Annotated in this window: 51 protein-coding genes and 1 riboswitch (1 of these 52 running past the window's edge); of the genes, 28 read left to right on the forward strand and 23 right to left on the reverse strand. The window is 56.5% G+C overall.

The window, feature by feature from the left end; genetic code table 11:
• Positions 1-13: 13 nt before the first annotated feature.
• Positions 14-865: a glutamate racemase gene (gene murI / locus AC007G_RS23365; RefSeq protein WP_032690064.1), complete on the reverse strand. Its 852-nt coding sequence runs from the start codon at positions 863-865 to the stop codon at positions 14-16.
• Entirely contained in the window at positions 810-2,678 is a 1,869-nt protein-coding gene (gene btuB, locus AC007G_RS23370) for a TonB-dependent vitamin B12 receptor BtuB (protein ID WP_032690065.1), read from the reverse strand. Before btuB ends, murI begins: the two co-directional genes overlap by 56 nt.
• 67 nt (positions 2,679-2,745) lie before the next feature.
• Positions 2,746-2,925: riboswitch (cobalamin riboswitch) on the reverse strand.
• Positions 2,926-3,040: 115 nt separating this feature from the next.
• On the opposite strand from btuB, the gene trmA reads away from it, so the two are divergent.
• Positions 3,041-4,141, forward strand: coding sequence for a tRNA (uridine(54)-C5)-methyltransferase TrmA (trmA, locus tag AC007G_RS23375; protein ID WP_032698440.1), 1,101 nt, complete (start codon positions 3,041-3,043; stop codon positions 4,139-4,141).
• A 43-nt stretch (positions 4,142-4,184) separates the two neighbouring features.
• On the opposite strand, the gene AC007G_RS23380 is transcribed toward trmA, so the two are convergent.
• Complete coding sequence (locus tag AC007G_RS23380) at positions 4,185-4,544, reverse strand: YijD family membrane protein (RefSeq protein ID WP_032690067.1); 360 nt, start codon at positions 4,542-4,544, stop codon at positions 4,185-4,187.
• A 15-nt stretch (positions 4,545-4,559) separates the two neighbouring features.
• Positions 4,560-5,195 (reverse strand): HTH-type transcriptional repressor FabR, encoded by a 636-nt coding sequence (gene fabR, locus AC007G_RS23385; protein WP_032690068.1) that lies wholly within the window; start codon positions 5,193-5,195, stop codon positions 4,560-4,562.
• 196 nt (positions 5,196-5,391) lie between these two features.
• Here fabR and sthA point away from each other — a divergent pair, with 196 nt between their 5' ends.
• A complete protein-coding gene (gene sthA, locus AC007G_RS23390; RefSeq protein ID WP_004869456.1) occupies positions 5,392-6,792 on the forward strand; it encodes a Si-specific NAD(P)(+) transhydrogenase in 1,401 nt (466 codons plus the stop codon).
• On the opposite strand, the gene oxyR is transcribed toward sthA, so the two are convergent.
• From oxyR to argC, 4 genes are all read right to left on the reverse strand, one after another.
• Positions 6,775-7,692 (reverse strand): DNA-binding transcriptional regulator OxyR, encoded by a 918-nt coding sequence (oxyR, locus tag AC007G_RS23395; RefSeq protein WP_032690069.1) that lies wholly within the window; start codon positions 7,690-7,692, stop codon positions 6,775-6,777. The two genes, sthA and oxyR, sit on opposite strands and share 18 nt — an antisense overlap.
• 277 nt (positions 7,693-7,969) lie before the next feature.
• A complete protein-coding gene (gene argH, locus AC007G_RS23400) occupies positions 7,970-9,343 on the reverse strand; it encodes an argininosuccinate lyase (RefSeq protein WP_142630940.1) in 1,374 nt (457 codons plus the stop codon).
• Positions 9,344-9,445: 102 nt separating this feature from the next.
• Complete coding sequence (gene argB / locus AC007G_RS23405; protein WP_094898572.1) at positions 9,446-10,222, reverse strand: acetylglutamate kinase; 777 nt, start codon at positions 10,220-10,222, stop codon at positions 9,446-9,448.
• Between the two features lie 6 nt (positions 10,223-10,228).
• The gene (gene argC / locus AC007G_RS23410; protein WP_032690072.1) at positions 10,229-11,233 is read right to left on the reverse strand and encodes an N-acetyl-gamma-glutamyl-phosphate reductase; all 1,005 of its coding nucleotides are present in this window, start codon (positions 11,231-11,233) and stop codon (positions 10,229-10,231) included.
• Positions 11,234-11,411: 178 nt separating this feature from the next.
• Here argC and argE point away from each other — a divergent pair, with 178 nt between their 5' ends.
• Both argE and ppc read left to right on the forward strand, forming a co-directional pair.
• Positions 11,412-12,563 carry an acetylornithine deacetylase gene (gene argE / locus AC007G_RS23415; RefSeq protein ID WP_032690073.1) on the forward strand — a complete coding sequence of 384 codons (1,152 nt, stop codon included), beginning with the start codon at positions 11,412-11,414 and terminating at the stop codon, positions 12,561-12,563.
• 254 nt (positions 12,564-12,817) lie between these two features.
• A complete protein-coding gene (ppc, locus tag AC007G_RS23420; protein WP_032690075.1) occupies positions 12,818-15,469 on the forward strand; it encodes a phosphoenolpyruvate carboxylase in 2,652 nt (883 codons plus the stop codon).
• A 105-nt stretch (positions 15,470-15,574) separates the two neighbouring features.
• Here the strand turns inward: ppc and zinT are convergent, their stop codons facing one another.
• On the reverse strand, positions 15,575-16,225 hold the full coding sequence (gene zinT, locus AC007G_RS23425) for a metal-binding protein ZinT (RefSeq protein ID WP_142630941.1): 651 nt from the start codon (positions 16,223-16,225) through the stop codon (positions 15,575-15,577).
• A gap of 152 nt (positions 16,226-16,377) precedes the next feature.
• Here zinT and AC007G_RS23430 point away from each other — a divergent pair, with 152 nt between their 5' ends.
• From AC007G_RS23430 to gldA, 3 genes are all read left to right on the forward strand, one after another.
• A complete protein-coding gene (locus AC007G_RS23430) occupies positions 16,378-17,229 on the forward strand; it encodes a helix-turn-helix domain-containing protein (RefSeq protein WP_032696636.1) in 852 nt (283 codons plus the stop codon).
• A 211-nt stretch (positions 17,230-17,440) separates the two neighbouring features.
• Positions 17,441-18,103 (forward strand): fructose-6-phosphate aldolase, encoded by a 663-nt coding sequence (fsa, locus tag AC007G_RS23435; RefSeq protein WP_032696638.1) that lies wholly within the window; start codon positions 17,441-17,443, stop codon positions 18,101-18,103.
• A gap of 54 nt (positions 18,104-18,157) precedes the next feature.
• Positions 18,158-19,261, forward strand: coding sequence for a bifunctional L-1,2-propanediol dehydrogenase/glycerol dehydrogenase (gldA, locus tag AC007G_RS23440; protein WP_032696639.1), 1,104 nt, complete (start codon positions 18,158-18,160; stop codon positions 19,259-19,261).
• 29 nt (positions 19,262-19,290) lie between these two features.
• Here gldA and metF read toward each other — a convergent pair whose 3' ends face one another.
• Positions 19,291-20,181, reverse strand: a complete 891-nt coding sequence (metF, locus tag AC007G_RS23445) for a methylenetetrahydrofolate reductase (protein ID WP_032690080.1) — start codon at positions 20,179-20,181, stop codon at positions 19,291-19,293.
• Positions 20,182-20,348: 167 nt separating this feature from the next.
• Positions 20,349-21,248, reverse strand: coding sequence for a LysR family transcriptional regulator (locus AC007G_RS23450; RefSeq protein WP_064793518.1), 900 nt, complete (start codon positions 21,246-21,248; stop codon positions 20,349-20,351).
• Between the two features lie 90 nt (positions 21,249-21,338).
• On the opposite strand from AC007G_RS23450, the gene AC007G_RS23455 reads away from it, so the two are divergent.
• Positions 21,339-21,710 carry a carboxymuconolactone decarboxylase family protein gene (locus AC007G_RS23455; protein ID WP_004869411.1) on the forward strand — a complete coding sequence of 124 codons (372 nt, stop codon included), beginning with the start codon at positions 21,339-21,341 and terminating at the stop codon, positions 21,708-21,710.
• Between the two features lie 44 nt (positions 21,711-21,754).
• On the opposite strand, the gene AC007G_RS23460 is transcribed toward AC007G_RS23455, so the two are convergent.
• Positions 21,755-24,187, reverse strand: coding sequence for a bifunctional aspartate kinase/homoserine dehydrogenase II (locus tag AC007G_RS23460; RefSeq protein ID WP_004869409.1), 2,433 nt, complete (start codon positions 24,185-24,187; stop codon positions 21,755-21,757).
• Positions 24,188-24,189: 2 nt separating this feature from the next.
• Positions 24,190-25,350 (reverse strand): cystathionine gamma-synthase, encoded by a 1,161-nt coding sequence (metB, locus tag AC007G_RS23465; protein ID WP_032690084.1) that lies wholly within the window; start codon positions 25,348-25,350, stop codon positions 24,190-24,192.
• Between the two features lie 267 nt (positions 25,351-25,617).
• Here metB and metJ point away from each other — a divergent pair, with 267 nt between their 5' ends.
• Positions 25,618-25,935, forward strand: coding sequence for a met regulon transcriptional regulator MetJ (gene metJ, locus AC007G_RS23470; protein ID WP_004869405.1), 318 nt, complete (start codon positions 25,618-25,620; stop codon positions 25,933-25,935).
• Positions 25,936-26,065: 130 nt separating this feature from the next.
• Here the strand turns inward: metJ and rpmE are convergent, their stop codons facing one another.
• A complete protein-coding gene (gene rpmE / locus AC007G_RS23475) occupies positions 26,066-26,281 on the reverse strand; it encodes a 50S ribosomal protein L31 (protein WP_004869403.1) in 216 nt (71 codons plus the stop codon).
• A 241-nt stretch (positions 26,282-26,522) separates the two neighbouring features.
• On the opposite strand from rpmE, the gene priA reads away from it, so the two are divergent.
• The 7 genes from priA (at position 26,523) to rraA (ending at position 34,518) form a co-directional block, all read left to right on the forward strand.
• Entirely contained in the window at positions 26,523-28,718 is a 2,196-nt protein-coding gene (gene priA / locus AC007G_RS23480; protein ID WP_142630942.1) for a primosomal protein N', read from the forward strand.
• Positions 28,719-28,869: 151 nt separating this feature from the next.
• Complete coding sequence (gene cytR / locus AC007G_RS23485; protein WP_004869399.1) at positions 28,870-29,898, forward strand: DNA-binding transcriptional regulator CytR; 1,029 nt, start codon at positions 28,870-28,872, stop codon at positions 29,896-29,898.
• A 91-nt stretch (positions 29,899-29,989) separates the two neighbouring features.
• A complete protein-coding gene (gene ftsN / locus AC007G_RS23490; protein WP_142630943.1) occupies positions 29,990-30,979 on the forward strand; it encodes a cell division protein FtsN in 990 nt (329 codons plus the stop codon).
• A gap of 91 nt (positions 30,980-31,070) precedes the next feature.
• Complete coding sequence (gene hslV / locus AC007G_RS23495; RefSeq protein ID WP_004869393.1) at positions 31,071-31,601, forward strand: ATP-dependent protease subunit HslV; 531 nt, start codon at positions 31,071-31,073, stop codon at positions 31,599-31,601.
• A gap of 9 nt (positions 31,602-31,610) precedes the next feature.
• On the forward strand, positions 31,611-32,945 hold the full coding sequence (hslU, locus tag AC007G_RS23500) for an HslU--HslV peptidase ATPase subunit (RefSeq protein ID WP_004869389.1): 1,335 nt from the start codon (positions 31,611-31,613) through the stop codon (positions 32,943-32,945).
• A gap of 68 nt (positions 32,946-33,013) precedes the next feature.
• On the forward strand, positions 33,014-33,940 hold the full coding sequence (gene menA, locus AC007G_RS23505; RefSeq protein WP_032696641.1) for a 1,4-dihydroxy-2-naphthoate polyprenyltransferase: 927 nt from the start codon (positions 33,014-33,016) through the stop codon (positions 33,938-33,940).
• A 92-nt stretch (positions 33,941-34,032) separates the two neighbouring features.
• Positions 34,033-34,518 carry a ribonuclease E activity regulator RraA gene (gene rraA / locus AC007G_RS23510; RefSeq protein WP_004869382.1) on the forward strand — a complete coding sequence of 162 codons (486 nt, stop codon included), beginning with the start codon at positions 34,033-34,035 and terminating at the stop codon, positions 34,516-34,518.
• 63 nt (positions 34,519-34,581) lie between these two features.
• Here the strand turns inward: rraA and pfkA are convergent, their stop codons facing one another.
• The 3 genes from pfkA to cpxP form a co-directional block, all read right to left on the reverse strand.
• On the reverse strand, positions 34,582-35,544 hold the full coding sequence (gene pfkA / locus AC007G_RS23515; protein WP_004869378.1) for a 6-phosphofructokinase: 963 nt from the start codon (positions 35,542-35,544) through the stop codon (positions 34,582-34,584).
• A 203-nt stretch (positions 35,545-35,747) separates the two neighbouring features.
• Complete coding sequence (gene fieF / locus AC007G_RS23520) at positions 35,748-36,644, reverse strand: CDF family cation-efflux transporter FieF (RefSeq protein ID WP_004869375.1); 897 nt, start codon at positions 36,642-36,644, stop codon at positions 35,748-35,750.
• Positions 36,645-36,801: 157 nt separating this feature from the next.
• Positions 36,802-37,305, reverse strand: a complete 504-nt coding sequence (gene cpxP / locus AC007G_RS23525; RefSeq protein ID WP_004869373.1) for a cell-envelope stress modulator CpxP — start codon at positions 37,303-37,305, stop codon at positions 36,802-36,804.
• Between the two features lie 155 nt (positions 37,306-37,460).
• Between cpxP and cpxR the strand changes: the two genes are divergently transcribed.
• Together cpxR and cpxA are read left to right on the forward strand one after the other, a co-directional pair.
• A complete protein-coding gene (gene cpxR / locus AC007G_RS23530) occupies positions 37,461-38,159 on the forward strand; it encodes an envelope stress response regulator transcription factor CpxR (protein ID WP_004869370.1) in 699 nt (232 codons plus the stop codon).
• Positions 38,156-39,529 (forward strand): envelope stress sensor histidine kinase CpxA, encoded by a 1,374-nt coding sequence (cpxA, locus tag AC007G_RS23535; RefSeq protein ID WP_004869367.1) that lies wholly within the window; start codon positions 38,156-38,158, stop codon positions 39,527-39,529. Before cpxR ends, cpxA begins: the two co-directional genes overlap by 4 nt.
• A gap of 129 nt (positions 39,530-39,658) precedes the next feature.
• Here the strand turns inward: cpxA and yiiM are convergent, their stop codons facing one another.
• Entirely contained in the window at positions 39,659-40,333 is a 675-nt protein-coding gene (yiiM, locus tag AC007G_RS23540) for a 6-hydroxyaminopurine reductase (RefSeq protein WP_032696642.1), read from the reverse strand.
• 71 nt (positions 40,334-40,404) lie between these two features.
• Positions 40,405-41,025 (reverse strand): superoxide dismutase [Mn], encoded by a 621-nt coding sequence (gene sodA, locus AC007G_RS23545; RefSeq protein WP_004869361.1) that lies wholly within the window; start codon positions 41,023-41,025, stop codon positions 40,405-40,407.
• A gap of 292 nt (positions 41,026-41,317) precedes the next feature.
• Between sodA and rhaT the strand changes: the two genes are divergently transcribed.
• The gene (rhaT, locus tag AC007G_RS23550) at positions 41,318-42,352 is read left to right on the forward strand and encodes an L-rhamnose/proton symporter RhaT (RefSeq protein ID WP_142630959.1); all 1,035 of its coding nucleotides are present in this window, start codon (positions 41,318-41,320) and stop codon (positions 42,350-42,352) included.
• Positions 42,353-42,356: 4 nt separating this feature from the next.
• Here the strand turns inward: rhaT and rhaR are convergent, their stop codons facing one another.
• Positions 42,357-43,205, reverse strand: a complete 849-nt coding sequence (rhaR, locus tag AC007G_RS23555; protein ID WP_032690096.1) for an HTH-type transcriptional activator RhaR — start codon at positions 43,203-43,205, stop codon at positions 42,357-42,359.
• Positions 43,206-43,277: 72 nt separating this feature from the next.
• The gene (gene rhaS, locus AC007G_RS23560) at positions 43,278-44,114 is read right to left on the reverse strand and encodes an HTH-type transcriptional activator RhaS (RefSeq protein WP_032690143.1); all 837 of its coding nucleotides are present in this window, start codon (positions 44,112-44,114) and stop codon (positions 43,278-43,280) included.
• A 312-nt stretch (positions 44,115-44,426) separates the two neighbouring features.
• Here rhaS (AC007G_RS23560) and rhaB point away from each other — a divergent pair, with 312 nt between their 5' ends.
• The 9 genes from rhaB to rhaM all read left to right on the forward strand — a co-directional run bounded on the left by rhaB (position 44,427) and on the right by rhaM (position 54,426).
• On the forward strand, positions 44,427-45,893 hold the full coding sequence (gene rhaB / locus AC007G_RS23565; protein WP_032698450.1) for a rhamnulokinase: 1,467 nt from the start codon (positions 44,427-44,429) through the stop codon (positions 45,891-45,893).
• Positions 45,890-47,149: an L-rhamnose isomerase gene (rhaA, locus tag AC007G_RS23570; protein ID WP_180888795.1), complete on the forward strand. Its 1,260-nt coding sequence runs from the start codon at positions 45,890-45,892 to the stop codon at positions 47,147-47,149. The genes rhaB and rhaA overlap by 4 nt, the downstream gene beginning before the upstream one ends.
• 168 nt (positions 47,150-47,317) lie before the next feature.
• Complete coding sequence (rhaD, locus tag AC007G_RS23575) at positions 47,318-48,148, forward strand: rhamnulose-1-phosphate aldolase (protein ID WP_032698453.1); 831 nt, start codon at positions 47,318-47,320, stop codon at positions 48,146-48,148.
• A 176-nt stretch (positions 48,149-48,324) separates the two neighbouring features.
• On the forward strand, positions 48,325-49,311 hold the full coding sequence (gene rhaS, locus AC007G_RS23580; RefSeq protein WP_032690100.1) for a rhamnose ABC transporter substrate-binding protein: 987 nt from the start codon (positions 48,325-48,327) through the stop codon (positions 49,309-49,311).
• 48 nt (positions 49,312-49,359) lie between these two features.
• Positions 49,360-50,871 (forward strand): sugar ABC transporter ATP-binding protein, encoded by a 1,512-nt coding sequence (locus AC007G_RS23585; protein WP_032698455.1) that lies wholly within the window; start codon positions 49,360-49,362, stop codon positions 50,869-50,871.
• Positions 50,868-51,875 carry an ABC transporter permease gene (locus tag AC007G_RS23590; protein WP_163922789.1) on the forward strand — a complete coding sequence of 336 codons (1,008 nt, stop codon included), beginning with the start codon at positions 50,868-50,870 and terminating at the stop codon, positions 51,873-51,875. Before AC007G_RS23585 ends, AC007G_RS23590 begins: the two co-directional genes overlap by 4 nt.
• Positions 51,872-52,876 carry an ABC transporter permease gene (locus tag AC007G_RS23595; RefSeq protein WP_049264782.1) on the forward strand — a complete coding sequence of 335 codons (1,005 nt, stop codon included), beginning with the start codon at positions 51,872-51,874 and terminating at the stop codon, positions 52,874-52,876. The genes AC007G_RS23590 and AC007G_RS23595 overlap by 4 nt, the downstream gene beginning before the upstream one ends.
• A gap of 90 nt (positions 52,877-52,966) precedes the next feature.
• Positions 52,967-54,115, forward strand: coding sequence for a lactaldehyde reductase (gene fucO / locus AC007G_RS23600; protein ID WP_032696649.1), 1,149 nt, complete (start codon positions 52,967-52,969; stop codon positions 54,113-54,115).
• A complete protein-coding gene (gene rhaM, locus AC007G_RS23605) occupies positions 54,112-54,426 on the forward strand; it encodes an L-rhamnose mutarotase (RefSeq protein ID WP_032690106.1) in 315 nt (104 codons plus the stop codon). The genes fucO and rhaM overlap by 4 nt, the downstream gene beginning before the upstream one ends.
• Before the next feature lie 94 nt (positions 54,427-54,520).
• On the opposite strand, the gene AC007G_RS23610 is transcribed toward rhaM, so the two are convergent.
• Positions 54,521-55,786 carry an MFS transporter gene (locus AC007G_RS23610; protein WP_032696650.1) on the reverse strand — a complete coding sequence of 422 codons (1,266 nt, stop codon included), beginning with the start codon at positions 55,784-55,786 and terminating at the stop codon, positions 54,521-54,523.
• A gap of 42 nt (positions 55,787-55,828) precedes the next feature.
• A protein-coding gene (locus AC007G_RS23615; protein WP_094898570.1) for an alpha-galactosidase crosses the window boundary here: on the reverse strand, positions 55,829-57,671 show its 3' portion. It continues 281 nt past the right edge of the window; the window shows 1,843 of its 2,124 coding nt (coding positions 282-2,124); the start codon falls outside the window, past its right edge — the gene reads right to left on this strand; the stop codon is at positions 55,829-55,831.

Here is a 57,671-nt window from a genome sequence, read left to right on the forward strand (position 1 = left end):
GTGCAAAACGCGATTAAAGTGGCAGTTTTTCCAGCGTCTCAAAGCCATAACGCTGTAAAACGGGCAAAAGTTGTTCAGTTTCGGCCGTCAGCGCCATGCAATAAGCCATATTCGGATCACTGGATTTCGCATCTGGCGCTTCATGTTCCAGCAGCCAGACGGTACGACGCGCAATCGCAGCACCTGAATCGATCATCCGCGTCCCTTCCGGCAGCACCTGCTGCAGCTCTTCCTGTAAGAGAGGGAAATGTGTGCAGCCCAGCACAACCGTATCAGGCGGCTCCGCCATTCGCAGCCACGGGCGCAGAATACGCCGCAACTCCTCCAGCGGGACCGGTTCGCCGTGCAGCTTCGCTTCCGCCAGCTCAACGAGTTCAGCGGAACCCAGCATCTCTATCTTACATTCATTTGCGAAACGGCTTATCAGCTCGCGGGTGTAAGGACGCTTGACCGTTCCACGCGTCGCCAGCAGACCAACAATACCGTTCGCCGTTAAACGCGCCGCGGGTTTAATCGCCGGGACGACTCCCACGACAGGAAAAGCGAATTTTTCACGAAGGGCGGGAAGAGAGACTGTGCTGGCGGTGTTGCAGGCAATGACGGCCAGCGCCAGCGGATAACGTTGTTGAACGGCAGTGACAATTTCGAGCACGCGTTCAACGATAAATTCTTCACTCTTCTCCCCGTAAGGAAAAGCGACGTTATCGAAAGCGTAGATATAATGCAGATTCGGCAGAAGCTGCCGAATCTCATGATAAACCGACAACCCACCGACGCCGGAGTCAAACACCAGCACGGTGGGACGTGGATCAGAAGGTGTAGCTGCCAGACAAGTAGTATTCTCGTCCTGCAGTTTGGTAGCCATAAGCTGTCTCGTAATCTTTATCGAACAGGTTAGCTATTTTACCACGAACTGTCAGGTGATCGGTGATCGGATACGCGGCAGAAACATCAACAGTGCTGTAGCTTGGCAAAATGCGCTGCGTATTATTGTACTGAGACGTGTTGTTATCGTAGCGCTTACCGTAATACTGCCACGATACATCCATATCGACGTTGAACATTGTCCAGTCCAGCTGGTACTTCGCCTGTCGCTTAGAACGTCTGGCCAGGACTTCACCATTGTCATCATTACGCGGGTCGACGTACTGCAACGTGACGCGGTGGCTGAAAATGCCGGTGTCGATATTACCGGTCCACTCAACGCCTTTAATGGTTGCGGCATTGATATTGTCATACTCACCTTCATAGGTGACAGGATCCGAGTAATAGGTAATCAGATTGGTGATCTTGTAATGATACGCAGACAGGCGCCAGTCCAGTGGCCCGGTGAGACCGTCAAGGCCGGCTTCCCATTGTTGGGACTCTTCAGGCTTCAGGTTCGGGTTTGAACTGATGCCAAAACGGGTCGAACCAAACTGCTGTCCCAGCGAAGGCGCGAGGAAGCCGGTACCATAGCCGAGGGTCACGCGATAGTTTTCCACGAATTCCCAACCGGCGGTGGTCTGCCAGGTCCCGTGCCAGCCAAACTGCTCGTCATGGTCTTCGCGACCGGACGCTTCCAGCGTAACATCGCCAAACTGCTGCTGACCGGTCAGATACAGGCCGGTGTTATCACGCTTGTAGGTATCCGATATGACCGTATCCGACGAGGTCAGGCGCTGCTGTTGCCAGTCGACGCCGGCGCTCACCGAACCGTGGCCAACAATAACGTTATTTCCCCACTGCAGGTTACGCTGAGTCATCCGATCGAGCGTCGTACCATCATTGTAACGGCCGTATATGCTGCTGTAGTTGTAGTCTTTGACCTTCTGATAGCTGGCAATCAGTTGTGAAGAGTAGATCCCGGAGCTGAATGTCAGGCCCGCGTCCCAGCTCTGGTTATAGAGCTGCTCTTCATCTGCACTGTAGGCAGGGCTGTATGGCGGGCTGCCCAGATCGTAATCGCTATTATTGGTATAGCTACGCCCACGGAAGAAACCGTTCAGGTTATCGTTAAATTTATGTTCAAGACCGCCCCAGAACGCTTTGCTGCGGAAACCATCGCGATCCTGATCGTGAGACCAGCTCGAGTCAGGCTGAACGTTAAAGCCCTTATTGCCCTCATAGGAACCGGCGACCGTCGCCACCGTATCACCGAAGCGATGGCGAAGCGTGCCGTCGTATTGCTGATAGCCTTCAGAACCGACGCCTGCGGTAATCTTAGATTCTTCTTTATCAGAGTGGGTGATGACGTTAATTACGCCGCCCATCGCGCCGGAACCATAAATAGCCGAACGCGGGCCGCGGATGTATTCCACGCGTTGTACCAGAGAAAGCGGTATTTGATTGAGGTCAGGATTGTTTGTAATACCGGGGCGCGGCATGGGAACGCCATCGATCAGCACCAGAACCTGTTTGGCCTCGGTACCGCGGACAAATAAAGAAGAGCTCTGTCCCATTCCCCCGTTCTGGGCAATATCCACCCCCGGCAGTCGACGCATAACGTCATTCAAATCCTTCGCCTGCCAGCGATCGATATCTTCACGGGTGACCACATCGGTCGGTGCAAGAACCGTATTGACCGGCTGTTGAAAACGATTTGCTGTCACCACTAACGTATCTGAATTGCTGTCTTGCGCCCAGCCAGAAAATGCCGTGACGGAGAGAGCCGTCATCAGCGAAGCTTTTTTAATCATTGTAAAAGCATCCGTAACATATAAAGGATGCCGCTGGTTTCATCAGTAGCACGCGATGATAGAAACCAAATGCGACGTATTCCGGCAGGTCTTCGGGCTTGGGGCGTGTTATGGATGAGGACTTCCCACCTGATATCGGCAGTGTCTGCATAATGCGTTCATCCCACCTTCCTTACCGCTGCGCGTCAGCCCCAGATTTACACTGGGTTCCCTTTTAACTCACAGGACCGGTTACACAATGCTATAATTAGAAACATATAGATGTCCAGACTTCTATAATTATATTTGATCCCTTATCCGGGCTGGACATCCCCTGCGCTTTCCCTACAATCCCCGCGTACTTATTTTATTCAGGATGCATCATGACCCCAGAACACCTTCCGACCGAACAATATGAAGCGCAGCTGGCAGAAAAAGTCGTCCGTCTGCAAAAAATGATGGTGCCTTTTGCCGCGCCGGTTCCGGAGGTGTTTCGTTCGCCGGTGAGTCATTATCGTATGCGTGCTGAATTCCGCCTGTGGCATGACGGTGACGACCTGTACCACATCATGTTCGATCAGCAGACGAAATCCCGGATTCGCGTCGATAGCTTCCCGGCGGCAAGTGAGCTCATCAATCAACTGATGGTCGAGATTCTTGACGGCGTGCGCGATAACCCGGTTCTGCGCCACAAACTATTCCAGGTCGATTATCTGACGACCATGAGCAACCAGGCCGTGGTATCGCTGCTGTACCACAAAAAACTCGACGATGAGTGGCGTCAGCAGGCCGAGATTCTGCGCGATGCGCTGCGCGCGAAAAACCTCAACGTGCATCTGATTGGCCGGGCCACCAAAACCAAAATCGAGCTCGATCAAGATTACATCGATGAGCGTCTGCCGGTTGCCGGCCGCGAAATGATCTATCGCCAGGTAGAAAACAGCTTCACTCAGCCGAATGCCGCCATGAATATCCAGATGCTGGAGTGGGCGCTGGACGCCACCAAAGAGGCGACGGGAGATTTACTGGAGCTGTACTGCGGCAATGGTAACTTCTCGCTGGCCCTGGCGCGCAACTTCGATCGCGTACTGGCAACGGAAATCGCCAAACCGTCGGTCGCGGCAGCGCAGTACAACATTGCGGCTAACCATATTGATAACGTGCAGATTATCCGTATGGCGGCGGAAGAGTTTACGCAGGCCATGAACGGTGTACGAGAGTTTAATCGCCTGCAGGGTATTGACCTGAAAAGCTATCAGTGTGAGACGATTTTTGTCGATCCGCCGCGCAGCGGGCTGGATAATGAAACGGAGAAGATGGTGCAGGCGTACCCGCGTATTCTGTACATCTCCTGTAATCCGGAGACCCTGTGCCAGAATCTGGAAACCTTAAGCCAGACTCATGACGTCACGCGTCTGGCGCTGTTCGATCAGTTCCCGTACACCCATCATATGGAATGTGGCGTACTGCTCACGAAAAAGTAAGCACCAAACACCCGGCAACGCAATGTTTGCCGGGTAACGAGGCTTACTCTGCCGCCGTATCCTTACGGTTACGAATCCGGTAGCCGATCCAGAACACGGTAATCACCGACAGCACGGCCGGGAAGAAATTGGAGCCGATATCCGGATATTCCGCACGTACCACGGTGCTATACAGCAGAACGCCGAGAATAAAGCAGGCCGCCGCCAGGCCAGGCAAGCCCACGGGCATACTGCGGTTCTGGTAGCGCTGATGCAGACAGTAAACTGTCAGCAGCAGAGACAGCACCGGGAAGATGGAAAAGGGAACAATCGAGCTGAACAGCGCGGCGAAGGTTCCATTAATGGATAAACCAGCGATCAGCGCCAGTAGCAGCGTACCTTTATCTTGAACTGAGTGTTTCATTGCTCGTCCTTCACGTTATTCGGAATGATGTGACATTTTTTCTTGTTCGCGGCGATACCAGTAATACGCGCCTTTCGAGATCATTCTGAGCTGCAGTACCAGTCGCTCTTCCAGCTGCCGGCGCTGTTCAGGACTGACGTCCAGCGCCTCAGCGCCGGCGCTGAAAACGATAGTGACCATAGCTTCAGCCTGCGCTTCGGTAAAGGCGCGCGGCATATGGTTTTCGATTTCTAAATAATCGGCAAGTTCCGCGATGAAATGTTGAATTTCACGCGCCACGGCGGCACGAAACGCCGCGGATGTGCCAGAACGTTCCCGTAACAACAGACGGAAAGCGTTTGGGTTATTACCTATAAATTCCATGAACGTGGAAACCGAGGTGCGAATCACGCTGCCGCCTTTGGCGATACGCTGCCGCGCCTGGCGCATCAGCTGGCGTAGCATGAGCCCGCTCTCGTCGACCATCGTCAGACCGAGTTCGTCAACATCGCGAAAATGGCGATAAAAGGACGTTGGTGCAATCCCCGCCTCGCGCGCTACTTCGCGCAAACTCAAGCTGGCGAAACTCCGCTCAGCACTCAGCTGGCTGAATGCGGCTTCGACCAGCGAACGTCGGGTTTTCTCTTTTTGTAGTGCTCTTACGCCCATCACGATGTCTGAATCCTTCCAATAGACCTGTTGGCACTATACCAGAGATTAAAACTAATCGGTTTAGCCAGGTTTGTGAATGATTGTTTACGAGCCGAATCTGCTTTTATGCCGCAAAAAAGCACAACGATAATTGGGTTAAAGCCCGGCGAATGTTATCATCGTGTTTATTTTATGTATAAAACAGGTGAGTAATGCCATGTCACACTCTTGGGATTATGATGCAATAGTGATTGGTTCCGGTCCTGGCGGTGAAGGTGCTGCGATGGGACTGGTTAAGCAAGGAGCGCGCGTCGCCGTTATTGAGCGCTATCATAACGTCGGCGGCGGCTGTACCCACTGGGGTACCATCCCGTCGAAAGCCCTCCGCCATGCCGTCAGTCGTATTATCGAGTTTAACCAAAACCCCCTCTACAGCGACCATTCCCGTCTTCTTCGTTCTTCCTTCGCCGACATTCTTAACCATGCCGACAGCGTCATTAACCAGCAGACCCATATGCGTCAGGGGTTCTATGAGCGCAACCACTGCGAAATATTGCAGGGCAACGCGCACTTTGTTGATGAACACACGCTCGCCCTGGAATGTCACGACGGTACCGTCGAGACGATCACCGCCGAGAAATTCGTCATCGCCTGCGGCTCCCGTCCGTATCATCCGGCTGATGTCGACTTTTCCCACCCGCGCCTGTACGACAGCGATTCTATTCTCAGTCTGCAGCACGAGCCCCGCCACGTCATTATCTACGGCGCCGGGGTGATTGGCTGTGAGTACGCGTCCATTTTCCGCGGTATGGAAGTCAAAGTGGACCTGATAAATACCCGCGATCGTCTGCTGGCATTCCTCGATCAAGAGATGTCCGACTCCCTCTCCTATCACTTCTGGAACAGCGGTGTGGTTATTCGCCACAACGAAGAGTACGAGAAGATTGAAGGCGTTGATGACGGCGTGATCATGCATTTGAAATCGGGTAAAAAACTGAAAGCAGATTGCCTGCTGTACGCCAACGGGCGTACCGGTAACACCGATTCGCTGGCGCTGGAAAATATTGGTCTGAAAACCGATAGCCGCGGCCAGCTCAAGGTCAACAGCATGTATCAGACCGCGCTGCCGCATATCTATGCCGTAGGCGACGTCATCGGTTATCCAAGTCTGGCATCAGCCGCTTACGATCAGGGTCGCATCGCCGCGCAGGCGCTGATTAAAGGTGAGGCTTCTGCCCATCTGATTGAGGATATCCCCACCGGCATCTACACCATCCCGGAAATCAGCTCCGTCGGTAAAACGGAGCAGCAGCTGACTGCCATGAAGGTACCGTACGAAGTGGGTCGCGCGCAGTTTAAACATCTGGCACGGGCGCAAATCGTCGGCATGAGCGTGGGCACGCTGAAGATCCTGTTCCATCGGGAAACGAAAGAGATCCTTGGGATTCATTGCTTTGGCGAGCGCGCGGCCGAGATTATTCATATCGGCCAGGCGATTATGGAGCAAAAAGGTGGTGGCAACACCATTGAGTACTTCGTCAACACCACCTTTAACTACCCAACCATGGCGGAAGCCTATCGGGTTGCTGCGTTAAATGGCTTAAACCGCCTGTTTTAACGCTTTGTCGAAATGGCCATCCATGGTGCTGCGGATGGCCTCCGCCAGATGTTCGTAGCGGCTGCGCAGCGGGGAGCCGGGGCGGTAAACTAACCCGATGGTTCGTCTCGGTTCCGGCTTAATGCACGGAATATAGACCACGCCATCGCGTTTTCTCTCCTGCGGCACCGCTAACGCCGGCAGCAGCGTGATACCGCTACCTGCGGCCACCATGTTGCGCAGCGTTTCGAGGCTGGTCGCGCGGAAATGCGTATCTTCATCCGCACCGGCCTCAAAACAGAACCCCATCGCCTGATCGCGCAGGCAGTGGCCATCTTCCAGCATCAGCAGTTTTTCCCCGGCCAAATCGGACATCGGCACGCGATCGCGATTTGCCCACGGATGATCTTGGTAGATTGCCAGCATCATCGGCTCGTCAAACAGCGGTACCTCGATAAAGGCCTCGCTCTCTTTCACCAGCGCGAGGATCGCGCAGTCAAGCTTGCCGCTGTCCAGTTGAGCCAGCAGCTGATGCGTTTGGGCTTCATGCAGGTACATTTCCAGCTTTGGAAACGTCTGGTGTAGCATCGGTATGATTTGTGGCAACAGGTAAGGGCCAATGGTCGGAATCAGGCCAATATGCAGCGGCCCGGACATGGTCTCACCCTGTTGACTTGCCATTTCCTTGAGCACTTTGACTTCGCGTAACACGGTACGCGCCTGATCCACCAGCAACAGTCCGGCCTGGGTAAACAGCACCTTACGGCTGGTGCGCTCCAGCAACATGACCCCAAGTTCATCCTCCAGCTTACGGATTTGTCCGCTAAGCGTGGGTTGGCTGACGTGGCAGGAGTCCGCCGCGCGCCGGAAGTGGCGGTGCTCGGCTAGCGCAACCAGGTATTCAAGATCGCGAATATTCATTATTCATCCTCCGTCGCCATGATAGTTCATGGCGATAGATAGCATAGCAACGAACGATTATCCCTATCAAGTTTTCTGTTCAATAATAAACCCAGAAACGAGGCGAAAGTCAGAAAATCACGACATTGCCTCAGCATATTCCCTGACCAGATAACTAAAGCCAACGTGAACTTTTGCGGACCTTGTGTCCGCTTTTTTTTTGCATAAAAAAGCCCGGACATAGCCCGAGCCTCTTTTCTCACTCATCCCGCTGGAATCATCCAGGGGCGGCGAGGATTTACACCAGACGCTGTTTCGCGTCAGCAATCGCCTGGGCAACCTGCTTCGGCGAAACGCCGCCTTTTGCCGAGCGCTTATCCAGACAAGATTGCAGCGACAGAATCGGATAGACATCGTCGGCAATCACGCCGCTAAACTTCTGCAGGTCGGCCAGCGCCAGATCTTCCAGCGGTTTGCCCTGGGCAATCGCTTCAACAACCGCTTCCCCGACAATATGGTGCGCTTCACGGAACGGCACCCCTTTCGCAACCAGATAATCCGCCAGTTCGGTCGCATTCGCGTAGCCCTGCTGCGCCGCCTCTTCGCAACGCGGACGCTTGACCTGAATGCCATCCAGCACCAGCGCCGCCATATGCAGGCAATCAAGCCAGGTATCGAGCGCGTCGAACAGCCCTTCTTTATCTTCCTGCATATCTTTATTGTAGGCCAGCGGCAGACCTTTCAGAGTCATCATCATCCCGGTCAGGGCGCCCTGAACGCGGCCACATTTTCCGCGGATAAGTTCGAGCGCATCCGGGTTCTTTTTCTGCGGCATCAGCGAGGAACCGGAGGTGACGCGATCGGATAACTCAATAAAACCGGCTTCGCCCGTATTAAAGAAAATCAGATCTTCGGCGAAACGTGACAGGTGAACCATGCCAATCGACGCATCGGAGAGCAGCTCCAGTACGTGGTCACGGTCAGAAACGCTGTCCAGGCTATTGCGGGTCGCCGACGCAAAGCCCAGCCAGTCGGCCAGCTGCTCGCGATCGATATCATAGGCGGTACCCGCCAGCGCACCGCAGCCCAGAGGACTGACGTCCAGACGCTTGAGGGTATCCTGCAGGCGGCTTTCATCGCGCGCCAGCATCTCAACGTAGGCCAGGCACCAGTGGGCGAACGTCACCGGCTGCGCACGCTGCAGGTGGGTATAACCCGGCATAACGGCATCCTGGTTGTTCTGCGCCGTATCCACCAGCGCGCTTTGCAGCTGGCGGTTCGCAGAAAGCAGCTCCGCGACGGTATCTTTACACCACAGCTTCAGGTCGGTTGCGACCTGATCGTTACGGCTACGACCGGTATGCAATTTTTTACCCAGCTGGCCCACTTTGTCGATCAGTTTACCTTCCACCCAACTGTGGATATCTTCCGCATCGCTTGCAAGAATTTGCTGCGGATTTACCCGCACCTCTTCCAGCAGCACGCTTAATGCCTCTTCCAGCTGCTGCTGCTCAGCGGCACTCAGAACGCCCACCGTCACCAGCGCTTTAGACCAGGCGACAGAGCCAACGATATCCTGCTCCGCCAGACGATAGTCAAAGCGCAAAGAGTCGTTGAACTGCTTGAACCGCTGATCTGCTGCCTGAGTAAAACGCCCGCCCCAAAGTGCCATAACCATTTCCTTAAATTCGTTTAGTTCTGCCGGGTGACGCTTCGCTAACCCGACCTACAGTCTTGTAGGCCCGGCAAGCAATACGCCGCCGGGCATGAAATATTAAGCCAGAATACGCGTGCCGATAGGCGTGCCATTAAACAATGCCGGCAGCTGTTCCGCGTGGCGCCAGGAGGCGATATCCACCGGACGGCCCAGCGTCCGCGCCGCATCCAGCGCGGCATTCACCTTGACGATCATGCCATCAGTGATAATGCCTTGTTCGATCAGCTGCTCCGCCTTCGCCGCGGTCATTTCCGCGATGCGCTGGCCTTTACCATCGAGAATACCGCTGACATCGGAAAGCAGAATCAGATCCGCGCCAAGGGTCGCCGCCAGCGCAGTGGCCGCCTGGTCAGCGTTCACGTTCATCAGTTGCCCTTCATCGGTCACGCCGATCGAACTGACCACCGGCAGGTAGCCGCCCGCCAGCAGCGTGTTAATCAGCGCCGGCGATCCCGGCTGCGCCAGGCCAACGTGGCCCAGCTCTTCATCAAGCTGAGTGACCTTCACACTGTCACCATCGCCAAGGAACAGGCCAACGGACGCAATATGGTGTTTCTTCGCCCATGCCAGCAGCGTCTTATTCGCAGTTCCCGCCAGCGCACCGGTAATAATGTCGATCTGATCCGCAGGCGTCACCCGCAGACCGTTTTTCTTGTTCACCGGCAGGTTGAGTTGCTTCATCAGCTCATCCACCACACAGCCGCCGCCGTGCACAATAACCAGCGGGCGATGATGCGTTTCACGATAATTGACCAGCGCGGTAAACAGACGCTCCAGCGCTTCTTCGCTGTCGAGTAAAACGCCGCCGAGTTTGATAATTAATGGGTTCATCATCACACCTTAAATAAGAGACTGCGTTTCAGCGAAGCCGAAACGAATATTCGCGCACTGGACTGCCTGCGCCGCCGCGCCTTTCAGCAGGTTATCTTCCGCCGCCACCACGATAATATGCTGGTCCTGAACCGCAAAACCGATATCACAGAATGGCAGACCTACGACGTTTTTCAATGCGGGCACGCCTTTATCGTATAAACGTACCAATGGCTTATCGGCATACGCCTGCTGGAACACTCCGGCAACCTGCTCTTTGCTGACGCCTGGCTTCAGGCGGCAGGTAATGGTTTCCAGAATCCCACGTTTAAAGTTGCCGAGATGAGGCGTAAAAATCACCTCTGCGCCAAGATGGGTCGAGATTTCCGGGTGATGGCGATGGTTGAACACACCATACGGCTGCAGGCTGACTTCACAGAAGCTATTGCCGATGGCCGCTTTACGACCCGCACCGCTGACGCCGCTGGTCGCGTTGATCACCGGCCACTGGCTAAGATCCAGCAGGTCCGCATCGATCAGTGGCTTCAGCGACAGCTGAGCCGCTGTCGGATAGCAGCCCGGTACGGCGACCAGATTCGCCTCTTTCAGTTTGTCGACGCTCCACTCTGCCAGGCCATACACCGCCTGCTCAAGCAGGGCCGGATGCTGATGAGTAAAGCCGTAATATTTTTCGTAGAACGCAGCGTCGTTTACGCGGAAGGCGCCGGATAAGTCGAATACCACGCAGCCTGCGGCAAGGAACTGCGGCGCCAGGTCGTGGCTCACTTCATGGGCGGTAGCGAGGAAGACGACATCCACCCCGGCGCTAAATTCGCTGATATCTGACATCGGCTGCAGCGGTAAATCCACAATGCCTTTCAGCTGCGGATGCAAATCGGAAATGAATTTCCCTGCATCATTACTTTGCGCGGAGACCGTCAAAGCGGTTATGGTCATATGAGGATGGCGATTTACATAGGTCACTAGCTCTGCGCCGGCATAACCGCTGGCACCCACAATCAGCGTCTTCAACATCGGGGCTCTTCACCTTCTTACGTCATATTTGTCCAGGAAGCATTTCTCTTCCTCACCCTGTTAAGCCGTAAGCACTTTCCCTACACTTTATGGGTTTTCTTACGCTCAACGATAATGTATTTTTATTCACTAATACTGCATGAATATTGATACTATCATGACCCGAGGTGTGTCAACAATGAAAAACAACTTACCACCCTTTATCGAGATTTACCGCGCATTGATCGCCACACCTTCTATCAGCGCAACCGAAGAGGCGCTGGATCAAAGTAATGAGACTTTAATCAATTTACTCGCTGGCTGGTTCCGCGAAATTGGCTTCAATGTCGAAGTGCAGCCGGTGCCGGATACGCGCAACAAATTCAATATGCTGGCCAGCACCGGCCACGGCGCTGGCGGCCTGCTCCTCGCCGGACATACGGATACCGTTCCTTTTGATGACGGCCGCTGGACCCGCGATCCTTTCACCCTCACCGAGCACGAAAACAAGCTGTACGGCCTCGGCACCGCCGACATGAAAGGCTTTTTTGCCTTTATTCTTGATGCCCTGCGCGATGTCGATGTCAGTCAGCTGAAAAAACCGCTCTACATCCTGGCTACCGCCGATGAAGAGACCAGCATGGCCGGCGCCCGTTACTTTGCCGAAACGACCCTGTTGCGCCCGGATTGCGCCATCATCGGTGAACCCACCTCACTGCAGCCGGTACGCGCGCACAAAGGCCATATGTCCAACGCCATCCGTATCCAGGGGCAGTCCGGCCACTCCAGCGATCCGGCGCGCGGCGTCAACGCTATTGAGCTGATGCACGATGCCATTGGTCGCATCATGCAGCTGCGCGACTCGCTGAAAGAGCGCTATCACTACGATGCTTTCACCGTACCGTATCCGACGCTCAACCTCGGGGCTATCCATGGCGGCGACGCCTCAAACCGCATCTGCGCCTGCTGCGAGCTGCATATGGATATTCGCCCGCTTCCGGGCATGACGCTCAACGATCTCAACGGACTGCTGGATGAAGCGCTGGCACCGGTTAGCGAGCGCTGGCCGGGTCGCCTGACCGTCTCCGAGCTGCATCCGCCGATTCCGGGCTACGAATGCCCGCCGGACCACCGGCTGGTTCAGGTTGTTGAAAAGCTCCTCGGCGCACAAACTGAAGTCGTGAACTACTGCACCGAAGCGCCGTTTATCCAGACGCTCTGCCCGACGCTGGTTTTAGGTCCTGGCTCCATTAACCAGGCCCACCAGCCGGATGAATATCTGGAAACCCGCTTTATCAAGCCGACCCGTGAGCTGATTACGCAGGTTGTCCACCATTTCTGCTGGCACTAAAGCCTGCGGATCCCGCCTCTTTTCCTGGGGCGGGACGGTGATTCTGGTCACATTTCCATAAGCAACGCTTATCAAGCGACGTCTGAGTTAAATTTCGCAAATTGCCGCCATTTATTCGTTTGCTGAAGCGATTTCGCAACAATTGACGTGGGGGTTTTTACGTGGCTTTATAAAAGACGGCTGCTTATCCGCCGCTCAACGTTGCAGAGTGCCGGGTATAACAAAATAAAATGAGATGGGGTGTCTGGGGTAACATGAACGAACAATATTCCGCTTTGCGTAGTAATGTCAGTATGCTCGGTAAGGTGCTAGGCGATACCATCAAGGATGCACTGGGAGAGAACATTCTTGATCGTGTCGAAACTATCCGTAAATTGTCCAAGTCTTCTCGCGCCGGCAATGAAGCCAATCGCCAGGAATTGCTCACCACGCTGCAAAACTTGTCCAACGACGAGCTGCTGCCGGTCGCTCGCGCCTTCAGCCAGTTCCTGAACCTGGCGAATACGGCGGAGCAGTACCACAGTATTTCGCCAAACGGCGAAGCGGCCAGCAATCCGGAAGTGATTGCCCGCACCCTGAGAAAACTCAAAGACCAACCCCATCTCAACGAAGATACCATTAAAAAAGCGGTGGAGTCCCTGTCTCTGGAGCTGGTATTAACCGCTCACCCCACCGAGATCACCCGCCGTACGCTGATCCACAAAATGGTGGAAGTGAACAACTGCCTGAAGCAGCTTGATAATAAAGATATCGCGGATTACGAACACCATCAGCTGATGCGCCGTCTGCGCCAGCTGATCGCCCAGTCATGGCATACGGATGAAATCCGTAAGTACCGCCCGACCCCAGTTGATGAAGCGAAATGGGGGTTTGCCGTAGTTGAAAACAGCCTGTGGGAAGGGGTACCAAACTACCTGCGTGAGCTGAACGAACAGCTGGAAGAGAACCTCAACTATCAGCTGCCGGTTGACTTTGTACCGGTGCGCTTTACCTCCTGGATGGGCGGTGACCGCGACGGTAACCCGAATGTGACCGCCGATATCACCCGTCAGGTGCTGCTGCTGAGCCGCTGGAAAGCCACCGACCTGTTCCTGAAAGATATTCAGCTGTTGATTTCCGAACTGTCGATGGTCGAATGTACCGACGAACTGCGGGAGCTGGCCGGCGCGGAAGGCGCGCAGGAACCGTACCGTTATCTGATGAAAAAACTGCGTACCCAGCTGATGGAAACGCAGGCCTGGCTGGAAGCTCGCCTGAAAGGACAGAAGCTGCCGAAACCTGCCGGCCTGATTACCCAGAACGAACAGCTGTGGGAACCACTTTATGCCTGCTATAAGTCGCTGCAGTCCTGCGGCATGGGCATTATTGCCAACGGCGAACTGCTCGATACCCTGCGCCGCGTGAAATCGTTCGGCGTACCGCTCGTGCGTATCGATATTCGTCAGGAAAGCACCCGCCATACCGAAGCACTGGGAGAGATGACCCGTTATCTCGGTATCGGCGATTACGAAAGCTGGTCAGAAGCCGACAAACAGGCTTTCCTGATCCGCGAACTGAACTCCAAACGCCCGCTACTGCCACGTCAGTGGGAGCCGAGCAATGAAACCCGCGAAGTGCTCGACACCTGCCGGGTGATCGCCGAAGCGCCGCACGGATCCATCGCCGCTTACGTGATCTCCATGGCGAAAACGCCATCCGACGTGCTGGCAGTTCACCTGCTGCTGAAAGAGTCCGGTATTGGCTTCGCCCTGCCGGTTGCGCCGCTGTTTGAAACCCTGGACGATCTGAACAACGCCAATGACGTCATGACCCAGTTGCTGAACATCGACTGGTACCGCGGCTTTATTCAGGGCAAACAGATGGTCATGATTGGCTATTCCGACTCAGCGAAAGACGCCGGCGTGATGGCCGCCTCCTGGGCGCAGTATCAGGCACAGGACGCGTTGATCAAGACCTGCGAAAAAGCCGGTATTGAACTGACGCTGTTCCACGGACGCGGCGGCTCTATTGGTCGCGGCGGCGCCCCGGCGCACGCGGCGCTGCTTTCTCAGCCCCCGGGAAGCCTGAAAGGCGGCCTGCGCGTCACGGAACAAGGCGAGATGATTCGCTTTAAGTACGGTCTGCCGGAAGTCACCATCAGCAGTCTGTCGCTGTACACCAGCGCCGTGCTGGAGGCCAACCTGCTGCCGCCGCCGGAACCCAAACCGGAATGGCGTCACATCATGGCCGAGCTCTCCGACATTTCCTGTGAAATGTACCGCGGCTACGTGCGTGAAAATAAAGACTTTGTCCCTTATTTCCGCTCCGCGACGCCGGAGCAGGAACTGGGTAAACTGCCGCTCGGTTCGCGTCCGGCAAAACGTCGCGCTACCGGTGGCGTCGAGTCCCTGCGCGCCATTCCATGGATTTTCGCCTGGACCCAGAACCGTCTGATGTTGCCGGCCTGGCTGGGCGCAGGTACCGCGCTGCAAAAAGTGGTCGAAGATGGCAAGCAGAGCGAACTGGAAACCATGTGTCGCGACTGGCCGTTCTTCTCTACCCGTCTGGGCATGCTGGAAATGGTGTTCTCGAAGGCTGACCTGTGGCTGGCGGAATACTACGATCAGCGTCTGGTGAAACCGGAGCTATGGGAACTGGGCGCGGAGCTGCGTGAGCTGCTATCCAACGGGATCAAAGTGGTGCTCGATATTGCAAACGACTCCCACCTGATGGCCGACCTGCCGTGGATCGCCGAGTCTATCCAGCTGCGTAACATCTATACCGACCCGCTGAACGTCCTGCAGGCAGAACTGCTGCACCGTTCACGTCTGGCGGAAGAAGAAGGTAAAGAGCCGGATCCGCGCGTTGAACAAGCGCTGATGGTCACGATTGCGGGCGTTGCCGCAGGTATGCGCAACACGGGCTAATTTATCAGCCGTTCCCGGTAAGACGATAGTTACCGGGAAAAAACCGGATCGCGCCTGATCCGGTTACGCTTTCCCCGGTCAGCCTCACGCGACCGGGGATTTTTATTAATGGTGCAGCATTTCGTCGACAATCTGCTCTTTATGCAGAGCATAAGGATAATAGGTCGGCCAGTTGTCCATCTCCTTCAGTAACGCCTCCTGCGAGTCATTGCCCATAAAGATATGGAAATGCTGTGATTTGCGCGGTCCGATAATATGATCGCTGAACTGAACAAATTTCGGCGCTTTTGATTCCGCCTGCTGGCATTCGAACAGATAGCGCACGCCTTTCTTGCCGGAAGCATAGGTCAGGATCTTATAGCCGGAATAGGTGTATTTACAGGTATTAACGGTTTTGCCAACGTGAAACTCCATCACGTTATCTTCGATCCCAATCTGGTCCACATCGGTGGCATAGCCTTTCTTATAATATTCCCGATATTCCGCCACGCTCTTGCCGCCCGCTTTTTTGGCTTTTTGCTCCAGCACCGGATCCAAATCCCCATTCAGCAGATACGGATTCACCGACTGCCAGATCCCATCCCAGTCGCTAAGCGCCCGATCCTTAACGTCCGCATCGGCAAAAATACCTTCGCTGGCCTTAACCTCCGCCTCCGTTAACGCGGGGCCATGGCTATGGTGGCCGTGGGCAGAGGTCTGAGCGCTGGCTAACAGCATGCCAACACCCAGCGCAAGGGCAGAAATCATTTTGGTCATCACTCTCTCCTGAGTTAACATTTGCAACGTTATGTAACGATATAACATATCACATATAAGCTGCAATATGATTTCCCCTCATTGCCCACTGACTTTTACCCTTTTCGCGCTGTCCGGTATGATAAAAATGTGGCGCCTTCTACGGAGCAAGAATGGATACCGATCTCAATCAACACATCGACGCGTTAATCAAAAGCCCGGCGACGATCCGGCAGATCCGATTTGCCACCGACGGCCGCCCGGCATCCGGTAACGTGCAGAGGGCGGATTTCCCACGCCTCGAAATCATGCTTGATGGCCAGCTTCACGATCCCGGCATCAAAGCCGATCCGCCCGTGCTGTCCCGGCACGACGTGCTGTTTATTCACGCCGGCGGATGGCATTCTCCCCGTTGGCAGTCGCCCTGTACCGTCCTGAGCATTGTGTTTGGCAAGCAGCAGTTAGAGCTCGCCCTGACGCGCTGGAACGGCAGTATGTTGAATGTTGAGGATAAGCTTCAGGTACCACGCCGCGGCCCCCGGACAGGCTCCTTCCTGCTCCAGGCGCTCAATGAGATGCAGATGCAACCGCAGGAACAGCACACCGCGAGATACATCGTTATCAGCCTGCTGAGCCACTGCGCCGATCTGCTTGGTAGCCAGGTGCAAACCGCCTCCCGAAGTCAGGCGCTCTTTGAAGCGATCCGCAAATATATCGACGCTCGCTTTGCCGAACCGTTAACCCGCGAATCGGTGGCACAGGAATTTTATCTCTCGCCAAACTATCTCTCCCATCTGTTCCAGAAATGCGGGACCATGGGGTTTAACGAGTATCTGAATCACATCCGACTTGAGCAGGCCCGAATGCTGTTAAAAGGCCACGACATGAAAATCAAAGATGTCGCTCACGCCTGCGGTTTTGTCGACAGCAACTATTTCTGCCGTCTGTTTCGCAAGAATACCGAGCGTTCCCCCTCCGAGTATCGCCGCCAGTATCACAGCCAGCTGACGGAGAAGCCGCGCTAAGCAGAAACTAGATTTTTGTAAGTAAGCCATCGCGTTTTTACGATCCTCCTGCCCAGGCTCGCCAGATATAGCTGGGAAATGTGATCTAAATCATCCTTACCCGCAATGCGTACATTTATCCAGTTTTTGGCAAATTTGTCATCTGGCGACCCGCCGAGGAGAAGCCGTATCCTTACCTCAACATCACTGAATTGAGAATTGAGGAAAGGCTATGGAACTCTATCTGGACACCGCGAACGTAGCAGAAGTTGAACGTCTGGCACGAATCTATCCGCTGGCCGGAGTGACCACCAACCCGAGCATTATCGCCGCAGGCAAAACGCCGATCTGGGATGTTCTCCCGCGTCTGCAAAAGGCCATCGGACCTGATGGCACGCTGTTTGCCCAGACGATGAGCCGCGATGCTGAAGGCATGGTGGCGGAAGCCAAACGGCTGAGCAACGCCGTTCCGGGCATCGTGGTTAAAATCCCGGTCACCGCTGAAGGCCTCGCCGCTATCAAATTACTGAAGAAAGAAGGCATCCCGACGCTGGGTACCGCGGTCTATAGCGCCGCGCAGGGGCTGCTGGCAGCGCTGGCGGGCGCAAAATATGTTGCCCCTTACGTCAACCGCGTCGATGCCCAGGGGGGTGACGGTATTCGCATGGTGCAGGAGCTGCAATCCCTGCTGGAGCAGCACGCGCCGGGGAGCAAAGTGCTGGCCGCCAGCTTTAAAACTCCACGTCAGGCGCTGGATTGCCTGCTGTCCGGCTGTGAAGCTATCACCCTTCCCTTAGACGTAGCGCAACAAATGCTCGGCACCCCCGCGGTAGAGTCAGCCATAGAGAAGTTTGAGCAAGACTGGAATAACGCTTTTGGCAATCTGAACCTGTAACCCGATTGTCGCGTCGCCAGAGGGCGGCGCCACGATCAACCAGGAGGAATAGAAATGGATCGCATTATTCAATCCCCAGGCAAATATATTCAGGGCGCGAATGCTATCACCCGCCTTGGCAACTATCTCAAACCGCTGGCCGAACGCTGGCTCATTGTTGGCGACAAGTTTGTGCTGGGTTTTGCCGAAGAAAAGCTGCGAAAAAGCCTGGCCGATGCGGGTCTGGCTGCTGAAATCGTGCCGTTTGGCGGTGAATGCTCGCATAATGAAATCAATCGCTTACGAGAAATCGCCGGCGCGGCCCGCTGCAATGCCGTGTTGGGAATCGGCGGCGGAAAAACGCTGGATACCGCGAAAGCATTAGCCCACTTTATGAATCTTCCGGTAGTGATTGCCCCGACCATTGCCTCAACGGACGCCCCCTGCAGCGCCCTCTCCGTTATCTATACCGACGAAGGCGAGTTTGACAGCTATCTGATGCTGCCGCGCAACCCGAACATGGTGATTGTCGATACGCAAATCGTCGCAGGCGCTCCGCCGCGCTTGCTGGCAGCGGGTATCGGCGATGCGTTGGCTACCTGGTTTGAAGCCCGCGCCTGTTCACGCAGCGGCGCCACGACAATGGCCGGAGGCAAATGCACTCAGGCGGCGCTGGCGCTGGCTGAGCTGTGCTACAACACGCTGATTGCAGAAGGTGAAAAAGCGATGCTGGCGGCGGAGCAGCATGTCGTCACGCCGGCGCTGGAAAAAGTTATCGAAGCCAACACCTATCTGAGCGGGGTGGGTTTTGAAAGCGGCGGGCTGGCAGCAGCGCATGCGATCCATAACGGCCTTACCGCCATTCCGGACGCGCATCACTACTATCACGGTGAAAAGGTCGCCTTCGGGACGCTGACGCAGCTGGTGCTGGAAAATGCCCCGCTGGAAGAGATTGAAACCGTCGCCGCGCTGTGTCACAGCGTCGGGCTGCCTGTCACCCTGGCACAGCTGGATATTAAAGGAGATATTCCCGGCAAAATGCGTACCGTCGCGGAAGCAGCCTGCGCAGAGGGAGAAACTATCCACAATATGCCCGGCGGCGCGACCGCTGATGAAGTCTACGCCGCGCTGCTGGTCGCCGATCAGTACGGGCAGCGTTTTCTGCATGAATGGGAATAAGCATAATGGCCCTCGATGAGGGCCATTTTTTATACCGCCGGACGCACGCCCAGGGTGTGACAGATGGCGTAGCTCATCTCGGCACGGTTCAGCGTGTAGAAGTGGAAATCCTTCACCCCTTCACGGCTTAAAATTTTCACCATGTCCATCGCAATGTTGGCACCGACCAGCTGGCGAGTTTCCGCATCGTTATCCAGACCCTCGAACATTTTTGACATCCACGTTGGAATACGCACGTTGGTCATGTCGGCAAACTTTTTCGCCTGTTTGAAGTTAGAAACCGGCAGGATGCCCGGGATAATTTCGACATCGATCCCGGCAGACACGCAGCGATCGCGAAAGCGTAGATAGCTTTCAACGTCAAAGAAAAACTGGGTAATCGCGCGGTTCGCGCCGGCTTCGACTTTCCGCTTCAGGTTCAGCAGATCGGCCTGCGCGCTTTTGGCTTCCGGGTGAACTTCAGGATAGGCCGCAACGGAAATATCAAAATCTCCGACCTCTTTCAACAGCGTCACCAGGTCCGCCGCATACATATCAGGCTTACCGCTACCCGGCGGCAGGTCGCCGCGCAGGGCAACGATGTGGCGAATACCGTTGTTCCAGTAGTCTTCGGCGATCGCGCGCAGTTCATCGCGGCTGGCGTCAATACAGGTCAGATGCGGTGCCGCTTCCAGACCGGTACGCTCTTTAATACCCTTAATGATGCTATGGGTACGATCGCGCTCGCCGGAGTTGGCGCCATAGGTCACCGAGACAAACTTTGGCTTCAGGCTGCTTAAGCGATCGATGGACTTCCACAAGGTTTGCTCCATTTCACTGGTGCGCGGCGGAAAGAATTCAAAGGACACGTTAATCTGGCCCTGCACTTCTGCCAGGCTCTGATTCAGGGCTTCCCGCTGATTGGCGTGAAAAAAGCTCATACCTTACCTCATCAATCGCATTTTATTGTTTGTTGTGTTGCGAACTTCTATACGTTTAGACGTCCAGATGTAAAAATGACGGAAAAGAGAGCGGGCGTCAATAGAAAAATCAGCGTAAAGAGTGAGGAATATTCAGTGAAGATGAGATTAACTCATGTCGCTCAACGCTAAGATAATGATTCCTCAATAAACGGCAGCAACCACGCGCGCAAAGCTTCATCTTCCGGTCGCGTCAGTAATCCCAGCGACAAACGCAAGCGAGTCTCCTCCAGCGGATGAAATACCACCCCCTGACGCTGTATCGCGGCAAATGACGCCGGCAGCAAAATCATCCCTTCTCCGCGTGCGATGCGCGCCAACAGGACGTCATGCTCAGCGGGCTCCTCCACATACGCCGGCACGTAGCCAATACGGTCAAAAATACGCCGGGTTGCGTCAAAAAAGGCCGGATTACGTTCGCGCCTGAACCAAAACAGCGGCCGATGATTCAGGTGTTTTAAGACCAGCCGGGGGATTGCGGATTCCGGCCATGACGCGGGTAGCGCCGCAATCAGCGCTTCATGATAGGGCAAAGGAGAAAGCGTTAACCCATCGGCGTCCAGCGGCAGCGCAACCAGCGCAGCGTTCAGCTTGCCATTGCGCACTTGCCGGGCAAGGACAGGCGACGAGTGGCGAAGGAGGGAAAGCGCACGGGCCTGGCGACCCAACGCCGATTCCAGAGACGCAAAAATACCCTGCTCGAAGGCGGTCGTCAGCCCCAGACGTAAGGGCTGCTGCCGGTCATCGGACAGCTGGCCTAGCGCACTCAGCGTCGTCTCCTGCAGCGCCAGAAGCGGACGAATAAGCTCCAGCACCCGCTCACCCTCTGCGGTAAGAATCAGCCCTTTGGTATGGCGGACAAAGAGCGTCACGCCCAACAGCGTTTCCAGATGACGGATATGGCGGCTCAGCGGCGGCTGTGAGATGAACAATCGCTGCGCCGCCCGGCTGATATTATTCTCTTCCGCCACCACGGCAAAATAGCGCAGCAGGCGAATATCAAGAGTCTGTAAGCGTGAACTTGTCATACCTGAAAGGTATCACGAAAAGGGTATTACTCAAGTCCGATCAACGCCTCTAACCTTCTTCCCAACCCACCATCATTATGAGGAAAGATCATGACATCAGAGCGTTATACCACCGGCCTGGACATGTTGCAGCGCGTTGACGGTAAAGGCGGCGATGCCGTCGTCAAAAGCCTACAGGCCATCGCCCCGGACTTTGCCCGCTACCTGATTGAATTCCCGTTTGGCGATATTTACGCCCGCCCGGGGCTCGATTTACGCAGCCGTGAAATCGCCACCATTGCCGCCTTAACCGCGCTGGGCAATGCCGCACCGCAGCTAAAAGTGCATATTGCCGCCGGGTTGCACGTCGGTTTGTCGCAGGAGGAGATTATCGAAGTCATCATGCAGATGGCGGTGTATGCCGGATTCCCGGCGGCCTTAAATGGCCTGTTCGCCGCCAAAGAGGTCTTTGCGGCACATTGATACTCCGAGACCAGACGCCGGTCTGGTCTCGGACGGAGGCAGGATTAGAGCAGCTGCGCCAGGCGGTTAATATCCGACTGAATGGCACCAGCGGTCACGTCGCGGCCGGCACCCGGGCCGCGGATGACCAGCGGATTATCGCGGTACCAGCGGCTCTCGATGGCAAAGACGTTATCGCACGGCAGCAGCGCCGCCAGCGGATGCTCCTCGCGGACGGCTTCAACGCCAACCCGCGCTTTTCCGTTGGCATCGAAACGCGCCACGTAGCGCAGAACCAGCCCCAGTTCACGAGCGGCCTCCAGACGTTGCAGCATCTGTTCGTTCAGCTCTTCGCCATTCTCAAAGAAGTGATCCACAGAGCCCTCTTCACAGTGCGCAGGCACCAGCGATTCCACCCGCACCTGATCGGGCTCGATGTCATAACCGGCTTCGCGCGCAAGGATAACCAGCTTACGCATCACGTCTTTCCCCGCCAGGTCAACGCGCGGGTCCGGCTCCGTCAGCCCCTGCTGCCAGGCCTGATCGACCAGATCGGTAAACGGCACGGTGCCGTCAAACTGCAGGAACAGCCAGGAGAGCGTGCCGGAGAAAATACCGCTCAGCGCCAGAATGGTATCGCCGCTGTCAATCAGGTCGCGCACGGTATGGTTCACCGGCAGACCCGCGCCGACGGTAGCGTTGTACAGCCAGTGCCGGCCCGTTTTCTCGAACGCATCGTGAATCTGACGATATTTGTCGCTGCTGCTGGCACCGGCCAGCTTATTCGCACTGATGACGTGGAAACCATGGCTGGCAAAATCGAGGTACTGATCGGCCAGCTGCTCGCTGGCGGTCACGTCCAGCACCACTAAATCATCATACGGATGAGCGCGCATCCACAGGAACAGCGACTCTTCGTCCTGCTCAACGGCTTCATCGTTGAAAAAGGCCAACGCGCGGCTGGCATCCAGACCGTCGTAGTTAAGCAGGCTGCGGCGGCTGTCCACCACGCCAGCGAGGACAAACTCAAAGCCGGTGCGGGCTGAGAGCGTGCTCTGTTCACGGGCAAACAGCTCCAGCCAGCGCGAGCCGATATTGCCTTTACCAAACAGGACCAGGCCAATACGTTTTTCTGCCCGGAAAAGAGACTGATGCAGGCCCTGAATCAGGCTTTCCGTCGGGCCTGCGCGCAGCACCGCCACCAGGCTAATCCCCTCTTCAGACTGCCAGGTAAACTCGACAGGCTGCCCTTTCAGCTGCTGCCAGAAACGGTGGCAGTGCAGCGGGTTACGGCTGACGCCAGCCCCGACCATTGCCACCAGCGCCAGTTTCTGACGCAGACGCAGCTCGCCCGGCAGACCGGCTTCATCGAGCAGGCGCAGCGCGCTGTCGGCCACTTCCGAGGTATAGCAGAACTGCAGCAGCTTACGGTCGGCATGTACGCCAACCGCCAGCGGGCGCAGCTGGGCGCGTTTAAAGATAAGATCCAGCTCCTTGTGCGCCAGCTTGAAATCCTGACCGGCGGGCACCTGGAACTCAATCAGGCAGACATCATCATGGCTGGTGACAATACGCGCGCCGGTGCCAGACGCCAGCACGCGCTCAATGCGCGTGGAGCCTTGCTCAGGCGTGTAGCTACAGCGCAGCTGCAGATCGATATCGCTACCGGAGACCGGTTGAAGGGTGCGGGCGTGCAGGACCGGAGCCGCCAGACGCGCCAGCTCGCTGGCTTCATCCAGGCGCAGCAGCGGCAGCAGGCACGCATCCTTCACTTTACGCGGATCCGCGCTGTAAACCCCGGCCACGTCGCTCCAGATAGTGACGCGCGAAGCTCCGGCCAGGGCGCCAATTTGGGTAGCGGAATAGTCAGAACCATTACGCCCCAGCAGCACGGTTTCCCCGGCGCTGTTGCGCGAGATGAAGCCGGTCACCACCAGACGTTTGTTGGGATGTTGCGCCATCAGCTGTTGCAGCAGCGGATAAGACAGACCTTCATCCACCTGCGGCTGCGCAGCACGTTCGGCGCGCAGGAAGCTACGTGCGTCAAGCCATGCCGCTTCCAGTCCCAGCTGGTTGAGCACCGCTGCCATCAGACGCGCAGACCACACTTCGCCGTGGCCGACCACTTCGGCATATACCGCATCGGTCACGCCGCTATCCAGCAAGCCGGCGAGACGCTCGAGGTCGTGAATAAACGATGCGATCAGCGTATCCGCCGCTTCTGCCGACAGCAGGCTGGCGATCAGCTCCATATGGTAACGGCGCAGCGACTGCTGTACCTGATGCGCAGAAAGGCGATCGGTCTGGCTGAGCTTCAGCCAGCTAATCAGCTGATTGGTGGTGCTGCCCGCGGCGGAGACAACCATCATGTCCCCGGCCTGCGAGTATTCCGTCATGATCCCCGCGACGCGCAGGTAACATTTCGCATCCGCTAAACTACTCCCACCAAATTTGTGCAGCTGACGACCCTTCGCCCCTGCCTGCGCATTCACACTCATGTTTATTCCTCGTTTGCTGCCCGGAAGCCATTTTCCAGGTCGGCAATTAAATCTTCACCATCTTCAATACCGGTCGAAATACGCAGAAGCGTTTCTGAAATCCCCGCCGCCGCGCGCGCCTCAGGTGCCATACCTGCATGGGTCATCGTCGCAGCGTGCGAAATCAGACTTTCTACGCCCCCCAGCGATTCGGCCAGCGTAAACAGCGATAATCCGCTCAGAAAACGACGCAGCGTCTGCTCATCGCCCTTCAGCTCAAAGCTTAACATCGCGCCAAAACCTTTTTGCTGACGGGCAGCAATCTCATGCCCCTGATTTTGCGGCAGAGACGGATGATACAGTTTTTTCACCAGCGGCTGGGTTTTCAGATAGTCGACAATCGCCAGCGCATTGCGCTGTGCGACTTCCATACGCGGAGAGAGCGTACGTAAACCGCGCAGCAGCAGGTAGCTGTCAAATGCGCCGCCGGTCACGCCGATATTATTCGCCCACCATGCCAGTTCGGTGACAACCGCCGGATCTTTCGCAATCACCACCCCGGCCACCACGTCAGAATGCCCGTTCAGGTATTTGGTGCACGAATGCAGCACCAGATCGGCTCCCAGCGCCAGCGGATTTTGCAACGCCGGACTCAGGAAAGTGTTATCCACCACGCTCACCGCCCCCGCTTCACGAGCCAGCGTGCAGATTTTCGCAATATCCACCACCCGCAGCAATGGATTACTTGGGCTTTCGACCAATACCAGCTTCGGTTTTTCAGACAATGCCGCACTCAGCGCCTGTTCATCGTTCTGATCGACAAACAGAACCCGATAGCAGCCGCGCTTCGCCAGGCTATCAAACAGACGATAGCTGCCGCCGTAGCAGTCGTGAGGCGCCACCAACAGATCGCCGGGCTTCAGGAATACGGTTGTCACCAGCAGAATCGCCGACATGCCGGTATTGGTCAGAACGGCGCCCGCTCCCCCTTCCAGCTCCGCCAGCGCGCGCTGTACCACATCGCGGGTAGGATTACCGCGGCGGGAGTAGTCATGGGCACGAGGTTCATTAAAGCCGGTGAAGTTGTAGGTACTGGAAAGGTGAATCGGCGGGACAACGCAACCGTATTGTTCGTCGTCATTTAAACCGCTACGCACTGCGATGGTGGCCTGTTTACGCGTCATGTTGGGCAGTTCCTGGGCTGAATCGGTGAAAAGTCAGGCACCAGAGTAATCATTGTCACAATAGACGTCAATACATCTGGACATCTAAACTTCTTTGCGTATAGATTGAGCAAATAGAGAATAGCCGTTAAAATTATATGCATTAGCGCATCTCTGCAGGGGCTTATCGGGTGTCAGAACGCCCCCTCTACGGTAAACTACGCGCAATTATGGCCCGGACCCTGGGTTCTGGCCCTTAACTAATGACTAGAGGATTAAAGGTATCTCATGGCTGAATGGAGCGGCGAATATATCAGCCCATACGCTGAGCACGGTAAGAAGAGTGAGCAAGTAAAAAAAATTACGGTATCCATTCCTCTGAAGGTGTTGAAGATCCTCACCGATGAACGCACGCGTCGTCAGGTCAACAACCTGCGCCACGCCACCAATAGCGAACTGCTGTGTGAAGCGTTCCTGCATGCATTTACCGGTCAACCGTTACCCAACGATGAAGACCTGCGTAAAGAGCGCAGCGATGAGATCCCGGAAGCGGCGAAACAGATTATGCGCGAGATGGGTATCGACCCGGATACGTGGGAATACTAAGTCAATAAAAAAGGGCGGAAGTGACCTTCCGCCCTTTTTACGTCTCTTCCCGCCCACCCTGAATTTGCATCCAGGGCATAGCGACAGAAACAAAAAAAGCCGCCCGTGGGCGGCTTTTTCTTCCGGCAACTTACTTGCTGGTGCCTGGAACGCTGAAGCGCTTGTTGAAGCGGTCAACGCGGCCACCGGTCGCAACATCACGCTGCTTGCCAGTGTAGAACGGGTGGCATTTACCGCACACGTCGAGGTTCAGGTCGTGACCTACGGTAGAACGGATTTTCATGACATTACCGCAAGAGCAAGAAGCAGTAATTTCTTCGTATTTCGGATGAATATCTTTTTTCATGGGAGAACCTCAGTTAAGGCCGCGTCGCTCTTCCAGCCCTAACGCCAGACACCACGCGATGTTAATAATTTCCCGGCGCAATTCCGCTAAAGGCAATCCCCGGGTAATAGATTCTGATGCTGCACGAAGCGCACCAAAGGCGGCGAATCATACAGAATTTGACCAGCATATGCAAACTGATCCGCGAGCCCTTATCACAATGTGTATACTAACCGGCCAGATTTCAAGTCAGGAAGATGACATGCCCGTCGCCCACGTTGCCCTGCCCGTCCCGCTGCCCCGTACCTTTGACTACCTGCTACCTGAGGGAATGCCGGTCAAAGCAGGCTGCCGCGTGCGCGTGCCGTTCGGTAAGCAAGAGCGTATTGGGATTGTGACCGCCCTCAGCGAACGCAGCGAACTGCCGCTGGATGAGCTCAAGCCAGTTATCGACACGCTGGATGCCGAACCGGTATTTTCTTCTGCCGTCTGGCGACTGCTGCTGTGGGCGGCCGACTACTATCATCATCCTATCGGCGATGTGCTGTTCCACGCCCTGCCGATCATGCTTCGCCAGGGGAAACCGGCCAGCGCGGCGCCGCAGTGGTACTGGTTCGCTACCGAACAGGGCCAGGCTGTCGATATCAACAGCCTCAAACGCTCCCCGAAACAGCAGCAGGCTCTGGCCGCACTGCGTCAGGGGAGGATCTGGCGTCACCAGGTTGCGGAGCTGGAGTTTAACGATGCGGCGTTGCAGGCTCTGCGCGGGAAAGGACTTTGCGAGCTGGCAAGCGAAGCGCCCGCCCTCACCGACTGGCGAACCCACTTTGCGGTACCCGGCGAACGGCTGCGCCTCAACACCGAGCAGGCCACTGCCGTCGGGGCGATTCACAGCGCATCGGACCGTTTTTCAACCTGGCTGCTGGCGGGGATTACCGGCTCCGGGAAAACGGAAGTTTACCTCAGCGTACTGGAAAATGTGCTGGCGCAAGGCCGACAGGCGCTGGTGATGGTGCCGGAAATTGGCCTGACGCCGCAAACCATCGCCCGTTTCCGTCAGCGATTTAACGCCCCGGTTGAAGTCCTGCACTCCGGCCTTAACGACAGCGAACGTCTTTCCGCGTGGCTGAAGGCCAAAAATGGCGAGGCGGCCATCGTCATCGGCACGCGTTCCTCGCTGTTCACGCCATTTAAAAACCTGGGCGTGATCGTTATCGATGAAGAGCACGACAGCTCCTATAAGCAGCAGGAAGGCTGGCGCTATCACGCCCGCGATCTGGCGGTCTGGCGCGCCCATAGCGAACAAATCCCGATTATTCTTGGCTCGGCAACCCCGGCGCTGGAGACCTTATACAACGTTCGTCAGGGAAAATATCGCCAGCTGAAGCTGACAAAGCGTGCGGGTAACGCCCGTCCGGCGCAACAGCACGTGCTGGACCTGAAAGGACAGCAATTGCAGGCAGGACTCTCCCCGGCGCTGATTGCCCGCATGCGTCAGCACTTGCAGGCCGATAATCAGGTGATTCTGTTTTTGAACCGCCGCGGCTTCGCTCCGGCGCTGCTGTGCCATGACTGCGGCTGGATCGCCGAATGCCCGCGCTGCGACAGCTACTACACCCTGCATCAGGCGCAGCATCATCTGCGCTGCCACCACTGCGACAGCCAGCGCCCGATTCCGCGTCAGTGCCCCTCCTGCGGCTCGACGCATCTGGTGCCGGTCGGGCTGGGGACCGAGCAGCTGGAGCAGGCGCTGGCACCGCTGTTCCCCGGCGTGCCGATCTCACGCGTCGACCGGGATACCACCAGCCGTAAAGGCGCACTCGAACAGCACCTCAGCGATATCCATCGCGGCGGGGCACGTATTCTGATCGGCACACAGATGCTGGCTAAAGGTCATCATTTCCCGGACGTTACCCTGGTGTCGCTGCTGGATGTCGATGGCGCGCTGTTTTCCGCCGATTTCCGCTCGGCAGAACGCTTCGCTCAGCTCTATACCCAGGTCTCTGGCCGCGCAGGACGCGCGGGTAAACAGGGCGAGGTGATTTTGCAAACCCACCACCCGGAACATCCGCTGCTGCAAACGCTGTTGTATAAAGGCTACGACGCCTTTGCCGAACAGGCGCTGGCCGAAAGGCAGACCATGCAGCTACCGCCGTGGACCAGCCATGTCCTGATTCGTGCCGAAGACCATAACAACCAGCAGGCGCCGTTGTTCCTGCAGCAGTTGCGTAATTTACTGCAGGCCAGTCCGCTGGCCGATGACAAACTGTGGGTGCTGGGCCCGGTTCCGGCACTGGCGCCCAAACGCGGGGGCCGCTGGCGCTGGCAAATTCTGCTCCAGCATCCTTCCCGCGTTCGCTTGCAGCATATCGTCAGCGGTACGCTCGCCTTGATCAATACGCTGCCGGAAGCGCGCAAGGTAAAATGGGTTCTCGACGTCGATCCTATTGAAGGTTAAGCCTTCTCTTGCGAGACGGATCGAAAAAATTCAACGGCTATCACGTTTTTCATGAAAATTCTGTAACTCTCTACATCGACTATCTGCTAAAAATGTTGCTGATGTCAGATCGCAAGGGATGTGTCTGCGCCAGTCAGCGAGGAGAAAACAGGTGAAGCCCAAAAAACAGGTGGTTGCCGCCACAATGAAAGACGTCGCCCTGAAGGCAAACGTTTCAACGGCAACCGTGTCCCGAGCGTTAATGAATCCGGATAAGGTTTCTCAGACTACCCGTAACCGGGTGGAGCAGGCGGCGCTTGAAGTCGGCTATTTGCCGCAGTCGCTCGGACGCAATATGAAACGTAACGAATCGCGTACGATTCTGGTCATCGTACCGGATATTTGCGATCCCTTTTTCAGCGAGATTATCCGCGGCATTGAGATTACCGCGGCGGAACAGGGATATCTGGTGCTGATCGGCGACTGCGCCCACCAGAACCGGCAGGAAAAGACCTTTATCGACCTGATCATTACCAAGCAGATCGACGGTATGTTGTTGCTAGGCTCCCGCCTGCCGTTTGACGCAGGCGTGGAAGAGCAGCGCAATCTACCGCCAATGGTGATGGCGAATGAATTTGCGCCGGAGCTGGAGCTGCCCACGGTGCACATCGATAACCTCACCGCCGCATTTAATGCCGTGAATTATCTGCACGAACTGGGTCACCAGCGTATTGGCTGTATCGCCGGCCCGGAAGAGATGCCGCTCTGCCACTATCGTCTCCAGGGCTATGTGCAGGCGTTGCGTCGTAGCGGGATCACCATCGATCCGCACTATATCGCTCGCGGCAACTTTACCTATGAAGCAGGGGCCAGCGCGCTGGAACAGCTTCTGGCGCTTCCGGTGCCACCAACCGCGGTCTTCTGCCATAGCGATATTATGGCGCTGGGGGCGCTGTCGCTGGCAAAACGTCGGGGCCTGAAGGTACCTGACGACCTGTCGATTGTCGGTTTCGATAATATCTCTTTATCCGAATTTTGCGATCCGCCATTGACGACCGTTGCGCAACCGCGCTTTGATATTGGCCGCGAAGCAATGCTCCTGTTACTGGATCAGCTACATGGTCACAATGTGAACAGCGGTTCACGATTGCTGGACTGCGAACTGATCGTTCGCGGCAGTACACGCAAAATCAGAGCATAACCATCAGGTTTTCGGGCCTGCTCTTCTGGTCAAAGGCCCGCCGCTTAAGTAACATGGCGGACTGACGAACGAATAAAACAGCGAAACGATAGTGGCACAACGAGATTATGTACGCCGCAGCCAACCGGCTCCTTCGCGGCGCAAAAAGGGTAATACCCGAAGCTCAAGGAATAAACAGAGCAGCCTTCCGGCGGTTTCACCCACTATGGTTGCGATCGCGGCGGCAGTGCTGGTGGCCTTTATCGGTGGGCTGTACTTCATCACGCACCATAAAAAAGAAGAAGCGGAAGCGCTGCAAAACCGTCAGGTGGCAGGTAATGGCCTCCCGCCGAAACCGGAAGAGCGCTGGCGCTATATTAAAGAGCTGGAAAGTCGCCAGCCAGGCGTCCGTGCGCCTACTGAACCGACGGCCGGCGGGGAAGTGATGAAACCCGAGCAGTTGACCAACGAACAGCGCCAGCTGCTGGCACAAATGCAGGCGGATATGCGCCAGCAGCCGACCCAACTGACCGAGGTGCCGTGGAACGAACAAACCCCGGCTCAGCGCCAGCAAACGCTGCAGCGTCAGCGTCTGGCGCAGCAACAGGTACAACAACAGCAGCAGCAGGCTCAACAACAATGGGCGCAAACCCAGCAGCAGGCGCCGGTGCAGCAACAGCCGCGCGTGCAGCAGCGCGTGGCAGAGCAGCAGCCAAAGCCGGTACAGCAACCGAAACAAACCGCCTCGACGCAGCAGCCGTATCAGGATCTGCTGCAGACGCCTGCGCATACCACCGCACAGCCTAAAACCCCGGCGGCTGCGCCGGTCGCTCGCGTTGAAGAGGCGCCGAAAGCAGCGGCGGAGAAGAAAGACGATCGTAGCTGGATGATTCAGTGCGGCTCCTTTAAAGGCGCAGAACAGGCGGAAACCGTTCGGGCGCAGCTGGCGTTTGAAGGGTTCTCCTCACGCATTACCACCAACAATGGCTGGAATCGCGTGGTCATTGGGCCGCTGAAAGGCAAGGAGAGCGCCAACGATATGATCACTCGCCTGAAGATGGCCGGACACGCAAACTGCATTCGTCTCGCCGCCAGGGGTTGAAACCCTAAAAATCCCCCCCATCTATAATTGCATTCTGCCCCGCGTGAAGCGCGGGGCCCCTATTCCGCTTTTGTAACCAAGGGGTCTGCTCGTGACAACAATAGTTAGTGTTCGCCGTAACGGCCATGTGGTTATTGCCGGTGATGGCCAGGCCACGCTTGGCAATACCGTCATGAAAGGTAACGTGAAAAAAGTGCGTCGTCTCTACAACGACAAAGTGATCGCGGGCTTCGCCGGCGGCACCGCCGACGCCTTCACGCTGTTTGAACTGTTTGAACGTAAACTGGAAATGCATCAGGGCCACCTGGTCAAAGCCGCCGTGGAACTGGCGAAAGACTGGCGTACCGATCGTATGCTGCGCAAACTGGAAGCTCTGCTGGCCGTGGCGGATGAAAACGCTTCGCTCATCATCACCGGTAACGGTGACGTGGTGCAGCCAGAAAACGACCTGATTGCTATCGGCTCCGGTGGTCCCTACGCTCAGGCCGCTGCCCGCGCTCTGCTGGAAAATACCGATATGAGCGCACGCGATATCGCAGAGAAGGCGTTGAATATTGCAGGTGATATCTGCATTTATACCAACCATTTCCACACCATCGAAGAATTAGCCTCTAAAGCGTAAGGATCTCCCATGTCTGAAATGACCCCACGCGAAATTGTCAGCGAACTGGACAAACATATTATCGGTCAGGACGCGGCGAAGCGTTCTGTCGCTATCGCGCTGCGTAACCGCTGGCGCCGTATGCAGCTGAACGAAGAGCTGCGTCACGAAGTCACGCCGAAAAACATTCTGATGATCGGTCCGACCGGTGTGGGTAAAACGGAAATTGCCCGTCGTCTGGCGAAGCTGGCCAACGCGCCGTTCATCAAAGTTGAAGCCACAAAATTCACCGAAGTGGGCTATGTCGGGAAAGAAGTGGATTCGATTATCCGCGACCTGACCGATGCGGCGATCAAAATGGTCCGCATGCAGTCCATCGATAAAAACCGCTATCGCGCGGAAGAGCTGGCGGAAGAGCGCATTCTTGATGTGCTGATCCCGCCGGCAAAAAACAACTGGGGCCAGGCTGAACAGCCTCAGGAACCGTCTGCTGCACGTCAGGCATTCCGCAAAAAACTGCGTGAAGGCCAGCTCGACGATAAAGAAATCGAGATCGATCTCGCCGCCGCACCGATGGGCGTGGAAATCATGTCCCCTCCGGGCATGGAAGAGATGACCAGCCAGCTGCAGTCGATGTTCCAGAACCTCGGCGGCCAGAAGCAAAAGCCGCGCAAGCTGAAAATCAAAGACGCAATGAAGCTGCTGATCGAAGAAGAAGCGGCGAAGCTGGTCAACCCGGAAGAGCTTAAGCAGGACGCCATCGATGCCGTTGAACAGCACGGTATCGTGTTTATCGACGAAATCGACAAAATCTGTAAGCGCGGCGGCAACAGCTCCGGCCCGGATGTCTCTCGCGAAGGCGTACAGCGCGACCTGCTGCCGCTGGTCGAAGGCTGCACCGTGTCGACTAAGCACGGGATGGTGAAAACCGACCACATTCTGTTTATCGCCTCTGGCGCATTCCAGGTGGCCAGTCCGTCTGACCTGATCCCTGAACTGCAGGGCCGTCTGCCGATTCGCGTCGAGCTGAAAGCGCTGACGACGGAAGATTTCGAGCGCATCCTGACCGAGCCGAACGCCTCCATCACCGTCCAGTACAAAGCCCTGATGGCGACCGAAGGCGTCAACATCGAGTTTACGGAAGACGGCATCAAGCGTATTGCGCAGGCGGCATGGCAGGTTAACGAAACCACCGAAAACATCGGTGCACGTCGCCTGCACACCGTACTGGAGCGTCTGATTGAAGACATCTCCTTTGACGCCAGTGAAATGGGTGGTCAGAGCATTATTATTGATGCCGAGTATGTCGGTAAGCATCTGGATGTGCTGGTGGCGGATGAAGATCTGAGCCGTTTTATCCTATAATCCGGTTCAATGTATTTTCATCACAATCGATGGGGCTATATATAGCCCCATTTTTTTGGCCAGGAATTATGACTGAACAACCGATAAACCGAACCCAGGCCTGGCTGGAAAGCCTGCGGCCAAAAACGCTACCGCTGGCCTTTTCCGCCATTGTTGTCGGTACGACGCTCGCGTGGCAGCAGGGGTACTTCGATCCCTGGGTCGCGCTGCTGGCGCTGATCACCGCCGGCCTGCTGCAAATCTTATCCAACCTGGCCAACGATTATGGCGATGCCGTTAAGGGCAGCGATAAACCCGACCGTATCGGGCCGCTACGCGGCATGCAAAAAGGGGCCATTACCCAGGCGCAGATGAAACGCGCGCTGATCGTTACCGTGGTGCTGATTTGCCTCTCCGGGCTGGCACTGTTGTTCTGCGCCTGGCAGACGATGGCCGATTTTATTGGTTTCATGGTGCTGGGGAGTTTAGCGATTATCGCCGCGATCACCTACACCGTCGGCACCCGGCCCTATGGCTATATCGGCCTTGGCGATATCTCGGTGCTGGTGTTCTTTGGCTGGCTTAGCGTCGCAGGGAGCTGGTATCTCCAGGCCCACACGATTGAAGCAACCATTTTCCTCCCCGCCACCGCCTGTGGTCTGTTAGCCGCCGCGGTGCTGAATATCAATAATCTGCGCGATATCGACAGCGACAGAGAGAACGGCAAAAACACGCTGGCAGTACGTCTGGGGCCGCTCAACGCCCGCCGCTATCACACTTGCCTGCTCATCGGCGCGCCGCTGTGCCTGGCGCTGTTTACTCTGATTTCTCTGCATAGCCCATGGGGTTGGCTGTTCCTGCTCGCCACGCCGCTGCTGGTGAAGCAGGCGCGATTTGTGATGCGCGAGCGCGAGCCGATGGCGATGCGTCCGATGCTGGAACGCACGGTGAAAGCCGCGCTGTTGACCAACCTGCTGTTTGTCATTGGGATTATTTGCAGCAAGCTGGTGGGTTAACTGACAAATATCAATTAACAATTGATGATTTTGCCAACAATACGATTCGCGAGATATACTAAAATCTCTCGCAGCAACTGAACGTTAAGCCTATGAAATACGATACTTCCGAGCTTTGTGACATCTACCAGGAGGATGTCAACGTAGTGGAACCTCTGTTCTCCAACTTTGGGGGGCGGTCGTCGTTTGGTGGACAAATCATCACGGTGAAATGTTTCGAGGATAACGGGTTGCTATACGATATGCTCGAACAGAACGGCCGTGGTCACATCTTGCTGATCGATGGCGGGGGTTCCGTCCGACGCGCGTTGATTGACGCGGACCTGGCGCGTCTTGCCGTACAAAATGAGTGGGAAGGGATTGTCGTCTATGGCGCGGTGCGTCAGGTTGACGACCTTGAAGACCTGGATATTGGCATCCAGGCGCTGGCCGCCATTCCCGTGGGGGCCGCTGGTGAAGGTATCGGCGAAAGCGATGTACGCGTCAATTTCGGCGGTGTGACCTTCTTCTCCGGTGACCATCTGTATGCCGATAATACCGGGATCATCCTGTCCGAGGATGCACTGGATATCGAATAGCCTGCCCACTAATAAAAAAGGCCTTCTCAGAGAGAAGGCCTTTTTGTTTGTGTCACGCCAGAATTAGTACAGTTTCTTCGCGCAATCCAGCCAGTCATTTTTGAACGGACGCTTCATGTTCTCGATAGCGTCGATGATGTCGTGGTGCACCAGCTTCTCGTTCTGAATACCGACGCAGCGGCCACCAAATCCCTGCTGCAGCAGTTCAATGGCGTAGGCGCCCATGCGCGAGGCCAGAATACGGTCATAAGGAACCGGGGAACCGCCGCGCTGAATGTGGCCCAGAACGGTCGCACGGGTTTCACGGCCGGTTTCTTTCTCAATGTAGTGCGCCAGCTCGTCCACGTCGCACATATGTTCGGTAATGGCCACGATAGCGTGTTTCTTACCTTTGGCGATGCCCGCTTTGATTTCAGCAACCAGATCGTCACGCGTGTATTCCACTTCCGGCACCATGATGAATTCACAGCCGCCGGCAATCGCCGCAGCCAGAGTCAGGTCGCCGCAGTAACGTCCCATCACTTCAACAACCGAAATACGCTGGTGGGAAGAAGAGGTATCGCGAAGGCGGTCAATGGCTTCCACCACGGTGCTCAGCGCGGTAAAGAATCCGATGGTGTAGTCAGTGCCTTTGATATCGTTATCGATGGTGCCAGGCAGGCCGATGCACGGGAAGCCCATCTCAGTCAGGCGCATCGCCCCCATGTAAGAGCCATCGCCGCCGATAACGACCAGCGCATCCAGGCCACGCTTTTTCATGTTCTCGAGCGCCACGGCGCGAATATGCTCTTCGCGGAACTCCGGGAAGCGTGCTGACCCGAGGAAAGTGCCGCCGCGGTTGATCATGTCAGAAACGCTATAGCGGTCGAGCTGAACCATGCGATCTTCATACAGGCCGAGGTAACCGTCATAGATTCCAAAAACTTCCAGACCTTCCGTTAATGCTGCGCGCACAACGCCGCGAATTGCTGCGTTCATGCCCGGAGCATCACCGCCACTTGTCAATACACCGATTTTCTTAATCATGACTACCTCTGAACTTAGGAAGCAAAAAATAATCCTGTTGCCTGAAGCGCTCCTTCACCAGGAGTGCACGACGATAATTGCAATAGTATATCAAACGCTTCTGGCTGAATTGATTCAGGTCAGACCAAATGGCGGTAATTTATACAAAAAATGCCGATCTGCCCCACACTTTTACATCGAGTTTACAGACTATAACCCAAAGCTCAAAAAACGCCCTGCCGCGCCAGCGGCACCACAGAACAGGGATCCTGATGGATAATGACATCAGAACCCGGGAAACGGTGCAGAATCGCCTGCTCCACCTGATCGGCAATAACGTGTGCCTGAACCAGCGGGAGGTTATCTTCCATTTCCAAATGTATTTGAATAAAGCGAGTCGGCCCTGACTGCCGCGTCCGTAGATCGTGTGCCCCGCTGACGCCTGGCCATTCGGTCACGATATTGATAATTTCCTGACGTTCCTCGTCAGGAAGCGCGCGGTCTAATAACGACTGAATGGCGTCATAACCCATACGCAGAGCGCTATATAAAATATAGATGCCAATCCCGAGAGCAAACAGCGCGTCGGCACGATGCCAACCATACCAGGAGAGACCCAGCGCCACCAGAATTGCGCCGTTCATCATAACATCAGACTGATAATGAAGCATATCTGCTCGCACCGCCTGACTTTGCGTTTTTCTCACCACCCAACGCTGGAACGTTACCAGCACCAGCGTGCTGACCAGCGCGATCAGCGTCACGGCAATACCGACACCCGCCGCCTGCATCGGCTCCGGACGCGCCAGATGCTGAATACCGGTCAAAAACAGAAACAGAGCCGACCCGGAGATAAACATACTTTGCGCCAGCGCGGCCAGCGATTCTGCCTTACCGTGGCCAAAAGTATGTTCCTCATCAGCGGGTTGAAGCGAATAACGCACGACCAGCAGATTCGTTAACGAGGCGGCAATATCCACCAGCGAGTCCACAAGCGCAGCCAGAATACTCACAGACCCGGTGTACCACCACGCAAAAATCTTGATCAAAAGTAACGCGGACGCCATCACCGTCGCCGCAATAGCCGCACGGCTCACCAGCCGCCCATAAGATTGATTCATACATGCTCCTTTTCGGCGATGCGCTTAGTATAACCTGAACTTTTGTCGCCACGAGGAGCAAGGCGGGAGTCGTTTCGCTGAATGACAGGCAAAAAAAACCCCCACATCATGTGGGGGAAGACAGGGATGGTGTCTATGGCAAGGAAAACAGGGTCTACTACTGGGGTTGCACGGTATTGCTACTACTCGACAGCATGGTTGCTGAACCTTTTTGCATCCTTGCAACCTCACGCAACTGATCCATTCGTTGCTGGTGTTTAGCATTAAGAACCGCTTGCTGCTCCGGCGTTAACAGGTGGTACATCTGGTTGCGAACCTTCGCCATTTCAATCTGGCGGGTAACCTGTTCCTGCGCCATTTTATTAGCCTGAGCGCGCACAGCGTTTTCATCAAAATTTTCTGCGGTGACAAGACGATGCATTGTCTCCATTTCGCTAACATTAATGGGTTGCCTGTCATGGCGTGCCCGTTGCATAAGATCTCGTAACTGCTGGCGTTGCTGTTCGGTTAAACTTATGCCGTCAAACATATGACTCTGGCTGGTGCGCTGCGCCCCGTCGTCTCCAGGGAGCCAGTTAACGCTGGTAACGACTTCAGCGGCTTGGCTATATGCACTTAGCGCCAGCGTTGAGGCCATGACGGCAGCAATAACATTGCGCATCACATACTCCCAATACGTTTGTGTCTGTGTAGCGATTCAACGAGATACAGTCTACGATTCGGGCTGCAAACATGCGTCAGGGGGTGTAAAACAACGTAAAGTCATGGATTAGCGAGCCTTGATGACGTAATTTCTGCCTCGGAGGTATTTAAACAATGAATAAAATCCTGTTAGTTGATGATGACCGGGAGCTCACCTCCCTGTTAAAAGAGCTGCTCGATATGGAAGGATTTAACGTGCTCGTGGCCCATGACGGGGAACAGGCGCTGGCCCTTCTGGACGACAGCATCGATTTACTTTTGCTTGATGTGATGATGCCGAAGAAAAACGGTATCGATACGCTTAAAGAGTTACGTCAGACACACCAGACCCCGGTTATCATGCTAACTGCCCGCGGCAGCGAGCTGGATCGCGTTCTCGGCCTCGAGCTGGGCGCCGATGATTACTTGCCTAAGCCCTTCAACGATCGTGAGCTGGTGGCGCGTATACGCGCGATTCTGCGCCGTTCTCACTGGAGTGAGCAGCAGCAAACCACCGAAGTCGGTTCCCCGACGCTGGAAGTTGACGCCTTGAGCCTCAACCCCGGCCGCCAGGAAGCCAATTTCGATGGTCAGACCCTGGAGCTGACCGGCACGGAGTTCACCCTGCTCTACCTGCTGGCGCAGCATCTTGGCCAGGTTGTCTCTCGTGAACATCTGAGCCAGGAAGTATTGGGAAAACGCCTGACGCCGTTCGATCGCGCCATCGACATGCATATTTCCAATCTGCGTCGTAAGCTGCCGGAACGCAAAGACGGCCATCCGTGGTTTAAAACCCTGCGTGGACGCGGCTACCTGATGGTTTCGGCTTCATGATAGGAAGTTTAACCGCACGCATCTTCGCTATTTTCTGGCTCACGCTGGCGCTGGTGTTGATGCTGGTTCTGATGTTGCCCAAGCTGGACTCGCGCCAGATGACCGAACTGCTGGAGAGCGAACAGCGTCAGGGCACCATGATTGAACAGCACGTCGAGGCCGAACTGGCGACCGATCCCCCCAATGACCTGATGTGGTGGCGTCGGCTGTTTCGCGCTATCGATAAGTGGGCTCCGCCGGGACAGCGTTTACTGCTGGTCACCAGCGAAGGCCGCGTGATCGGTGCAGAACGCAACGAAATGCAGATCATTCGTAACTTTATCGGCCAGGCCGATAATGCCGATCATCCGCAGAAAAAACGCTACGGCCGTCTGGAAATGGTCGGGCCGTTTTCCGTCAGGGATGGGGAAGATAATTACCAGCTCTATCTGATCCGCCCTGCCAGCACCTCCCAGTCCGATTTTATCAACCTGCTGTTCGACCGCCCGCTGCTTCTGCTTATCGTCACGATGCTGGTCAGTTCGCCGCTGCTGCTGTGGCTGGCCTGGAGTCTGGCCAAACCGGCGCGCAAGTTGAAAAACGCCGCCGATGAGGTCGCGCAAGGCAACCTGCGTCAACATCCGGAACTGGAAGCCGGCCCGCAGGAGTTTTTAGCCGCCGGGGCCAGTTTTAACCAGATGGTCACGGCGCTGGAGCGCATGATGACCGGTCAGCAGCGTCTGCTGTCCGATATTTCCCACGAGCTGCGTACGCCGCTCACGCGCCTGCAGCTGGGCACGGCCTTACTGCGCCGTCGCAGCGGCGAGAGCAAAGAGCTTGAGCGTATTGAGACCGAGGCCCACCGACTGGACAGCATGATTAACGACCTGCTGGTGATGTCGCGCAATCAGGCGAATAACGCGCTGGTCAGTGAAACGGTGAAAGCCAATCAGCTGTGGGGCGAAGTACTGGATAACGCGGCGTTTGAAGCCGAGCAGGTTGGAAAATCCTTCACCGTCGAGTATCCGCCGGGCCCCTGGCCGCTGTACGGCAATCCTAATGCGCTGGAAAGCGCGCTGGAAAATATCGTCCGTAACGCGCTGCGCTACTCGCACACCAAAATTTCGGTCAGTTTTTCGGTGGATAAAGACGGCATCACGGTCAACGTCGATGATGATGGTCCGGGCGTCAGTCCGGAGGATCGCGAGCAGATTTTCCGTCCGTTCTACCGTACCGACGAGGCGCGCGATCGCGAGTCCGGCGGCACCGGTCTGGGGCTGGCGATTGTCGAGGCCGCGATTCAGCAGCATCGCGGCTGGGTCAAAGCCGATGACAGCCCGTTAGGCGGTTTGCGGCTGACCATCTGGCTGCCGCTGTATAAGCGCACCTGATCGCTCTTCTCCGGCTTATGCTGCGCTTCGCCGGGCTACAACAACCGTCCACAGACGGGTAGCCCGGACAGGCGCAGCGCGCCGCTTCCGGGATAATTCGCAGCCAGCGCCTCCGGCGATATCGGCGAACTATTTCCCCCACAATCTCCGCGAATTGTCTTCGATCTGCCCGCTCAGACGCCGTTTCTGCAGGGTACGGCTCCAGCTCGCCGACAGCCCCGCCGCCGAGAGCAGGCGATGGTATTGTTCGTCATCGAACGGCATATGCCAGGCAATGGCGCCCGCCTCATGGACGCTCACGTCGCTGAGTCGGGAAACCAGCTCCAGCGGCGCATCGCCGGATACCAGCCCGCCCGCCACGACCCGATACAGCCAGCCGGTTTTACCGCTGTTCTGCATGAGCTGCGCCATATCGCTGACAGCAAAATGATAGTTAAGCTTGAAGCACGGTGAACGCGGCTGCGTCACCTGAATCAGCGCCTCTCCCCAGCGGAAGATGTCGCCGATACAGACGTCGTTTTCCGTTAGCCCTTCGGTCGAGAGATTCTCGCCAAACGCCGGGGCGCAGAAAAGATCCGCCTGCTGCGGAAGTTCAAGAGCCCAATGGGCGTAGTGTTCACGGGGATAGTGGCACAGCGCGCGGTCCGGCCCGCCATGTATTTTCTTCTCCGCCTGTTCATCGCCCTCCAGCCCCAGTTCACCGAGGGTCAGTTCACCGTCGACCTGAATTTTACCGATGGCGCTTGGACGGCTGCCGTCGTAATCCTTTACCTTGCCCACAAAGACATTCACCGGATAGTGCATCGCTGCTCCTTTGCTGCGGATATAAAAAAAGCGAGTCATCAGACTCGCTTCTCGTTCAGCACAATGCAACCTTATTTTTTGGCGGCAAAACGCGCTGCTGCTTCGTCCCAGTTAACCACGTTCCAGAACTCTTTGATGTAGTCCGGACGACGGTTCTGGAATTTCAGGTAGTAAGCGTGTTCCCAAACGTCCAGGCCCAGAATCGGGAAGCCGGAAGCGCCGGAGATAGCTTCGCCCATCAGCGGGGAGTCCTGGTTAGCGGTAGAAACCACGGCCAGTTTGTCGCCCTTCAGCACCAGCCATGCCCAGCCAGAACCGAAACGGGTCGCAGCTGCTTTTTCAAACTCAGCTTTGAAGTTATCAACGGAACCGAAATCACGTTCGATAGCGGCTTTCAGGTCGCCCTGCAGGGTAGTACCGGTTTTCAGGCCTTTCCAGAACAGGCTGTGGTTAGCGTGGCCGCCCGCGTTGTTACGCAGTACGGTTTTTTTGTCAGCCGGCAGCTGATCCAGTTTAGCGATCAGTTCTTCAGCAGACAGGTCAGCAAATTCCGGCAGGCTTTCCAGCGCAGCGTTGGCGTTGTTAACGTAGGCCTGGTGATGTTTAGTGTGATGGATTTCCATCGTCTGCTTATCAAAGTGCGGTTCCAGGGCGTCATAAGCGTACGGCAGGGCTGGCAGTGTATAACTCATAATCATCTCCATTATTGTTAAGCGGCAGGAAGTGTTAATGCCGAGTAAGCAGTTGGTTCATTATAGTTAATTAAATGATATTGAAAACGCTTATCAATGCCGTATTTTTAATAAGGTTATAACCACAGGGTATACCTGCATTTTTGTGAGCTGGAACAAGTAATTAAGTTTTTGGTTGCCAGAGTTCAGCGTCACATGGCAACAGCCTGAAGGCGAGAAAACTGACCGATTTTTACACTCATCGTGTCGGAAGAAGATTTATCCGATAAAAAAATAGATGAGGATAAAATCAATGAATCACGCGATTACGATGGGTATTTTTTGGCATTTGATAGGTGCGGCCAGTGCAGCCTGTTTCTATGCCCCGTTCAAACAAGTTAAACAGTGGTCATGGGAAACCATGTGGTCAATCGGCGGGATTGTCTCCTGGCTGATTCTTCCCTGGGCTATCAGCGCGATGCTGCTGCCTGATTTCTGGGCCTATTACCGTTCCTTCAACGCCTCCACGCTGCTGCCGGTGTTTCTGTTTGGTGCGATGTGGGGGATCGGCAATATTAACTACGGCCTGACCATGCGCTACCTCGGCATGTCGATGGGGATCGGTATTGCCATCGGGATCACCCTGATTGTCGGTACGCTGATGACCCCGATTATCAACGGGCAGATCGATGTGCTGCTGCATACCCAGGGTGGCCAGATGACGCTGCTCGGCGTGCTGGTTGCGGTGATTGGCGTGGCGATAGTCACCCGCGCCGGCCAGCTGAAAGAACGCAAGATGGGCATTAAAGCCGAAGACTTCAATCTGAAAAAAGGGCTGATGCTGGCGGTGATGTGCGGCATTTTTTCTGCCGGGATGTCCTTTGCGATGAACGCCGCCAGACCCATGCATGATGCCGCGGCGGCGCTGGGGGTTGACCCGCTGTATACCGCGTTGCCCAGCTATGTGGTGATTATGGGCGGCGGCGCGCTGGTCAACCTTGGCTTCTGCTTTATTCGTCTGGCTAAAGTCAAACACCTGTCGATCAAAGCCGACTTCTCGCGGGCAAAACCGCTGATCGTCGCCAACGTGCTGCTGTCGGCGCTGGGCGGCCTGATGTGGTATCTCCAGTTTTTCTTCTATGCCTGGGGCCACGCCAGTATTCCCGCGCAGTATGACTACATGAGCTGGATGCTGCATATGAGCTTCTATGTGCTGTGCGGCGGGCTGGTCGGGCTGGTGCTGAAAGAGTGGAACAGCGCCGGGCGTCGTCCGGTCAGCGTGTTAAGTCTGGGCTGCGTGGTGATTATCATCGCCGCCAATATCGTTGGCCTCGGAATGGCCAGCTAACGCCCTATGCGGCAACGCGACTGCGTTGCCGCCACTGCCCAGGGGTCATGCCAATTTCACGATTAAAGACGACGGAAAAGTAGTTGCTGTCTTCAAATCCGCACTGCATCGCAATGTCACCAATCAAGCGCTCGGTGTGCTGCAATAAATACTGCGCGTGGCAGATACGCAGCTGACGCAGGTAATGGTTGATCGTCATCCCGGTCTGCTGGCGAAACTGCTGACGCAGCGCACGCTCGCCGCACCCTTCCCGCTCACAAAACAGCTCGAGAATAAAAGGTCGGTTCAGGCTGCCGGCCAGTTCGGTCAGCAGCTTATCAAGGAGCGTTTCGCTTTGGGTCGCCGCACGGTTATCGGTCGCATAGCGGTGGCGATGAAGAATCAATACCAGCTGCGCAAACAGCAGCTCGGCCATGTTATTAGCCTGCGCATCGCCGCGGGCGCTCTCCTGCTCCAGCTGAGTAATCACCTGGCGAACCTGGGCCATACCAGAACTGCCGATCCGCCAGTGCGGCATCCACGACGTCCCAAACAAACCGGGAATATGGGTCGCCCAGTCAAAGTTAAGCCGCAGACGATCCGGGCAATAGATGACGTTTTGCAGAACTAAATCATTCACCGAGGCGTAGGAGTGTTTGTCTTCGGCGCGAATATAAAACAGATCGCCACGGGTAATGCGCCATGGGCGATCGTTCAGGACATGCAGGCCATTTCCCCGCCATACCAGCACCAGTTCGCAGAACTCGTGGGTATGCTCGGCGAAGACATTTTGCGGATAACGGTCGGCAACCGCTACCGCCTGAGAAGGAGAGGCAAAAAACTCATCTTTGCGCAGAATCAGCTGACCAGCCACTACCAGAACTCCACCGCCAATAACGGTTTATTATTCGCGTTTTTGCTCGCTAAAACGTTGACTGCTCTCGCGTTACTGAAGAATGGCGTCCCGTCCCTGGCGAATATCGCGCGGCGACCAGGAAAACTCGCGGCGAAAAAGCGTCGAAAAGTGGTTACTGTCGCCGAAACCGCAGCGATAGGCGATATCCGTGATGCTCTCATCGCTATGGCGTAGCAGGTGACGCGCCTTCATCAGTCGCACCCGATTGAGGTAGCGCTGTGGCGTCAGGCCGGTCTGTTGCTTCAACTGGCGATGTAACGTTCTCAGCGACAGGGAAAACTTAGCCGCCACCTCCTCCCAACAGACCTCCTCGGCGAAGTGATCTTCCAGCCAGGCCATCAGCTGATTCAGCCGCGCTTCGTTGCCGACCGCCCCTTCCGCGAGGCTGCTTTTACGCAGCAGGACCAGCAGTTGCATAAAGAGAATCTCCCGTCCGGCGAGCGTATGCATATCCGGTTCGAGACCGATATCTTCCATTTGTCCGACGATCTGCCGTACCTGCTGCAGCACGGTCTGGTTCACCCGCCAGTGAGAAAGGTAATTTCCCTCTTGCTCCTGCGGTAACAGCTGATTGACGCCATTCAGAAAGCGAAAGGCATCCGGCGCGCGGTAGAGCACGTTCGTCAGGCATAAATTGTCCGTATGTTCATAGAGATGACGATCGTGATCGCGAATAAAGCACACCGAACCGCCGCTGATGGTATAGGGCTGGCCGTTAAACACATGAATCCCCGTACCGTGCTCAACGATGACGATTTCATGGAAATCGTGATGATGTTCCGGGAACGCCGCCTGAGGGAGACGTGGCTCAATGGCCACAGCAGAAGTCCCGGACTTAAAGAAATCCACGCTGTGCAAGATGGTCATAACGGCGCCCTCGAAATGAGAAATGTTATCAATCAGTGTCACAAATAGTAATTAAGGGTCCGCAATCCGGCCTTCAATTTTTGACCGCAAAATTCGTAAAACCTGCCGCTTTTTCAAGAAACAGCCGGAAAGATCGGGAACTGCGGACAACATCACATCCTCTTCCCTGACGCTCATGAAGAGAAACTGTGACCTCCCTCACGGTCATCTTTGCTTTCTTGCCAGCCGCCTGTTTTCCCTGTCAGTGGCAAGAAGGTGCGCGATTCACGACTTTTTTAGACTGCTGACAATGATTTTTACAAGGATCTCCCCATGAGCTTTCGTCATTGTGTAGCCGTTGATTTAGGCGCCTCCAGCGGGCGGGTGATGCTTGCCAGCTATGAATGCGGGCCGCGTACGCTAACGCTGCGCGAAATACACCGCTTTACCAATAGCCTGCAAAAGGTGGATGGCTACGACTGCTGGGATGTCGACCGTCTGGAAGGCGAAATTCGCCGCGGGCTGGTGAAGGTCTGCGAGCAGGGTATCCTCATCGACAGTATCGGTATTGATACCTGGGGCGTGGATTATGTCCTGCTGGATAAGCACGGCGAACGCGTGGGCCTGCCGGTCTCCTATCGTGACTCACGTACCCATGGCCTGATGCACCATGCCGAAGAGCAGATAGGCCGCGCCGAGATCTACCGCCGTAGCGGCATTCAGTTTATGTCCTTCAATACTCTTTATCAGCTCCGCGCGCTGGTTGAACAGCAGCCGGAGCTGGTCAGCCAGGTTTCGCATGCGCTGCTGATCCCTGACTATTTCAGCTTTCGCCTCACCGGCAATCTGAACTGGGAATACACCAACGCCACCACCACCCAGTTGATCAATATTAACAGCGATAGCTGGGATGAAGAGCTGTTGAACTGGAGCGGAGCGCCGCGCGAATGGTTCGGTACGCCGACGCATCCCGGTAACGTGATCGGTCACTGGATATGCCCGCAGGGCAACGCCATTCCGGTGGTGGCCGTCGCCAGCCACGATACCGCCAGCGCGGTGATCGCCGCGCCGTTGGCCAGCAAAAACGCCGCGTATCTCTCTTCCGGCACCTGGTCGCTGATGGGCTTTGAAAGCAAAACCCCCTACACCGGCAGCGACGCGCTGCAGGCGAATATCACCAATGAAGGTGGCGCCGAAGGGCGCTATCGGGTGCTGAAAAATATCATGGGCCTCTGGCTGCTACAGCGGGTGCTGAAAGAACAAAACATCAGCGACCTGTCGGCGCTGATCGCCCGTACCGCTCCTCTTCCGGCCTGCCGTTTCGTCATTGACTGCAACGACGAACGCTTTATCAATCCGGCCAATATGAGCGCCGAAATTCAGTCCGCCTGTCGCGAGTCCGGGCAGCCGGTTCCCGGCGATGACGCCGAACTGGCGCGCTGTATTTTCGACAGCCTGGCCCTGCTCTACGCCCGCGTACTCCGCGAACTGGCCCAACTCCGCGGCCAGCCGTTCAGCCAGCTGCATATTGTCGGCGGCGGCTGCCAGAACGCGCTGCTTAATCAGCTGTGCGCCGACGCCTGCGGCATCACGGTGGTTGCCGGGCCCGTAGAGGCCTCTACGCTGGGCAATATCGGCATCCAACTGATGACCCTGGACGAATTGAATAACGTCGACGATTTCCGTCAGGTGGTATGCCGCAATGCCGCGCTTACCACCTTTACCCCCAATCCTGAACATGAAATTGCCCGTTTCGTGGCGCAGTTTCAGCCACAACAGACTAAGGAGCTTTGCGCATGACCACTCAACTTGAACAAGCCTGGGATATTGCTAAACAGCGCTACGCTGCCGTTGGCGTGGATGTCGAGGAGGCCCTGCGTCAACTGGACCGGCTACCCGTTTCGATGCACTGCTGGCAGGGCGATGACGTCGCCGGCTTCGAAAACCCGGAAGGGAGCTTAACGGGCGGGATTCAGGCCACGGGGAACTATCCGGGCAAAGCCCAGAACGCTGGCGAGCTGCGCGCCGACCTTGAGCAGGCGCTGAGCCTGATTCCGGGGCCGAAACGCCTGAATCTGCACGCGCTCTATCTGGAATCAGACACGCCGGTGGCGCGCAATGAAATCAAACCACAACACTTCCGCAACTGGGTTGAGTGGGCCAAAACCAATAAGCTGGGGCTGGATTTTAACCCCTCCTGTTTCTCCCACCCGCTGAGCGCAGATGGTTTTACTCTGTCGCATGCCAACGACGAAATCCGCCAGTTCTGGATCGATCACTGTAAAGCCAGCCGCCGTATCTCGGCCTGGTTCGGCGAGCAGCTGGGCACCCCGTCGGTGATGAATATCTGGATCCCGGACGGCATGAAAGATATTACCGTTGACCGCTTTGCCCCGCGCCAGCGTCTGCTCAATGCGCTCGATGAGGTCATCAGCGAAAAACTCGACCCGGCGCATCATATCGATGCCGTAGAGAGCAAACTGTTCGGTATCGGCGCGGAAAGCTACACCGTCGGCTCCAACGAGTTCTACATGGGATACGCCACCAGCCGCCAGACCGCGCTGTGCCTCGATGCCGGCCACTTCCACCCGACGGAAGTCATCTCCGACAAAATCTCCGCCGCCATGCTGTATATCCCTCGGCTGCTGCTGCACGTCAGCCGTCCGGTGCGCTGGGACAGTGACCACGTCGTGCTGCTGGATGACGAAACCCAGGCGATCGCCAGCGAAATCATCCGTCACAACCTGTTCGACCGCGTGCACATCGGTCTCGATTTCTTCGACGCCTCGATTAACCGCATCGCGGCATGGGTGATTGGCACCCGCAACATGAAGAAAGCGCTGCTGCGCGCCCTGCTGGAACCGACGGAACAGCTGCGCCAGCTGGAAGCTGACGGTGACTACACCGCCCGTCTGGCCCTGCTGGAAGAGCAGAAGTGCCTGCCATGGCAGGCCGCCTGGGAGATGTACTGCCAGCGTCATGATACCCCGGCCGGTAGCCAGTGGCTGGATAGCGTGCGGGCTTACGAAAAAGCGGTTCTGAACCAGCGCAGATAATGCCGGATTTCCCCCGGGTCGCGGCTGACGCCTTACCCGGGCTACGGATCGGCGCATTCTGCTCATCCGGATAAGCCGTTTACGACGCCATCACAGGACCTACGGCAGATAAACACCCTATTTACGGTGAGGGCAATTCCCGCACCAAATGAACAGGAATACAAGACTATGCAGAACATCATCAACGCCTGGTTCGTCCAGGGCATGATTAAAGCCACCTCCGATGCCTGGCTGAAGGGCTGGGACGAGCGTAACGGCGGTAACCTGACGCTGCGCCTCGACGAAGCGGATATCGAACCGTTCGCGGCCGATTTTCACGCTAAGCCGCGCTACATCGCCCTCAGTCAGCCGATGCCCACGCTGGCGAACCAGCCGTTTATCGTCACCGGCTCCGGCAAATTTTTCCGCAACGTCCAGCTCGATCCTGCGGCCAATCTCGGCGTGGTGAAGGTAGACAGCGATGGTGCGGGATACCACGTGCTATGGGGACTGACGGACGATGCGGTGCCGACCTCTGAATTACCGGCGCATTTTCTCTCCCACAGCGAACGCATCAAGCTGACCAACGGCAAAGACCGCGTGATCATGCACTGCCACGCCACCAACCTGATTGCCCTGACCTATGTACTGGAGAACAACAGCGATCTGTTCACCCGTAAACTGTGGGAAGGCAGCACCGAATGTCTGGTGGTCTTCCCGGACGGGGTCGGCATTCTGCCGTGGATGGTGCCGGGTACCGATGAAATTGGCCAGGCCACCGCCCAGGAAATGCGCAAACATTCGCTGGTGCTGTGGCCGTTCCACGGCGTCTTCGGTAGCGGCCCGACGCTGGACGAAACCTTCGGTCTCATCGATACCGCCGAGAAGTCAGCCGAAGTGCTGGTGAAAGTCTATTCGATGGGGGGCATGAAACAGACCATCACCCGCGAAGAGCTCATCGCCCTGGGCAAACGCTTTGCGGTACAACCCATGCAGTCCGCGTTAGACCTGTATCAATAACAACATCGCGCCCCGCTCACCGAGACGGGGCGAACTCTGTCACCTGCAAATCATTCCCCGAGTAAGTCGCACTGCAGGAAGGGGGCGGAGTCCACGGATGGACGGGTCGTACAAGCCAACGCATCTGTCATGTGCATGACAACGGGAATCTAACTCAATCATGTGGAGTAAAAGCAATGAAAACAAAGACAAGCTTGATCCTCACCGTTGCCATTATGGCGTTGTCCGGTTCTGCTTCCGCGGAAGTGAAAATCGCCCTCGTGGCGAAATCGTTGGGAAATGGATTCTTCGAAGCCGCGAACGTCGGCGCCCAGGAAGCGGCCAAAGAGTTAGGCGATGTGAAAGTGATTTATACCGGCCCAACCACCACCACGGCAGAAGCGCAGATCGAAGTGCTGAACGGATTGATCGCCCAGGGAGTGGATGCGATCGCTATCTCCGCCAACGATCCTGATGCCGTGGTCCCGGTACTGAAAAAAGCCATGCAGCGCGGTATCAAAGTCGTCTCCTGGGATTCCGGCGTAGCGCCGGCGGGTCGGCAAATCCATCTCAACCCCTCCAATAATGCCCTGATTGGCGAAACCAACGTCCGGCTCGCCGCCGAAGCGTTAAAAACGCTGAATGTCGATAAAGGCGATGTGGCCGTGTTAAGCGCCACGCCGACCTCGACCAACCAGAATATCTGGATCGAGGAGATGAAAAAGGTGCTGCCAAAGTACCCGTCCGTCAATCTGGTCACCGTGGCCTACGGTGACGATCTGTCGGATAAGAGCTACCGCGAAGCGGTGGGCCTGCTGAAGTCGTATCCCGATCTGAAAGTGATCGTCTCGCCTTCTTCGGTCGGGATCGTTGCCGCCGCGCAGGCGGTCAAGGATCAGGGCAAGATTGGCAAGGTCTACGTGACCGGGCTCGGGCTGCCGTCTGAAATGGCCGGGGCGATTAAATCCGGCGCCAGCAAAAGCTTCGCTATCTGGAACCCTATTGATCTGGGCTACGCCGCCACATATCTGGCCGACGATCTGGTTAAAGGGACAGCGAGTAAAACCGAAGCCAGTATGGGCAAGCTGGGTAAAGTACAGCTGGATGCCGACGGCAACGGCGCGATGGCCGAGCCGTTCGTTTACGATGCCAGCAACATCGATAAATTCTCAAAAATCTTTTGACCCCGTTCCCCTCACCGATTCAGGGAGGGGAAAAACTGGAGAATTATCATGATGGCATCCACTCCTCTGCTGTCGCTTAAGGGCATCACCAAGGTTTTCCCCGGTGTGCATGCCCTTGAGAACGTACAGCTCGATCTCTGGCCCGGCAAAGTGACCGCCTTAATCGGTGAAAACGGCGCCGGCAAATCCACGCTGGTCAAAGTCATGACCGGTATTTATCAGCCCGAAGAGGGCGAGATTCTCTATAAAGCGATCCCTATCCAGCTGCCGAACCCGGAGTCGGCGCATAAGGTGGGGATCACCGCGATTCATCAGGAAACCGTGCTGTTCGACGAGCTGTCGGTCACCGAAAATATTTTCGTCGGCCAGTATCTGCATACCGGCCTGCTGAAGAAACTCGACTGGCCCGCAATGCACCGCAAAGCCCGCGAAATTCTCACCCGCCTTGAGGTGCAGATTGACCCACGCGCGACGCTGAAAACCCTCAGCATCGCCCAGCGTCATATGGTGGCGATTGCCAGGGCGCTCTCCTTCGACGCCCAGGTGGTGATTCTCGATGAACCCACCGCCGCCCTCTCGCAGCATGAGATTCTGGAGTTCTATCAAATCGTTGAACGTCTGAAGCAAGACGGGAAAGCGATTTTGTTTATCTCGCATAAGTTTGACGAAATTTTCGAACTGGCTGATTACTACACCATTTTGCGCGACGGCGTCTTCGTCAGCTCCGGCGCGATGAATGACATTACCGAAGAACGGATGGTGGCGATGATGGTTGGTCGCGCCATCACCCAGACCTACCCGAAAGTCGAGTGCACGCCGGGCGAAACGGTCCTGGAGGTGAAGAACCTCTGTCATCCCACCGAGTTTGCCAACATCCATTTTTCGCTGCGTAAAGGTGAAATTCTGGGCTTCTACGGCCTGGTCGGCGCCGGGCGAACCGAGCTGATGCAGGCGCTCTCCGGGGTATCTCGTCCCGCGAGCGGAGAGATCGTGCTGAACGGTAAAACCATGCACTTCCGCCAGCCAGCGGACGCCATCCGGGCGGGTATTGTCTGCGTGCCGGAAGAGCGGCAGAAGCAGGGGGCGATTATTGCCCTGCCAATCGCCCAGAACATTAGCCTGCCGCAGCTAAGTCAACTCAACCCCAATGGCGTATTGAACGCCACCCGCGAATGGCAGCTGGCGAATAAGTATGCCTCACGTCTGCAGGTCAAAGCGTTTAACTGGCAGCAGACGGTAGAAACCCTCTCCGGTGGCAATCAGCAGAAAGTGGTGATCGGCAAATGGCTGGCCACGCACCCGGAGGTGATCATCCTCGATGAGCCAACCAAGGGGATCGACATCGGTTCAAAAGCGGCGGTGCATCAGTTTATGTCCGAACTGGTAGGCCAGGGGCTGGCGGTGATCATGGTGTCGTCGGAGCTGCCGGAAGTCATGGGGATGGCAGACCGCATCATCGTGATGCATGAAGGGCTGATGGTGGCCGAATATCGCGCCGGGGAGGCAACGGCGGAAACCATCGTCAGCGCCGCCAGCGGCCTCGGTCGGGAGGCAGCATAATGGGGCGACAACTGCTTAAACACCGTGAAGCGCTGCTGGCTGTCGTCATCATTATGATGATCGGCGCTATCGGCAGCCGGGCGCCGTCATTTATCACTCCCGGTAATCTGGTGGAGATGTTTAACGACACCGCCATTTTGATCATCCTTGCCCTCGGTCAGATGATGGTGCTGCTGACCAAAGGCATCGATCTGTCGATGGCCGCCAATCTGGCGCTGACCGGGATGATTGTCGCGCTGCTCAACGCCCACTATCCCGAGGTACCGGTTTGGGCGCTGTTGGTTCTGGCAACCCTGCTGGGCCTGCTGATGGGGATGATCAACGGCCTGCTGGTATGGCGGCTCGGCATCCCGGCCATTGTGGTCACCCTCGGTACCATGAGCATCTACCGCGGCATTATCTTCCTGCTTTCCGACGGCGGCTGGGTCAACTCGCACCAGATGAGCGCCGATTTTCTCGGCCTGCCGCGCGCCTCGCTGCTTGGGCTACCGCTGCTGAGCTGGTGCGCCATCGCCGCGCTGCTGCTGGTGGGCTACTTTCTGCGTTACAGCCGTACCGGCCGGGCACTGTATACCGCAGGCGGCAACGCTACCGCGGCGTATTACACCGGGATTAATGCGGGGAAAATGCAGTTCATCAGCTTCTGCCTCTCCGGCGCGCTGGCGGGCTTTTGTGGCTACCTGTGGATCTCGCGCTTTGCCGTCGCCTACGTTGACGTTGCCAACGGTTTTGAATTACAGGTCGTGGCCGCCTGCGTGATTGGCGGCATCAGTACGATGGGGGGAACCGGGCGCGTCATCGGCTGCCTTTGCGGCGCGCTGTTCCTCGGCATCATCAATAATGCGCTGCCGGTAATTGGTATCTCACCGTTCTGGCAAATGGCGATCTCCGGCGCGGTCATCGTTATCGCGGTGGTGCTCAATGAGCGCGGCAACAAGCGACACGGGCGGTTAATTCTGCGCAGTGCGGTGGTTGCCGCGCAAAAACAGACGGTGAAATCATGAGTAAAATAATGACCCCGGAAGAGATGATCAACGTCGCACCTGCGCCGTCACCGCTGCGCCGCCTGCTGTGCTGGGAGGGATTTTTACTCGCGGTCACGGTGGTGGTTTTCGTGGTCTGCGCGCTGGCCTCGCCCTACTTCCTCAATATCTGGAATCTGTCGGACGCCACCTTCAACTTTACCGAGAAGGCGATTGTGGTCCTGCCGATGGCGATGTTGATTATTGCCCGGGAAATCGACCTCTCGGTCGCCTCCACCATGGCGCTGAGCTCAACGGTGATGGGCTTCTGCGCGGCGGCGGGGATCGATACGCCGCTGCTGGTCGTCGTCGGGCTGGGGGTGGGTCTGCTGTGCGGTCTGTTTAACGGCCTGCTGGTCACGCGCCTGAATCTGTCGTCGATCGTCATTACCATCGGCACCATGAGCCTGTATCGCGGTATGACCTACATTCTGCTGGGCGACAAAGCGCTGAACCACTATCCGGACAGCTTCGCCTGGTTCGGCCAGGGCTATGTGTGGGGCGCGCTCTCGTTCGAGTTCGCGCTGTTTATTCTTCTCGCCATCGCCTTTGCTTTCCTGCTGCACAAAACCAACTTTGGCCGCCGCACCTACGCCATTGGCAATAACCCGACCGGCGCCTGGTTTTCCGGTATCAACGTGAAGCGCCACAACCTGGTGCTGTTTGCGCTGGTCGGGCTGATGTCCGGGTTAGCCGCCGTGCTGCTGACCTCCCGACTTGGCAGCACCCGCCCGACCCTGGCGATGGGCTGGGAGCTGGCGGTCGTAACGATGGCGGTACTCGGCGGCATCAATATTCTCGGTGGTTCCGGCAGCATGGTGGGGGTGATTATCGCCGCCTTCCTGATGGGGCTGGTGACCTTTGGCCTGAGCCTGCTCAACGTGCCGGGCATTGTTATGTCAATCATCATCGGCGCGATGCTGATTGTGGTTATCTCGCTGCCAATTATTACGCGGCGAGTGATGCAGCGAAGACGGATCTAATGCCGGACGGCGCTGCGCCTACGAGAGAACAGGCCCACGCAAACGCAGCGCCGCCGGGCATAAAAATCACGGTAATTAAGGAGAATTATGATGAGTTTTATGTTGGCACTTCCCAAAATCAGCCTCCACGGCGCGGGCGCTATCGGTGATATGGTCAAGCTGGTAGCGAATAAACAGTGGGGCAAAGCGCTGATCGTCACCGATGGCCAGTTGGTCAAGCTCGGGCTGCTGGACAGCCTGTTCGCCGCGCTGGATGAGCAGCAGCTGTCTTATCATCTGTTTGACGAGGTCTTTCCCAATCCCACCGAGGCGCTGGTACAACAAGGCTATGCGGCGTATCGGGAGGCCGGGTGCGATTACCTCATCGCCTTTGGCGGCGGCAGCCCAATCGATACCGCCAAAGCGGTAAAAATCCTCACCGCTAACCCGGCGCCTTCCACCGCTTACTCCGGCGTCGGCAAGGTGAAAAATGCCGGCGTACCGCTGGTGGCGATTAACACGACGGCCGGTACCGCGGCAGAGATGACCAGCAACGCGGTGATTATCGACTCCGGGCGTCAGGTCAAAGAGGTGATTATCGATCCGAATATTATCCCGGATATTGCGGTGGATGACGCCAGCGTAATGCTGGATATTCCGCCATCCATCACCGCCGCAACCGGGATGGACGCTCTGACCCACGCCATCGAAGCGTTTGTTTCCGTCGGCGCCCATCCGCTTACCGACGCCAACGCGCTGGAGGCCATTCGCCTGATATCCCGGTGGCTACCGAAGGCCGTTGAGGACGGGCATAACCTCGAGGCGCGCGAACAAATGGCATTCGGCCAGTATCTGGCGGGCATGGCATTTAACAGCGCCGGACTGGGGTTGGTCCATGCGCTGGCGCATCAGCCAGGCGCCACCCACAATCTGCCGCATGGCGTATGCAATGCTATCCTGCTGCCGATCATCGAAAATTTTAACCGCCCGAACGCCATCGCTCGCTTTGCCCGCGTGGCGCAGGCCATGGGCGTGGACACCCACGGTTTGAGCGATGAAGCCGCCAGCACAGAAGCCATCAACGCGATTCGCGCACTGAGCAAACGGGTCGGAATCCCGCAAGGTTTCAGCCAGCTTGGCGTCACCAAAGCCGATATCGAAGGCTGGCTGGATAAGGCGCTGGCTGACCCCTGCGCGCCATGCAACCCGCGCAGCGCCAGCCGCGATGAGGTCCGTGAGCTCTATCTGGAGGCCTTATGATCCGCAAAGCCTTTGTCATGCAGGTCAATCCCGACGCGCATGAGGAGTACCAGCGTCGCCATAATCCCATTTGGCCGGAGCTGGAGGCGGTACTCAAAGCACAGGGCGCGCATCGCTACGCGATTTATCTCGATAAAGAGCGCAATCTGCTGTTCGCCACGGTGGAAATTGAATCTGAGGAGCGGTGGAATGCGGTCGCCAGTACCGATGTCTGCCAGCGCTGGTGGCAACATATGCGCGATGTGATGCCTGCCAATCCGGACAACAGCCCGGTGAGCGCGGAGCTCAAAGAGGTGTTTTATCTCGCTTGAATCGCCCGGAAACCGGGTATAAAAAACGACGCCGCGGGTCACTGCGGCGTCGTGCCTGGCGCTCGGCCACGCCGGGTTATGGCCAACTGCACGATCAGGTCGTCATCGCCTTGCCCTCTACGCTGCCCTGGGGGGCTTTACCTGATAATGTGATAGCCGAGATAAGCGTGACCACCAGCGCTATTCCGCCAAGGATCATATAGGTGTCCTGGAAGCCAATCCGGTCATACATATTGCCGGCAAACGCGGAGAGGAAAATCGCCGCCACCTGTTTGGCAAACTGAAAACCGACCAGGTAGATCGTCGCCGACAGTCGAGTATCGAAGACGCCGGTGATGTATTTAAAGGCCCCCACCAGCAGGAACGGAACCTCGAGCGCATGGAGCATTTTCAGCGCCACCACTTCAGCGGCCGTCGTGGCGAACGATGAACCGATCATCCTTGCCGCCATCACCATCCCGGCAATCAACAAGGTATTTTTGGCGCCGATACGGTTAATAATCCATGGTGAGCAGAACATGATAATAGCATTGCAGATCTCCCCGGCAGTGGTGGCAAAACCAAACGCCCTCGTGCCTGCCTCCGGGGTGGTAAAGAAGGATTTAAAGAAGGTGGCGAACTGCTGATCGAACACGTCATAGACACAGGCCACGCCAACCACATACAAAATAAACATCCACATTTTGCGCTGGCGGAACATGCGCACCGCGGTTTTCAAATCCACAGCGGAACGATTGGCCCCCAGAGAGCCCAGCACCTGGGTCGCCTGACTGGCCTGCGGCTTAGCTATCGCCACCAGTACCAGCAGCAGCAAGGCCGCGACCGATCCCATCCAGAAAACCCATTCCGGGTTGACGCTAAACAACATGCCTGCCGTGGTCGCGCACAGCGCCCATCCCAGGCAACCGAAGGTACGCGCTTTGCCATACTCAAACCCGCTATTCCGGCTGACGCGCTCGATGTACGCCTCCATCGCCCCGGCGCCCGCGGAAAACACAAAGCCGATATAGGCACCGCCGCTTAACGCGCCGACCCAGATATTGGTTTTCAATAACGGAGCAAACACGTAGAGGAAGAACGGCGCAATCAGCACCAGCAGGACGGAGACGACCCACATCAGATGCTTCTTTAGCCCCAGCTTATCCGAGATAACGCCCAGCACCGGCTGAAAACAGATCGCAAACAGAGACAGGCTGGAAAACACAATACCGGTCTCGGTTTTGTTCAGTCCGATAACGTCCGATAGCCAGATCGGCAGAAACGGAAAACAGGTGGCCATGATGAAAAAGTAGAGAAAGAAGAACAGCCCGAAAATCCAGAAGTTAGGGTTGTTTTTATGGGTACAGGCGGTCGGGTTCATTTTTATATTCCTCAATAAGGGCCGCCGGGCGGCCCATTGCCATCACACGCGTTGCAGACCAATCAAAATGGCGCTTTCCGGGTCGAGAATCGGCAGCGCCAGTCCCGCCTGTTGCAACCACTCGCCGCTTACCGTCTGCGGTGAGGTCATCCACGCCGGCAGCTTGCGCATGGTGTGGCCGCCCTCCCCCGTTATCTGAATATTCGGGTGATCAAGGAGCGTAATGTGATACCGCGCCCCCGCCTCCAGGCCCGCGATGCGCAGCGGCGCCATCAGGCTGTAATCCGGCATCGCCAGTTGGCTCACCAGAAACAGCGCCTGCCCCTTATCTTCGCTGACCACGCCGTGTGCGAGGGTAGTAGTGTCCGGCATATCCAGCCGCCACTGCACGCCATGGTGAATCACGTCGCGCCACTGCTTATGCAGCGCCGCATACTTGCGGTAGCCGGCACGCTCCTGTTCATCGGCGCTCACCGGATCCAGCTCCAGCCCCATATGACCAAACAGCGCGGTCAGGCCGCGAAAAGCGATACTGTGCTGGCGGAAGGTGGCGTGACAGTGACGGTTGCCGATATGGGCCCCCATCACTTCCGGCGGGAAGAAATAGCTCATGCCGCGCTGGATGGTATTACGCTCCAGCGCATCGTTATTGTCTGAAGCCCAGAAGCGGTGGCTGCGTTTAAGCACCTCGTAATCAATGCGTCCGCCGCCGGAAGAACAGGATTCAAACTCGATCTGCGGGAAGCGGGCCACTAAGGTATCCAGCAGGCGATAAAACTGACGGGTTTGCGCGTCGGCCGCCGCTTTGCCGTTATGCGCCGGCTGCACCAGCTCGCGGTTCATATCCCACTTCACGTAATCAACCGCATGTTCGCCCAGCAGCCAGCTCATCCGCTCCAGCAGATAATCGAACGCCTGAGGGATATTCAGGTTCAGAACATACTGATGACGTCCGGTCGGCGCCTTATAGCCCGGCAGCGCCAGCACCCAGTCAGGATGCGCGCGATATAAATCGGAGTTCGGGTTAATCATTTCCGGTTCAACCCAGATGCCAAACTCCATGCCCAGCGACTTCACATGCTCAATCACCGGCGTCAGACCATTGGGATATTTCTTCTCATCGAGATACCAGTCGCCGAGCGCCGCCCAGTCGTCGTTGCGCCCTTTAAACCAGCCGTCGTCAATGATAAATCGCTCGACGCCCAGCGCCGCCGCCTCATCCGCCATGCGCATGATGTATTGCGGATCATGGTCGAAGTAAATCCCTTCCCAGGTATTGAGATGCACCGGTCGCGGCTTATTGTCCGGAAAACGAATGATCTGCTCACGCAGATAGCGGTGGAACTGCTGGCTCATACCGTTCAGCCCCTGAGCGGAATAGCTGGCATAGAGGCTGGGTGTCCACAGCGTTTCCCCTTCCGCGAGCGCCATTTCGCCCGGCAGATACAAGGCTTCCGCCTGCAGGTAGCGGCGGCCGTCGGTTTTCACCTCCGCCCGCAGACGGTGGTTACCGCTCCAGCCCAGATGCACGCCCCAGACCTCTCCCTCCATTTCGCAAAACGCCGGGCTACCGGTAATCAGCGCCGGGAAATGTTCATGGGAGGTGCGTCCGCGGCGATTTTCCAGCACAAAACTGTCGTGCTCAAGGGTCAGACGATGCGGCTGAAATTCGCGAATCCAGCGGCCGTGGAACGCCATAACTTCGCGGGCACGTTCGGCAACCGGGAGCGTCACGGCCAGGCGATCGACCTGCCAGGGCTGCGAGCGAAGATTGGTTAAGCCATGTCGGACGCGCAGGACGCCGCTGCTATCGAGCTCAATCTCGCTATCCAGACGCAGACCGGCCTGCTTGTCTTCGCTGGTCAGCGTTAAGCGCTGCTCCTCG

The organism is Klebsiella sp. CSG-1, from assembly GCF_056521145.1.

Bases quoted from the DNA above. Each gene is read 5' to 3' on its own strand.
- murI (WP_032690064.1), bottom strand. From the start codon at position 865: ATGGCTACCAAACTGCAGGACGAGAATACTACTTGTCTGGCAGCTACA.
- btuB (WP_032690065.1), bottom strand. From the start codon at position 2,678: ATGATTAAAAAAGCTTCGCTGATGACGGCTCTCTCCGTCACGGCATTT.
- trmA (WP_032698440.1), top strand. From the start codon at position 3,041: ATGACCCCAGAACACCTTCCGACCGAACAATATGAAGCGCAGCTGGCA.
- AC007G_RS23380 (WP_032690067.1), bottom strand. From the start codon at position 4,544: ATGAAACACTCAGTTCAAGATAAAGGTACGCTGCTACTGGCGCTGATC.
- sthA (WP_004869456.1), top strand. From the start codon at position 5,392: ATGTCACACTCTTGGGATTATGATGCAATAGTGATTGGTTCCGGTCCT.
- oxyR (WP_032690069.1), bottom strand. From the start codon at position 7,692: ATGAATATTCGCGATCTTGAATACCTGGTTGCGCTAGCCGAGCACCGC.
- argH (WP_142630940.1), bottom strand. From the start codon at position 9,343: ATGGCACTTTGGGGCGGGCGTTTTACTCAGGCAGCAGATCAGCGGTTC.
- argB (WP_094898572.1), bottom strand. From the start codon at position 10,222: ATGATGAACCCATTAATTATCAAACTCGGCGGCGTTTTACTCGACAGC.
- argC (WP_032690072.1), bottom strand. From the start codon at position 11,233: ATGTTGAAGACGCTGATTGTGGGTGCCAGCGGTTATGCCGGCGCAGAG.
- argE (WP_032690073.1), top strand. From the start codon at position 11,412: ATGAAAAACAACTTACCACCCTTTATCGAGATTTACCGCGCATTGATC.
- ppc (WP_032690075.1), top strand. From the start codon at position 12,818: ATGAACGAACAATATTCCGCTTTGCGTAGTAATGTCAGTATGCTCGGT.
- zinT (WP_142630941.1), bottom strand. From the start codon at position 16,225: ATGACCAAAATGATTTCTGCCCTTGCGCTGGGTGTTGGCATGCTGTTA.
- AC007G_RS23430 (WP_032696636.1), top strand. From the start codon at position 16,378: ATGGATACCGATCTCAATCAACACATCGACGCGTTAATCAAAAGCCCG.
- fsa (WP_032696638.1), top strand. From the start codon at position 17,441: ATGGAACTCTATCTGGACACCGCGAACGTAGCAGAAGTTGAACGTCTG.
- gldA (WP_032696639.1), top strand. From the start codon at position 18,158: ATGGATCGCATTATTCAATCCCCAGGCAAATATATTCAGGGCGCGAAT.
- metF (WP_032690080.1), bottom strand. From the start codon at position 20,181: ATGAGCTTTTTTCACGCCAATCAGCGGGAAGCCCTGAATCAGAGCCTG.
- AC007G_RS23450 (WP_064793518.1), bottom strand. From the start codon at position 21,248: ATGACAAGTTCACGCTTACAGACTCTTGATATTCGCCTGCTGCGCTAT.
- AC007G_RS23455 (WP_004869411.1), top strand. From the start codon at position 21,339: ATGACATCAGAGCGTTATACCACCGGCCTGGACATGTTGCAGCGCGTT.
- AC007G_RS23460 (WP_004869409.1), bottom strand. From the start codon at position 24,187: ATGAGTGTGAATGCGCAGGCAGGGGCGAAGGGTCGTCAGCTGCACAAA.
- metB (WP_032690084.1), bottom strand. From the start codon at position 25,350: ATGACGCGTAAACAGGCCACCATCGCAGTGCGTAGCGGTTTAAATGAC.
- metJ (WP_004869405.1), top strand. From the start codon at position 25,618: ATGGCTGAATGGAGCGGCGAATATATCAGCCCATACGCTGAGCACGGT.
- rpmE (WP_004869403.1), bottom strand. From the start codon at position 26,281: ATGAAAAAAGATATTCATCCGAAATACGAAGAAATTACTGCTTCTTGC.
- priA (WP_142630942.1), top strand. From the start codon at position 26,523: ATGCCCGTCGCCCACGTTGCCCTGCCCGTCCCGCTGCCCCGTACCTTT.
- hslU (WP_004869389.1), top strand. From the start codon at position 31,611: ATGTCTGAAATGACCCCACGCGAAATTGTCAGCGAACTGGACAAACAT.
- menA (WP_032696641.1), top strand. From the start codon at position 33,014: ATGACTGAACAACCGATAAACCGAACCCAGGCCTGGCTGGAAAGCCTG.
- rraA (WP_004869382.1), top strand. From the start codon at position 34,033: ATGAAATACGATACTTCCGAGCTTTGTGACATCTACCAGGAGGATGTC.
- pfkA (WP_004869378.1), bottom strand. From the start codon at position 35,544: ATGATTAAGAAAATCGGTGTATTGACAAGTGGCGGTGATGCTCCGGGC.
- fieF (WP_004869375.1), bottom strand. From the start codon at position 36,644: ATGAATCAATCTTATGGGCGGCTGGTGAGCCGTGCGGCTATTGCGGCG.
- cpxP (WP_004869373.1), bottom strand. From the start codon at position 37,305: ATGCGCAATGTTATTGCTGCCGTCATGGCCTCAACGCTGGCGCTAAGT.
- cpxR (WP_004869370.1), top strand. From the start codon at position 37,461: ATGAATAAAATCCTGTTAGTTGATGATGACCGGGAGCTCACCTCCCTG.
- cpxA (WP_004869367.1), top strand. From the start codon at position 38,156: ATGATAGGAAGTTTAACCGCACGCATCTTCGCTATTTTCTGGCTCACG.
- yiiM (WP_032696642.1), bottom strand. From the start codon at position 40,333: ATGCACTATCCGGTGAATGTCTTTGTGGGCAAGGTAAAGGATTACGAC.
- sodA (WP_004869361.1), bottom strand. From the start codon at position 41,025: ATGAGTTATACACTGCCAGCCCTGCCGTACGCTTATGACGCCCTGGAA.
- rhaT (WP_142630959.1), top strand. From the start codon at position 41,318: ATGAATCACGCGATTACGATGGGTATTTTTTGGCATTTGATAGGTGCG.
- rhaS (WP_032690143.1), bottom strand. From the start codon at position 44,114: ATGACCATCTTGCACAGCGTGGATTTCTTTAAGTCCGGGACTTCTGCT.
- rhaB (WP_032698450.1), top strand. From the start codon at position 44,427: ATGAGCTTTCGTCATTGTGTAGCCGTTGATTTAGGCGCCTCCAGCGGG.
- rhaA (WP_180888795.1), top strand. From the start codon at position 45,890: ATGACCACTCAACTTGAACAAGCCTGGGATATTGCTAAACAGCGCTAC.
- rhaD (WP_032698453.1), top strand. From the start codon at position 47,318: ATGCAGAACATCATCAACGCCTGGTTCGTCCAGGGCATGATTAAAGCC.
- rhaS (WP_032690100.1), top strand. From the start codon at position 48,325: ATGAAAACAAAGACAAGCTTGATCCTCACCGTTGCCATTATGGCGTTG.
- AC007G_RS23585 (WP_032698455.1), top strand. From the start codon at position 49,360: ATGATGGCATCCACTCCTCTGCTGTCGCTTAAGGGCATCACCAAGGTT.
- AC007G_RS23595 (WP_049264782.1), top strand. From the start codon at position 51,872: ATGAGTAAAATAATGACCCCGGAAGAGATGATCAACGTCGCACCTGCG.
- fucO (WP_032696649.1), top strand. From the start codon at position 52,967: ATGAGTTTTATGTTGGCACTTCCCAAAATCAGCCTCCACGGCGCGGGC.
- rhaM (WP_032690106.1), top strand. From the start codon at position 54,112: ATGATCCGCAAAGCCTTTGTCATGCAGGTCAATCCCGACGCGCATGAG.
- AC007G_RS23610 (WP_032696650.1), bottom strand. From the start codon at position 55,786: ATGAACCCGACCGCCTGTACCCATAAAAACAACCCTAACTTCTGGATT.